The 57,671-nt window shown below is 38.6% G+C and carries 53 protein-coding genes and 3 tRNA genes (2 of these 56 running past the window's edge); 34 read left to right on the forward strand and 22 right to left on the reverse strand.

The genetic code is table 11. The features are described 5' to 3' along the window. The 6 genes in view from folC to GJS41_RS01160 are tightly spaced (at most 60 nt apart) and all read left to right on the forward strand, a layout consistent with a single transcriptional unit that may run on beyond the window. Window positions 1–1,209: the 3' portion of a bifunctional tetrahydrofolate synthase/dihydrofolate synthase gene (gene folC / locus GJS41_RS01135; RefSeq protein WP_154245512.1), read on the forward strand. It extends 78 nt beyond the left edge of the window; 1,209 of the gene's 1,287 nt are visible here — the last part of the coding sequence; its start codon lies beyond the left edge, outside the window; it ends in the stop codon at window positions 1,207–1,209. 27 nt (window positions 1,210–1,236) lie between these two features. Next, complete coding sequence (locus GJS41_RS01140; protein ID WP_154245513.1) at window positions 1,237–2,052, forward strand: SPOR domain-containing protein; 816 nt, start codon at window positions 1,237–1,239, stop codon at window positions 2,050–2,052. Window positions 2,053–2,112: 60 nt separating this feature from the next. Beyond that, window positions 2,113–2,715, forward strand: coding sequence for a CvpA family protein (locus GJS41_RS01145; protein ID WP_154245514.1), 603 nt, complete (start codon window positions 2,113–2,115; stop codon window positions 2,713–2,715). Between the two features lie 13 nt (window positions 2,716–2,728). Then, the gene (gene purF / locus GJS41_RS01150) at window positions 2,729–4,240 is read left to right on the forward strand and encodes an amidophosphoribosyltransferase (RefSeq protein WP_154245515.1); all 1,512 of its coding nucleotides are present in this window, start codon (window positions 2,729–2,731) and stop codon (window positions 4,238–4,240) included. Between the two features lie 13 nt (window positions 4,241–4,253). Beyond that, window positions 4,254–4,817, forward strand: a complete 564-nt coding sequence (locus tag GJS41_RS01155) for a lysophospholipid acyltransferase family protein (RefSeq protein ID WP_154245516.1) — start codon at window positions 4,254–4,256, stop codon at window positions 4,815–4,817. After that, entirely contained in the window at window positions 4,798–8,148 is a 3,351-nt protein-coding gene (locus GJS41_RS01160) for a two-component regulator propeller domain-containing protein (RefSeq protein WP_154245517.1), read from the forward strand. The genes GJS41_RS01155 and GJS41_RS01160 overlap by 20 nt, the downstream gene beginning before the upstream one ends. A 4-nt stretch (window positions 8,149–8,152) precedes the next feature. Here GJS41_RS01160 and GJS41_RS01165 read toward each other — a convergent pair whose 3' ends face one another. The 5 genes from GJS41_RS01165 to GJS41_RS01185 all read right to left on the reverse strand — a co-directional run bounded on the left by GJS41_RS01165 (window position 8,153) and on the right by GJS41_RS01185 (window position 13,777). Continuing rightward, complete coding sequence (locus GJS41_RS01165; RefSeq protein ID WP_154245518.1) at window positions 8,153–8,782, reverse strand: hypothetical protein; 630 nt, start codon at window positions 8,780–8,782, stop codon at window positions 8,153–8,155. Window positions 8,783–8,915: 133 nt separating this feature from the next. Further along, window positions 8,916–10,268, reverse strand: a complete 1,353-nt coding sequence (locus GJS41_RS01170) for a sigma-54 dependent transcriptional regulator (RefSeq protein WP_154245519.1) — start codon at window positions 10,266–10,268, stop codon at window positions 8,916–8,918. Next, window positions 10,269–11,552, reverse strand: a complete 1,284-nt coding sequence (locus GJS41_RS01175) for a HAMP domain-containing sensor histidine kinase (RefSeq protein ID WP_154245520.1) — start codon at window positions 11,550–11,552, stop codon at window positions 10,269–10,271. It abuts the gene before it with no gap. Between the two features lie 90 nt (window positions 11,553–11,642). Then, a complete protein-coding gene (locus GJS41_RS01180; protein WP_195758309.1) occupies window positions 11,643–12,395 on the reverse strand; it encodes a hypothetical protein in 753 nt (250 codons plus the stop codon). Beyond that, a complete protein-coding gene (locus GJS41_RS01185) occupies window positions 12,395–13,777 on the reverse strand; it encodes an FAD-binding oxidoreductase (protein WP_154245521.1) in 1,383 nt (460 codons plus the stop codon). The genes GJS41_RS01180 and GJS41_RS01185 overlap by 1 nt, the downstream gene beginning before the upstream one ends. A gap of 180 nt (window positions 13,778–13,957) precedes the next feature. On the opposite strand from GJS41_RS01185, the gene GJS41_RS01190 reads away from it, so the two are divergent. Further along, entirely contained in the window at window positions 13,958–14,497 is a 540-nt protein-coding gene (locus tag GJS41_RS01190; protein WP_154245522.1) for a PleD family two-component system response regulator, read from the forward strand. A gap of 91 nt (window positions 14,498–14,588) precedes the next feature. Here GJS41_RS01190 and GJS41_RS01195 read toward each other — a convergent pair. Next, window positions 14,589–14,664, reverse strand: a tRNA-Val gene (locus GJS41_RS01195). 176 nt (window positions 14,665–14,840) lie between these two features. Here GJS41_RS01195 and gltX point away from each other — a divergent pair. Next, window positions 14,841–16,259: a glutamate--tRNA ligase gene (gene gltX / locus GJS41_RS01200; RefSeq protein ID WP_154245523.1), complete on the forward strand. Its 1,419-nt coding sequence runs from the start codon at window positions 14,841–14,843 to the stop codon at window positions 16,257–16,259. 76 nt (window positions 16,260–16,335) lie between these two features. On the opposite strand, the gene GJS41_RS01205 is transcribed toward gltX, so the two are convergent. From GJS41_RS01205 to GJS41_RS01215, 3 genes are all read right to left on the reverse strand, one after another. After that, a complete protein-coding gene (locus GJS41_RS01205) occupies window positions 16,336–16,971 on the reverse strand; it encodes a hypothetical protein (RefSeq protein WP_227551219.1) in 636 nt (211 codons plus the stop codon). A gap of 83 nt (window positions 16,972–17,054) precedes the next feature. Further along, entirely contained in the window at window positions 17,055–17,870 is an 816-nt protein-coding gene (locus GJS41_RS01210) for a cyanophycinase (RefSeq protein WP_154245524.1), read from the reverse strand. Window positions 17,871–17,879: 9 nt separating this feature from the next. Further along, window positions 17,880–18,626: a TMEM175 family protein gene (locus GJS41_RS01215; RefSeq protein WP_154245525.1), complete on the reverse strand. Its 747-nt coding sequence runs from the start codon at window positions 18,624–18,626 to the stop codon at window positions 17,880–17,882. Between the two features lie 133 nt (window positions 18,627–18,759). Here GJS41_RS01215 and GJS41_RS01220 point away from each other — a divergent pair, with 133 nt between their 5' ends. Together GJS41_RS01220 and GJS41_RS01225 are read left to right on the forward strand one after the other, a co-directional pair. Next, window positions 18,760–20,733, forward strand: coding sequence for a M1 family metallopeptidase (locus GJS41_RS01220; protein WP_255473376.1), 1,974 nt, complete (start codon window positions 18,760–18,762; stop codon window positions 20,731–20,733). Window positions 20,734–20,822: 89 nt separating this feature from the next. Further along, entirely contained in the window at window positions 20,823–21,413 is a 591-nt protein-coding gene (locus GJS41_RS01225; RefSeq protein ID WP_154245526.1) for a carboxymuconolactone decarboxylase family protein, read from the forward strand. Between the two features lie 153 nt (window positions 21,414–21,566). Here GJS41_RS01225 and GJS41_RS01230 read toward each other — a convergent pair whose 3' ends face one another. Beyond that, on the reverse strand, window positions 21,567–22,019 hold the full coding sequence (locus GJS41_RS01230) for a DUF3465 domain-containing protein (protein ID WP_154245527.1): 453 nt from the start codon (window positions 22,017–22,019) through the stop codon (window positions 21,567–21,569). Between the two features lie 69 nt (window positions 22,020–22,088). After that, on the reverse strand, window positions 22,089–23,201 hold the full coding sequence (locus tag GJS41_RS01235; protein WP_154245528.1) for a peptidoglycan-binding domain-containing protein: 1,113 nt from the start codon (window positions 23,199–23,201) through the stop codon (window positions 22,089–22,091). 256 nt (window positions 23,202–23,457) lie between these two features. Here GJS41_RS01235 and GJS41_RS01240 point away from each other — a divergent pair, with 256 nt between their 5' ends. Next, a complete protein-coding gene (locus GJS41_RS01240; RefSeq protein WP_154245529.1) occupies window positions 23,458–23,787 on the forward strand; it encodes a YegP family protein in 330 nt (109 codons plus the stop codon). Window positions 23,788–23,835: 48 nt separating this feature from the next. On the opposite strand, the gene GJS41_RS01245 is transcribed toward GJS41_RS01240, so the two are convergent. The 5 genes from GJS41_RS01245 to cmoA form a co-directional block, all read right to left on the reverse strand. After that, window positions 23,836–24,351 carry a TIGR00645 family protein gene (locus GJS41_RS01245; RefSeq protein WP_154245530.1) on the reverse strand — a complete coding sequence of 172 codons (516 nt, stop codon included), beginning with the start codon at window positions 24,349–24,351 and terminating at the stop codon, window positions 23,836–23,838. A 30-nt stretch (window positions 24,352–24,381) separates the two neighbouring features. After that, window positions 24,382–24,458, reverse strand: a tRNA-Arg gene (locus GJS41_RS01250). A 58-nt stretch (window positions 24,459–24,516) separates the two neighbouring features. Continuing rightward, on the reverse strand, window positions 24,517–25,188 hold the full coding sequence (locus GJS41_RS01255) for a pseudouridine synthase (protein ID WP_370515589.1): 672 nt from the start codon (window positions 25,186–25,188) through the stop codon (window positions 24,517–24,519). Between the two features lie 3 nt (window positions 25,189–25,191). Further along, a complete protein-coding gene (gene cmoB, locus GJS41_RS01260) occupies window positions 25,192–26,193 on the reverse strand; it encodes a tRNA 5-methoxyuridine(34)/uridine 5-oxyacetic acid(34) synthase CmoB (protein ID WP_154245531.1) in 1,002 nt (333 codons plus the stop codon). A gap of 3 nt (window positions 26,194–26,196) precedes the next feature. After that, window positions 26,197–26,925: a carboxy-S-adenosyl-L-methionine synthase CmoA gene (gene cmoA, locus GJS41_RS01265; RefSeq protein ID WP_154245532.1), complete on the reverse strand. Its 729-nt coding sequence runs from the start codon at window positions 26,923–26,925 to the stop codon at window positions 26,197–26,199. Window positions 26,926–27,256: 331 nt separating this feature from the next. Between cmoA and GJS41_RS01270 the strand changes: the two genes are divergently transcribed. Continuing rightward, window positions 27,257–29,287, forward strand: a complete 2,031-nt coding sequence (locus GJS41_RS01270) for a S9 family peptidase (RefSeq protein WP_154245533.1) — start codon at window positions 27,257–27,259, stop codon at window positions 29,285–29,287. Between the two features lie 22 nt (window positions 29,288–29,309). Here the strand turns inward: GJS41_RS01270 and GJS41_RS01275 are convergent, their stop codons facing one another. Beyond that, on the reverse strand, window positions 29,310–29,957 hold the full coding sequence (locus tag GJS41_RS01275) for a lipase (protein ID WP_154245534.1): 648 nt from the start codon (window positions 29,955–29,957) through the stop codon (window positions 29,310–29,312). 195 nt (window positions 29,958–30,152) lie between these two features. Between GJS41_RS01275 and GJS41_RS01280 the strand changes: the two genes are divergently transcribed. Together GJS41_RS01280 and megL are read left to right on the forward strand one after the other, a co-directional pair. Beyond that, window positions 30,153–30,632 carry an Lrp/AsnC family transcriptional regulator gene (locus GJS41_RS01280; RefSeq protein ID WP_154245535.1) on the forward strand — a complete coding sequence of 160 codons (480 nt, stop codon included), beginning with the start codon at window positions 30,153–30,155 and terminating at the stop codon, window positions 30,630–30,632. A 21-nt stretch (window positions 30,633–30,653) separates the two neighbouring features. Next, a complete protein-coding gene (gene megL / locus GJS41_RS01285; RefSeq protein WP_154245536.1) occupies window positions 30,654–31,856 on the forward strand; it encodes a methionine gamma-lyase in 1,203 nt (400 codons plus the stop codon). A 71-nt stretch (window positions 31,857–31,927) separates the two neighbouring features. On the opposite strand, the gene GJS41_RS01290 is transcribed toward megL, so the two are convergent. Next, the gene (locus GJS41_RS01290; RefSeq protein ID WP_154245537.1) at window positions 31,928–33,703 is read right to left on the reverse strand and encodes a hypothetical protein; all 1,776 of its coding nucleotides are present in this window, start codon (window positions 33,701–33,703) and stop codon (window positions 31,928–31,930) included. 291 nt (window positions 33,704–33,994) lie between these two features. Here GJS41_RS01290 and GJS41_RS01295 point away from each other — a divergent pair, with 291 nt between their 5' ends. Further along, window positions 33,995–34,768 carry a DUF2884 family protein gene (locus GJS41_RS01295; RefSeq protein WP_154245538.1) on the forward strand — a complete coding sequence of 258 codons (774 nt, stop codon included), beginning with the start codon at window positions 33,995–33,997 and terminating at the stop codon, window positions 34,766–34,768. A 46-nt stretch (window positions 34,769–34,814) separates the two neighbouring features. On the opposite strand, the gene GJS41_RS01300 is transcribed toward GJS41_RS01295, so the two are convergent. Beyond that, complete coding sequence (locus GJS41_RS01300) at window positions 34,815–35,246, reverse strand: hypothetical protein (protein ID WP_154245539.1); 432 nt, start codon at window positions 35,244–35,246, stop codon at window positions 34,815–34,817. A gap of 157 nt (window positions 35,247–35,403) precedes the next feature. Here GJS41_RS01300 and GJS41_RS01305 point away from each other — a divergent pair. The 4 genes from GJS41_RS01305 (at window position 35,404) to astE (ending at window position 39,033) form a co-directional block, all read left to right on the forward strand. Continuing rightward, window positions 35,404–35,479: transfer RNA gene (locus GJS41_RS01305), tRNA-Glu, on the forward strand. A gap of 145 nt (window positions 35,480–35,624) precedes the next feature. Continuing rightward, entirely contained in the window at window positions 35,625–37,118 is a 1,494-nt protein-coding gene (locus GJS41_RS01310) for a DNA recombination protein RmuC (RefSeq protein WP_227551220.1), read from the forward strand. Beyond that, complete coding sequence (locus GJS41_RS01315) at window positions 37,111–37,974, forward strand: M23 family metallopeptidase (RefSeq protein ID WP_154245540.1); 864 nt, start codon at window positions 37,111–37,113, stop codon at window positions 37,972–37,974. Before GJS41_RS01310 ends, GJS41_RS01315 begins: the two co-directional genes overlap by 8 nt. A gap of 3 nt (window positions 37,975–37,977) precedes the next feature. Beyond that, window positions 37,978–39,033, forward strand: coding sequence for a succinylglutamate desuccinylase (astE, locus tag GJS41_RS01320; RefSeq protein ID WP_154245541.1), 1,056 nt, complete (start codon window positions 37,978–37,980; stop codon window positions 39,031–39,033). 43 nt (window positions 39,034–39,076) lie between these two features. Here astE and GJS41_RS01325 read toward each other — a convergent pair whose 3' ends face one another. After that, window positions 39,077–39,529 carry an SRPBCC family protein gene (locus GJS41_RS01325; RefSeq protein WP_154245542.1) on the reverse strand — a complete coding sequence of 151 codons (453 nt, stop codon included), beginning with the start codon at window positions 39,527–39,529 and terminating at the stop codon, window positions 39,077–39,079. A gap of 196 nt (window positions 39,530–39,725) precedes the next feature. Beyond that, window positions 39,726–40,547, reverse strand: coding sequence for a pyruvate, water dikinase regulatory protein (locus GJS41_RS01330; protein ID WP_154245543.1), 822 nt, complete (start codon window positions 40,545–40,547; stop codon window positions 39,726–39,728). A gap of 281 nt (window positions 40,548–40,828) precedes the next feature. On the opposite strand from GJS41_RS01330, the gene ppsA reads away from it, so the two are divergent. From ppsA to GJS41_RS01395, 13 genes are all read left to right on the forward strand, one after another. Next, window positions 40,829–43,162 (forward strand): phosphoenolpyruvate synthase, encoded by a 2,334-nt coding sequence (gene ppsA / locus GJS41_RS01335; RefSeq protein ID WP_370515666.1) that lies wholly within the window; start codon window positions 40,829–40,831, stop codon window positions 43,160–43,162. Window positions 43,163–43,316: 154 nt separating this feature from the next. Further along, a complete protein-coding gene (locus GJS41_RS01340) occupies window positions 43,317–43,742 on the forward strand; it encodes a hypothetical protein (protein WP_154245545.1) in 426 nt (141 codons plus the stop codon). 78 nt (window positions 43,743–43,820) lie between these two features. Then, the gene (locus tag GJS41_RS01345; protein WP_154245546.1) at window positions 43,821–44,102 is read left to right on the forward strand and encodes a hypothetical protein; all 282 of its coding nucleotides are present in this window, start codon (window positions 43,821–43,823) and stop codon (window positions 44,100–44,102) included. 59 nt (window positions 44,103–44,161) lie between these two features. Continuing rightward, complete coding sequence (locus GJS41_RS01350) at window positions 44,162–44,605, forward strand: GNAT family N-acetyltransferase (protein WP_154245547.1); 444 nt, start codon at window positions 44,162–44,164, stop codon at window positions 44,603–44,605. 15 nt (window positions 44,606–44,620) lie between these two features. Then, the gene (locus GJS41_RS01355; protein WP_154245548.1) at window positions 44,621–46,261 is read left to right on the forward strand and encodes an AMP-binding protein; all 1,641 of its coding nucleotides are present in this window, start codon (window positions 44,621–44,623) and stop codon (window positions 46,259–46,261) included. 63 nt (window positions 46,262–46,324) lie between these two features. Next, window positions 46,325–46,579: a GlsB/YeaQ/YmgE family stress response membrane protein gene (locus tag GJS41_RS01360; RefSeq protein WP_154245549.1), complete on the forward strand. Its 255-nt coding sequence runs from the start codon at window positions 46,325–46,327 to the stop codon at window positions 46,577–46,579. Between the two features lie 130 nt (window positions 46,580–46,709). Next, window positions 46,710–47,336, forward strand: a complete 627-nt coding sequence (locus GJS41_RS01365; RefSeq protein ID WP_154245550.1) for a glycine zipper 2TM domain-containing protein — start codon at window positions 46,710–46,712, stop codon at window positions 47,334–47,336. A gap of 27 nt (window positions 47,337–47,363) precedes the next feature. Beyond that, a complete protein-coding gene (locus GJS41_RS01370) occupies window positions 47,364–47,657 on the forward strand; it encodes a PepSY domain-containing protein (RefSeq protein WP_154245551.1) in 294 nt (97 codons plus the stop codon). Window positions 47,658–47,734: 77 nt separating this feature from the next. After that, window positions 47,735–48,409 (forward strand): response regulator transcription factor, encoded by a 675-nt coding sequence (locus tag GJS41_RS01375; RefSeq protein ID WP_154245552.1) that lies wholly within the window; start codon window positions 47,735–47,737, stop codon window positions 48,407–48,409. A 98-nt stretch (window positions 48,410–48,507) separates the two neighbouring features. Next, complete coding sequence (locus GJS41_RS01380; RefSeq protein WP_154245553.1) at window positions 48,508–49,773, forward strand: ATP-binding protein; 1,266 nt, start codon at window positions 48,508–48,510, stop codon at window positions 49,771–49,773. 46 nt (window positions 49,774–49,819) lie between these two features. Continuing rightward, the gene (dinB, locus tag GJS41_RS01385; RefSeq protein WP_154245554.1) at window positions 49,820–50,926 is read left to right on the forward strand and encodes a DNA polymerase IV; all 1,107 of its coding nucleotides are present in this window, start codon (window positions 49,820–49,822) and stop codon (window positions 50,924–50,926) included. A 73-nt stretch (window positions 50,927–50,999) separates the two neighbouring features. Beyond that, window positions 51,000–52,676 carry a sodium:alanine symporter family protein gene (locus GJS41_RS01390; protein WP_154245555.1) on the forward strand — a complete coding sequence of 559 codons (1,677 nt, stop codon included), beginning with the start codon at window positions 51,000–51,002 and terminating at the stop codon, window positions 52,674–52,676. 98 nt (window positions 52,677–52,774) lie between these two features. Beyond that, window positions 52,775–54,484 carry an acyl-CoA dehydrogenase family protein gene (locus GJS41_RS01395; RefSeq protein WP_154245556.1) on the forward strand — a complete coding sequence of 570 codons (1,710 nt, stop codon included), beginning with the start codon at window positions 52,775–52,777 and terminating at the stop codon, window positions 54,482–54,484. 4 nt (window positions 54,485–54,488) lie between these two features. On the opposite strand, the gene GJS41_RS01400 is transcribed toward GJS41_RS01395, so the two are convergent. Next, window positions 54,489–55,550, reverse strand: a complete 1,062-nt coding sequence (locus GJS41_RS01400) for a kelch repeat-containing protein (protein WP_154245557.1) — start codon at window positions 55,548–55,550, stop codon at window positions 54,489–54,491. Between the two features lie 174 nt (window positions 55,551–55,724). Here GJS41_RS01400 and GJS41_RS01405 point away from each other — a divergent pair, with 174 nt between their 5' ends. Both GJS41_RS01405 and GJS41_RS01410 read left to right on the forward strand, forming a co-directional pair. After that, window positions 55,725–57,116, forward strand: coding sequence for a sodium-dependent transporter (locus tag GJS41_RS01405; protein ID WP_154245558.1), 1,392 nt, complete (start codon window positions 55,725–55,727; stop codon window positions 57,114–57,116). 16 nt (window positions 57,117–57,132) lie between these two features. After that, window positions 57,133–57,671: the beginning of an amidohydrolase gene (locus GJS41_RS01410; RefSeq protein WP_154245559.1), read on the forward strand. It continues 865 nt past the right edge of the window; 539 of the gene's 1,404 nt are visible here — the first part of the coding sequence; the start codon lies at window positions 57,133–57,135; its stop codon lies beyond the right edge, outside the window.

The following is a 57,671-nucleotide window of genomic DNA, read 5'->3' on the forward strand; positions in this document are numbered from 1 at the left end:
CTATCTCGCGTTACACAAGTTGCAGCTAAGTTAAACTTACTCTCACCAGTAGTACCTGTGGTTACCGTTGCTGGCACGAATGGCAAAGGTTCGGTTATTGCCACTTTAGAATCCCTTGCTCATACTCACCAGTTATCCATTGGTTCATATACATCTCCCCATTTAATTCAATTTAATGAGCGAATTAAAGTTAATGGTGAACCAGTTTCGGATGAGTTTCTTATAGAAGCGTTTAGCGAAATTGCTAATAATAAAGGTGAAACTCAATTAACTTATTTTGAATTTACTACTTTAGTAGGGCTTTATTGTTTCAGTCAGGAAGCTTTAGATTTTATTGCTTTAGAAGTTGGCTTAGGCGGTAGACTTGATGCTGTTAATATTGTTGATGCGGATGTTAGTGTGATTACTTCAATTGGGCTAGATCATACTGATTGGCTCGGCGATAGTCTGGAAGCGATTGCTTACGAAAAAGCTGGGGTTGGTCGCTCCGGTAGACCCATGGTCATTGCTGATGGCGATTTGTTGCCTCTTTTGGCTCAATCGTTTGAGGAAATCAAACCAAAAACGATTATAGAAAATATTGACTATTACGTTCAGGAAAAGGACCAGGAATGGTCATATTCTTCAACAGTACTGGAAGTAAACGATATTCCCAAGTCTTCGCTTTATATGGCTAATAAAGCTGCCGCTTTAACAGCGTTTGCAGACTTGTTTCCAACAAAGTTGGATGCGAATTTAATAAAGCTTGCTCTTGAAAATGTGAGCTTACTTGGAAGGTTTTCTTCACTAAGTGAAAGCCCTAGGATAGTTTTGGATGTCGCACATAATCCTGATTCTGCGGCTCTGCTCAATAAAAGTATTGAGCAGCTAGTTAGAAATAATGGAAACAACAAGTCTGATGTTTGTTCAGCTAAGGTTTGGGCAATTTGTGGTATGTTGCAAGACAAAGATATTGTTTCCAGTTTGGACCAATTAACCAATATCGGAAATTGGTTGTGTATTGATTTGGTTCCTCCTCGCGGGGCTAAAGCTCAGCAGTTGGCAGAGGCATTGAAAATGATGGGTACAAAGAAGCAAGTTTTAACGTTCAATACAATCGAGAAAGCCTTTGAGTATTATAAGAAGGAGGCTGCGTTGGATGACCCATTAATTGTATTTGGTTCTTTTTTAACGGTAGGACAAATGTTAGAGTATTGGCAGTCACAATAGCGAAGATTATTATCGGTGGAATAGCAGTTGGAAGAAAAATTAAAATATCGATTGGTTGGAGCGGCAGTAATACTGGCGCTTATGGCTTTTTTCTTACCGCTAATTTTAGATAGCAAAAAATATAAGTCTGAGATTGTTTCGCAAATACCTCCAATTCCAACAGCCCAAGGCAAATCTTCTCAGTCTATTAAAAACTCTAATGCAGATGCAGGTGTACTTGTCATTGACTTGGATGGCAAGTCAAATCCAGATTCAGAAAAATCTTCAGAATCTAAAGTTAATCAAAAGTCTGAGCAAGGGTCAAAAGCACAGCTTAATTCTGACGTTGGTAATAAGAACCTTGCTAAAGTGGAAGATAATACTGCTGAAACAAAAAAAGATAACCAAATAACGGCATCCAACTCAGTATCTGCAGAAAAAACAGATGTTCAGACTGTAATTGTCCAACCCCCAAAGGTGAAGACTGAGACTAAATCATCACTAACAGAACCTAAAGCTGCAGAGAACGCCGCAAAACCTGACTCTAAGAGCTCGCTAGTACCAAAAGATAATGGAAAAAGTAAAGCAAAACTTGAAGCTGTGACTTCTGACAGCCCTGATTTTAAAGAAACGGCTTATGTGATTCAGATAGGAAGTTTCTCCAACAAAGACAATGCGACTAAATTAGTCATTGATTTGCGTAAAAATGATTATCGCGCATACCAAAGAGTGTCTAAAGATTTTGCTAGGGTTTTTGTGGGACCGTATCCGGATAAAGATATCGCGGATTCGCGCAGCCAAGCATTAGCTGGAATCGTTGGCAGTAGTGTTAAAGTTATCGAGTTTGATCCAATTAAACATTAATGTTTTCCCAGAGCATGAGCTCTGTTAAAATAACCGCAATTCTCACAAAGCATAAACACTATGATCTGGGTTGACTGGGCTATATTAGCCATTATTTCTTTATCTGCTTTGATTAGCGTTATGCGAGGTTTCGTTCGAGAAGCCTTATCTCTCGCTGGCTGGATAGCAGCATTTCTATTAGCGAAAGCTTTTTACGAGCCAGTTGCTGAACTACTGATTGACCATATTGATACGAATAGCATTCGCTTGGGCGTAGCTTGGGTTGGCATATTTGTAATCGTTCTGTTTATAGCTGGCGTGGCAAATTATCTTATCGGTAAGATGATAGATAAGGCCGGTTTAAGTGGAACAGACAGATTTTTAGGTATGGGCTTTGGCGCTTTAAGAGGTGTTTTGATAGTCGCATTAATCGTACTTGGCTTGAAACAATTCACTCCAGTTCCTAAAGACGAATGGTGGGGAAAATCTGCAATGATCCCGCATATGGAGTTAGTGGCAGAATGGTTCTATGACAAATTGGGCGATGTGGTCGACGTTCCTGAGCTAAAACCAGAAGAAACCAAACAAGAAGCAGTGAAAGCGACACTTGAGAAACAAATTCAAGATGCAGTTATCAATGAAATTACAGAAAAAGCCTCTGACAAAGATGGCTCCGATCAGTAAAGGTTAAAGTAATATGTGCGGAATAGTGGGTATCGTCGGAAAATCTCCGGTTAATCAAAGTATTTATGATGCGTTGACTGTATTACAGCACCGAGGGCAAGATGCTGCTGGTATTGTTACCAGTGATAACGGTCGTTTGTACTTAAGAAAAGATAATGGTTTGGTCCGCGATGTCTTTCATACTCGCCATATGCGTCGGCTGACCGGTAATACAGGTATTGGTCATGTTAGATATCCAACCGCGGGAAGCTCAACTAGTGCAGAAGCTCAACCACTTTATGTTAATTCGCCATACGGCATTACATTGGCTCATAATGGCAACTTAACTAATGATGATGAATTAAAGAAAGAGCTATACTCTACCGATAGACGCCATTTAAATACTAACTCTGATTCAGAAGTTTTATTAAATGTTTTAGCGCATGAGTTACAGGTTAAAGATAAAAATCAATTATCTTCCGATGATATCTTTGATGCAGTTTCAAAAGTTTTTCAACGTTGTAAAGGTGCTTATGCAGCTGTAGCGCTGATTAGTGGTCATGGTTTGGTTTGCTTCAGGGACCCTAATGGAATCAGGCCAGCAGTTTTTGGTAAAAGGGTCACAGATGCAGGTACCGAATATATGGTTTCTTCAGAGTCTGTGGCACTTGATGCGCTAGATTTTGAACTGATTGATGATATTGGAGCTGGTGAAGCTATTTTTATTACTGAAGACGGAGATTTGCATCGTAAGCAATGTGTTGCAGATAGCCATTTAACTCCTTGTATTTTTGAACATGTTTATTTAGCCCGTCCGGATTCGTTAATTGATAATGTTTCTGTCTATAAAGCGCGTTTAAGAATGGGGGAACAACTTGCCCATAAAATTATAAAAGACTGGCCAGATCATGATATTGATGTAGTGATTCCTATTCCTGATACATCGTTAACTTCAGCAGTGCAGTTGGCCCATGAATTAGGAGTGAAAATGCGTCATGGTTTTATTAAGAATCGTTATATTGGGCGCACTTTTATTATGCCAGGCCAGCAGCTACGCAAGAAAAGTGTTCGTCAAAAACTAAACGCTATTGATTTAGAATTTAAAGATAAAAATGTACTTTTGGTAGATGACTCAATTGTTAGAGGAACTACATCTGGACAGATTATTGAAATGGCAAGAGAAGCAGGTGCTAATAAAGTATATTTTGCTTCTGCTGCCCCTCCAGTTCGTTACCCAAATGTTTATGGTATTGACATGCCGTCAGTGCATGAGTTAATAGCTCATAGTCGTTCGGAAGATGAAGTAGGTGAGTTAATAGGTGCAGATAAAATTTTCTATCAAGATATTGACGATATGGTAGAAGCGGTTCGTGAAGGTAATCCAGATATCCAAGAGTTTGATTTATCGGTGTTTACTGGCGACTATATCACCGGTGGTATTGATGAGGATTATTTAAAACGCCTCGAAGATTTGAGAAACGATAGCGCCAAGAAAAAGAACGACATCGAGGATGTCGCTATGGTTATGGATTTACATAATCAATAATAAGAGCTGATTTATGCGTTATATTATGCGAACTTTACTTGCTTTATTAGGCTGGAAAATTAAAGGCGAGTTTCCAGGCGACAAAAAACTGGTAGTAATCTTTGCCCCGCACACTTCCAATTGGGATTTTGTGTTAATGCTAATGGTGCGCTTTTGTTATAAGATGAAACCTGCTTTTTTGGGTAAGCATACTTTATTTAAGGCACCAACAGGTTGGTTCTTTAGGATGCTAGGCGGCATTCCAGTGGAGCGCTCTTCATCGCATAATATCGTAGATCAGGTTGTTAAGGTTTTAAAGCAAAGAGAAGAAGTTACTTTGGCTTTGGCTCCAGAAGGTACCAGAAGTAAAACAAGTAAATGGAAAAGTGGTTTTTATTACATTGCACTGAAGGCAAAAGTGCCGTTGCTGATGGCGTATTTGGACTCAGAAACTAAGACCATTGGCTTTGGTGATAAGATAGAACTTAGTGGTAACACACAAATTGATTTGCAAAAAATTAAAGATTTCTATAAAGACAAACGAGGCATCAAGCCTGAATTAGAGAGTGAAATAGCATTTGAGGTTAAGGATAACTAATCATCATTTCCAACAGTCTATACAAACAATAAAGCAATTAGTTTTAATCTTTGCTTTTGCCTTAATCTTTTTATCTTCAAGCCCCGGATTTTCAAAAAACTTACCGTCACAAAACGTTAAATTTGAGCGTATAACCACAGCAGATGGTCTCAGCCATAGTAGTGTCAGTGATATTATCCAAGATGATTTGGGCTTTATGTGGTTTGCAACTCAATATGGCCTAAATCGATTTGATGGTAAAAAATTTGATTACTTTTATGATGATGGTAGCAATAATTCTTTAAGTTCTAATCATATTAATAGGCTCTACAAGGACAATAGTGACTTAATATGGGTTCATACTGCTTACGGTTTAGATACAGTTAATCAGAAAACTTTAAGAGTTGATAATTGGTCATATAGCATTATGGAAGAGCTAGTTAAGCAAGGAGTCGTTGATAATAAAACAAAGGGAAATATATCCGACTTTCTAGTCCAAGATCATTTTGTTTATCTTTTAATAAATTTTAAGTTAGTGATAAAAGTAAATATAATTAACAAAAGCATTGCTTTTATTGATTTTGATGAAAGAAACTCTAAAGAATTTAGCAATTTGCTAGCTGTTAATAACAATTACTTGATTCTGGGGAGCTATAGCTGTTTTTCTTTTGTAAGCTTAGATAGTCTATCAATTGAAAAAGAACACTGCCTTGAAGAGAAACTGTTCTTATCCAGGTCAAGTGGAGCTTTAGTTAAGAGTAACGTACTTTATTTAACCACGGATGAAGGGTACTTGACACTTGACCTAAACTCGCTAGCTTCTGAACTTTTTAAAGTAAAGGATAGTAAATCAGGTAAGCATATAGCAGTTACTAAGTTAGAAGAAATATCTCATGGTTACTGGCTTGCAACATCATTAGGTTTAAAGTTTTTTGATAAAAGTACGAGAATAATTACACAAGAATACTATCATGATTCGTTAGATGACTTTTCTATTTCTAATAATGATATTTTAAGCTTGTATCTCTCTAGAGAAGGTGCTCTATGGATTGCTACAGGGTTTGGGATCAGCGTTTTGAAACCAAAGCAGTCTTTTTCGCACTTATTAAGAAAAAATGAAATAGAAATTTTCAAGCACTCTAATTTATCAACAAATATAGCAGAAGACTCAATGGGTAACTTATGGATAGGCACATTAAGCTCAGGACTTTATAAATATAGTCATAATCGAGCTGTATTAGAGAACTTTACTAAATTAGATTCAAAACAAGATACGACTTTTCCAGAGTTTATAAGTAAGATCCTAGAAGATAATGAAAAAAATTTGTGGATATTATCTGATAGCGGCTTATCTTTTAAAACGCTTTTAGGAAGTAGCTTTAGAACTATCAATGTTTTAAAAGTAAATGATAAAAGGTATTCTACTTCAAATTTTTTGGATCTTATTAAAGATAGATATAACAATTTATGGGCGGGAAGCTCTGAAGGTTTGTTTAAATTAACTCCCCCTTTATTAGATGAAGCTTCTAGAAAAAGCTTCGGCAAAAATACGGTTGTTAATTACGAAGACCAACTTCCTCCAAATTTTTTGAGCGGGGATTACGGTATATATGTTTTATTTGAAGATCTACAAGGTTATATTTGGGCGGGTGGTTCGAATGGTCTTATTAGACTAGATCCGAGTAGCTTATTGGTTGATCATTATGTTCATGAAGAAAGTAACTCAAGTAGTTTATCTGGTTCAGATATTAATACTATTTATGAGGACAGTAATGGAGTTTTATGGATTGGAACAACTAAAGGGCTTAATAGAGTTTATTATGATAATAATGGGAAAATTCGTTTTAAAAGAATAGGAGTAAAGGACGGATTCGCTACTAATTATATTAGCGCTATTCAGGAAGATTCTGAAGGTTACTTGTGGATATCAACTATAAAAGGTATCACTCGCTACCACCCAGGGAAAAGCAATAAAGTTGTTAATTATTATCGTGAACAAGGACTTCAAGATAATGAATTTTTTGCAAAATCGAGCTACAAAGATAAAAGTGGCAATCTATACTTTGGCGGTGTAAACGGTATAACAGTGTTTAATCCCAAGGATATGGCAGTAACTTCAAATGTTCAGCCTATCAGCTTTTCAGGAATCACTCAGGGTAGGGAGAAATTATTGTTTGATACAGCTGGAGAAGTTAAGCTGATAAATAATGAGCCAGTCAGAATAAGAATTTCTAATTTCGACTATTTAAATAACCGAAAATTACTTCTACGTTATAGATTATCAGGATCTTCGAATTGGATAACAGTTGAGCAAGCTGACATCATTTTAAATAGAGTGGATGAAAAGACAAGTCTAAAAGTTCAGCAGCTTTCACCATCTGGTGTTTGGATAGAACCAGGAATCGATTTAATTATCAAACCTAAACTAAGTTTATTGAGCTATCACATACTATGGCCAATTATCTTGGGTCTTATGCTAGTAGGCTTAGTTGTTTGGATGTATTGGTTATATAGCAGTTTAAACAGACAGGGTAACGAAAAGAATTTGCTGTTAAAAAGAGAGAAGGCTAAGCAATCTCTACTCATGGAAGAAAAGCTGTCTTTGCTGCATCAAGTTGAAGATTTACATTATTCTTTATCAGAGCAACGTTATCAAGTCGATAAAATGGAAAGTGAAATTACACAAAGTAAAGTTAAAGATGAATTAACTGGTTTGTTTAGTCGAGGTTATATTTTAAAAAATATTCAAAGTGAAATTAGCAATATTGATTTGACTTGGGCTGATAATAATGAAAAAGGTATTTATCTAGGGTTCTTCTGTTTAGAGGTTGATAATTTTAATTCGTTACGTGAACAATATGGACATATTGCGGCTAACCAGGTTTTAGTTCAGGTTGCTGAGTCAATTATAAATATTTGCTATGGAAGCGACATTATTGCCCGATGGCAGGGAGCTTCTATGCTAATTTTAAGCAGGGGTATTTCTAAGCGTGAACAGATGGTTTTGGCTGAACGAATTCGTAATATTATTGCTTCAAGGAAGTTTGATCTCGCCAATGGTACAACTATAGATATTACTATTAGTTTAGGTTTTGGACGTTACCCATTCGTGAAAACTAAAAATAATGAACAAGGTATCAATTGGTCAAAACTGATATTTTTAGCTGAAACTGCATTAGCAAGTGCGCAGAAGAACAGTTTGAATGCGTGGATTGGTATCTATTCAAATCAATTTACGGATTTAGATGCAGTTGATAATGATTTGCTTAATAAGCTGCCCGAATTGATTAACAGCGGGCAGCTTGATTATGTTTCTTCAATTCCTAAATCTATAAAAGTCGAGTGGAATTAGTAGATCATTTACTTTCTATTTTTTTTATAACACGAATGGATTTATTACCTTCTAGTTTTAAATCAACATTTTTACCAGGCTTATGCAGTTCATCACTGCTGATAAACATTGTTCTTGTATTTCCTTCATCAGGAAATACAACGTCAGCCGTCACATTATAAGAGGCAAGGGTAGCTTTGAGTGCTTCTTTTACTTCTGCAGTTAAATTACCACCGAGAATCATGATCTTATTATCAAATGAATGTGTTGCTGATATATCATCAAATAGCATTACCTCATCGCCGTGTACGAAATTAAAATCAGCCCCTATATCACCAGTAAAGTTAAATAATTTGATATCTTTGCCGTCAATATTAACTGTGGTGCTACCATTTTGATCTTTGTTGGCGGTTATAGTTTTGCCAGATTCAGTGACTATGGTGCGAGTTTCACCTTTAGCTAAGTTGGCTAAAACAAATTTTTCTTTTGCGCCATCTACAATAAGTTCCACCATTGCATCTTTGTTGTTCTCTTGATCAATGTGTACTTCTATAGTTTGAACTTCTTCTTCAGCGCTAACTTTAGTGCTTATAAATACGGTGCTGAATATAAATACTACAGTGAGTACAAGTGATGTTATATCTCTAATGTTCATTATGTTTTCCTCTTAATGAAATGCGTAAATTAATCTTACGTATTAATATAAGCAAAAAGCATGCCAGCTTTATAACAGCTTTGAATTAAGATTGGGTTAGAATAATATAAAAAATATTCCTTATTTGAGGATGTTAGCCGGAGATAAGGAATTTTTCTAGACGATACAAAAAAGTTTTGTAGCTTAAACCAAGTAAATCAGCTGCTTTACGCTTGTTACCATTTGCATATTCTAGGGCTTGTTTGTAAAAGGCATGTTCCATCTGTTTCCAATTAATACCTGACTGTGGAAGAGTTAAAACTTTAGTTTCGTGCGACAATTCTAAAAAACTAAGATCTGATTTATTAATGTTTCCATCATCTGAAAGCAGCATTAACCGTTCGATAGTATGTGAAAGTTCGCGGATATTACCAGGCCAACTATATCCTTCGAAAGTTTCCAGTAATCGTTGATTAATCTTTAACGGAGGTACTTGATGCCTGGATGCATGTTTGTGATTAAAGAAAGTAATTAAAGCAGGCAAATCACTAGTACGCTCTCTTAAAGGAGGCATCGAAATAGGGATTACGTTTAATCGATACAATAAATCTTCCCTAAATAGATTTTGGCTAACTAAACCTTTCAGAGATTTATGGGTAGCAGAAATAATCCTAACATTGATTGGAAGAGGGGTTTGCGAGCCGACACGAGTCAGCGTTGAGTCCTGTAAAACTCGCAATAACTTTGTCTGAATAGAGAGAGTTAACTCGGCAACCTCATCCAAGAATAATGTGCCACCATCTGCGGCTTCGAAACATCCTATTTTAGTTTTAACTGCGCCTGTATAAGCACCTTTTTCAGCGCCAAATAATTCAGCCTCTGCTAAACCTTCAGGTATAGCTCCACAATTTATTACTATAAAAGATTTTTTGCAGCGAGGCGATAATTTATGCAGAGCACGGGCCGCTAACTCTTTACCAGTACCACTTTCTCCACTGATGTGTATGGTGGCATCGGTAGGTGCTAATTTTTGCAGTTGGTGAAATATTTTTTGCATTGGTTTAGAGTTGCCAATCATATCGACTAGTTGGCTGCGTTGTTGTAATTCCTGATTCAAGGAGCTATTTTCTTTTGTTAACGAAATCTTTTCACCAGCTCTTTCTACACAAAAAATCAGTTGATCTCGACTATAAGGCTTAGTTAAATAATCACTGGCACCATTTTTTACCGCTTCAACCGCATGTTGAATTGAGCCATAGGCTGTTGCCAGAACAAAGTAGGTATTAGGATTAATTTTCTGGACTTCTTCTAATAACCAAAGGCCATCCTTACCAGTTAATCGCCAATCAGATATGACGATATCAAAACTTTCAACCTGTAATAATTCTAGGGCCGCTTCGGCAGTTTCTAAATAGCTAGCGATATACCCTTGATCAGATAATATTTCCTGGATGAGTTTGCCTTGAGAAACTTCATCTTCTACTATTAATATGTTTGCTTTAGTCATCTATCTTATCTCTGAGCTTATCTGTAGAGCTATTTTTGTGCCATGAGGCTTGTTATCTTCTAGTAGGATATCACCACCATAACGGTGTTTTATTAATCTTCTTGCGATAAAAAGCCCCATTCCAGAACCGTAGGTTTTATCTGTGTTATAAGGTTTAAACATAGATCTCCTAATTGAATCTGAAATGCCTTTGCCGGTATCTGTGACTAATATTGAAATCATACCATCATGTTTCTTGGTTTCTAAAGAGAGTCTTATATTTGGCTTTGCCATGTCATCGTATGACTCTAAAGCATTTTGAATCAAAATCTGTAAAATCATCACCAATTCTGTTTCGACGCAATAAACATTAAAGTCTTCTTCATACACTACCTTCAGTTGTTCTTTGGAGTAAATGGATACGGCGTTGTTAACGATATGTCGAATCGATACGTATTGTTTTTCTATACCTTGCTCCATGATTAATGTGAAGGACTTTAGCCATTGCTCGATACGATTAACTTGGTCTTTTGCAGTAGAAGATAAATGACTAGAGGTTAGCTCAGGGTGATTAATTTCAAGTTGTTCTAAACTTAATTGAAGAGTATTTAGAGGGTTACGTAAGTTGTGAGCAAGCCCTCTAGAAATGCTGCCAAGTTCTTTGAAATGTTCAAGTTCTTGATTGTTCAATTGTTGTTTTTGATATTCCACCAGGTCTTTAGACATTTTATTAAATTGCTCTATGGTATCGGCAACGTCTTGACCATATTTAAATTTAGAAATTTTGACTTGAGTCCCAAGTTCGCCGGCACTAATTTTCTTAGCCGCTTGATTGAGTGCCAATAAGGGCTTGGTAATGCTATAAGTTAAAAAGCCGACTATCACAATCGCAAAAGCAAAAAGTAAAAATGTTATCCAAAGATTTTGTTGACGCAGATCAGCAATGGTGTCTTGAACTTCTAATCTCGGAATCGGAATCTTATACTCTGTGTTTTTATTGCGTAGTTTGATCGCTTGATCTTTGGTATCGTCGGCAAGAGTGATTTGAATATTGGTGTGACTCGGGATCTGTATAAACTCTCTTGTAATTTGTCCATCACTATCAATCGAATAAACTTGGGATTTAAATAAAAGATTTTGATTTCGAATTAAAACACCGGCCGTATCTTTAGATACTTTAAAAGCAGCTTCACCAAGTCGCTCAGATAATTTGTCATTATATTGATAATAAAGAAAACCCTGAAGCGCTAATAAAATAGCCAGTAGCGAAATAAATAGAGTTAGTAGTTTAGTTCTTATGCTCATTTGATTGATCACATTTTAGTCCTGTTTAATGTAGGATAATATGATTAATTAAGCAAGAAGTGTGCCAAGTGAATGGCACAAGTTTTAGATTTAATGGTAATGATAAATCAAGATTAATAATAAAATCGCGGCAACAGCCCCAAGGCTAAAATAACCCATGTGTTTTATAACGATACCGTGTGAATGAGAATGGTCAGGATCATCTTCTATTGCACTAGCATGATCATGATGGTGGCCTTCATCATCAATATGCGGCCTATGGATGATGACGTGCAAAAGAGTGCCAGCAACAATGGCTTGAAAGTAGAGAGTCCAAGTCTGATCGCTATTGATCCAATCTTCACCAATCATTGCGGTTGCCATATAAAACCCAACCACAGTAGAGGCTATCAATAGAGCAAAAACTAAGTAACTTTTGGATTTACCCCAAATAGGTTCTACCAGCCACCAAATACTTAAACCTACGATCAGGCGATGTATTATCACTGCATAAGAAAGCATTTGAGTATTTTGTTGCTGGACAACGGCCATGCCATCTAGGGCTGAATGTAATATCAATCCAAAGATACCTAAAAGTAGCGCAAACTTATGGGCTTTATCGGCTGCCTTACGAAAGCTTACTTCAACTAAACCGGGTCCAAAAAAACCTAATGCCACAGTAGGTATTAACATTAAACCCATTTTTTGCCAGAGCGAAGGCAATAACTCTGTTAGTAAAATACCGCCGACTGAGATTAATACGAATGAGAAAAGGAAATTATCAAGACGTCTACTGTGAGGGAATAAAGATAAAATTAGTGGTCCAATTAAGATGGAGATAATACTGAGAATTAAGTAAGTCACTAAATCAGTTTTCCTGGATTCATGATGTTGTTAGGATCGAAAACTTTTTTGACTGCTTTCATCAATTGAATTTCTGCATCCGTACGGCTGTAATTAAGATAAGGTTTTTTTAACAAGCCTACGCCGTGCTCAGCAGAAATGGTCCCTTTCATTTCCTGCAAACGCTGAAATATTTTAGGACTAACTTTGTCACACTGAGATTTGAAATCATCAACCGATAAAGCTTCAGGCTTTAAAATATTCAAATGCAAGTTACCATCGCCAATATGTCCAAACCATACTACCTCAAACTCAGGATATTCAGACTTCACGATAACATCGACTTCTTCTAAAAACTTAGATATTTTCTCAGGGGTGACCGCTATATCATTTTTATAAGGCTTATAGTGAGAAATACTTTCTGAAATGTACTCGCGATATTTCCATAAATCTTGCGCTTGTTGTTCACTTTGACTGATGGCTCCATCTAAGAGTAGGCCCTGCTCCATGCAAGTTTCAAATACCGCAAAGGCTTTATCAAGTTCAGTTTCAGACGAGGCATCTAGCTCTAGTAAGCAATAAAAGGGCGCTTCAGTTTTCAGAGGAGCTGCCATTTTATGGATATCCATGACTTTGCTCAGCGCCACATCTGAAAAGAATTCATAAGCAGTCAAATCAATTTGCTGCTGAAAGGCCTCTAGGATAGGCATTAAACTATTTAAATCAGGTATTGCTAGTAATAATACAGTAAGGTTTTGAGGTTTCCTACATAAGCCAATAGTGGTTTCTGTTATTATCCCAAGAGTTCCTTCGCTGCCGATAAATAAGTGCCTAAAATCGTAACCTGTAGCGTTCTTTACGAGTCCTTGGTTTAATTCAAGAATTTCACCAGAACCGGTGACCACTGTTAGGCCTAATACCCAATCTCGAGTCATACCGTATTTAATCACTTTTATGCCGCCAGCGTTGGTTGCGATATTACCGCCTATTTGACTAGAGCCAGTAGAAGCGAAATCTACGGGGTAATAAAGACTATTATCATCTGCGAACTGCTGTATTTGTTCAGTAATCACACCAGCTTGACAATGCAGGCGCTTAGCTGCTGCATTAAAGTCTAAAATGTTATTCATTTTGTCTAACGCAACCACCAACTCGCCATTACTTGCAACTGCGCCGCCGCTTAAACCTGTGCGACCGCCAGAAGGGACTATGGCTACCTGATTTTGGGCACACCATCGAACTACTGCCTGAACCTGTTCGGTGGTTTTTGGAAAGGCAATGGCGATTGGGGCTACTGTATAAAAGTTAGTCCAATCTTTGCCATAATGTTGCAAAGAATCACCATCAGTAAGCAAGCAGTCAGAATCTAATAGTGTTTGTAATGAAGTTAAGTCTAGCGACATAATAGTTCGCGGGGTTGCCTCTTGAAATTCTGATGTTATTTTGCCAGAGCTAGAGCATATTTTAAATTAAATTGTGAATTAATATACAATTAACAATCTTTCACATGGGTTTGTTAGACACTTATTTTTCCAAAGCTTATACTGCTGCATATATGATAAAACAATAATTTTGGAGCCTTGATGGGACTTTTTACTAAAGTAAAGTCACTATTAAATAAATCCTCATCTGAAGAAGCAAAGTTAGATAAGCAGTTTGCGAATAAGTTTCAGACAGAAGAATCATCAAAAACTTCCGAGCGTCGAGCAAAGCAGCGTGTAAATGCAGTTCCTGGTTCAAAGATTCTAATCATTGATGATTCTAAAACCATTTGCTCGATGCTAAAGAAGATGATGCTGCAAAACGATTACAAAGCCTTCACAGCTCTTTCGGCGGAAGAAGGCTTAGAAGCAGCATTTAAAGTGGTGCCAGATTTGATTTTTTTAGATATCGTACTTCCAGAAATGGATGGGTTTGCAGCTCTTAGGAAATTACGTCGAGATCCTAGAACTAAAGACATTCCCATTATGATGATGAGTGGTAACCATCAAGCTACAGAAATTTTTTATGCCTCAAGAATTGGCGCTGATGACTTTTTGAAAAAGCCTTTTTCGCGTTATGAACTGTTTTTCCGCATAGAGAAAATGTTAAATGCAGATCTGAAGCTAGTGAGAAAAAATTAGTACCTAACTTAAAGCTGGCACTTTATCCTATTACAAAAAAGCCCTAGCAAATGCTAGGGCTTTTTTATTGGCCTCTATTAAGGCCAGAATCTGGTGGGTGGTACTGGGCTCGAACCAGTGACCCTCGCCTTGTAAGGGCGATGCTCTCCCAACTGAGCTAACCACCCAGAATCTTACTCTGTAAAGCTTACGCTTCTCTAGAGAACGGCGCGCATTTTAAGGTGGCATTTACTTATGGTCAAGTATTTATTGGAATTATTTTTGCGATAAGTTGAGATAGTACTTTAGTAATAAAAATCCCCTTGTTAAAATGACACCAATTTACTCAATCAAGTTCAATATTATGTCTGTTAAAACACGGTTTGCGCCAAGCCCAACTGGTTATTTGCATGTTGGCGGTGCTCGCACCGCACTTTATTGCTATTTACATGCTAAGAAAACGTCTGGCGATTTTGTCCTAAGAATTGAAGATACGGACCGCGAACGCTCAACTGATGAGTCAGTTCAAGCCATTTTAGACGGAATGGAGTGGTTAGGTTTATCCCATGATGAGGGTCCCTATTATCAGACCAAGCGTTTTGATCGCTACGCAGTTGTTAAAGAACATCTACTAGCTGAGGGAAAGGCGTATCCGTGTTTTTGTTCAAAAGAGCGTTTAGATGCTTTACGTGAAGAGCAAATGCAGAATAAGCAAAATATTGGTTACGATGGTCATTGTCGAAACTTAACTGTACAAGAGCAAGATTTGTCTCAGCCACACGTCATTCGCTTTAAAAATCCTTTGGATGGAGTGGTTACCTTTGACGATTTAATTAAAGGCGAAATCTCAGTCAGTAATGCGGAACTTGATGATTTGATTATTGCCCGTACTGATGGCACTCCAACCTATAATTTTACCGTAGTGGTTGATGATTTAGATATGAAAATCACTCATGTAATTCGTGGCGATGACCACGTGAATAATACGCCACGTCAAATTAATATGATTGAAGCTATTGGTGGACAAAGACCACTATTCGCTCATGTGCCAATGATTTTAGGTGATGATGGCAAGCGTTTATCTAAACGCCATGGTGCAGTGAGCGTCATGCAATACCGAGATGATGGTTATTTACCACAAGCTTTGCTTAATTACTTAGTTCGGTTGGGTTGGTCGCATGGCGATCAAGAAATTTTCTCATTAGAAGACATGGTTCATTTATTTGCGTTAGAAGATGTGAATAGAGCTCCTTCAGCCTTCAATACCGAAAAATTAAATTGGCTGAATCAGCAGTATATGAAGTCTTTACCAGCGACCGAAGTGGTTAACCATTTAGAGTGGCACTTGGAGCAACAAAAAATAAATACCGACGGCGGTGTAGCTGTTGAATTATTAATACCTGAAATGGCTGAGCGAGTTAAAACTTTGAAAGAACTTGCTTCAGCAATTCGTTATTTTTACGAGGATTACCAAGAGTTTGACCCAAATGCAGCTAAAAAGCATTTACGTCCTGTCGCTAGACAGCCGTTAGAATTAGCCAAAGAAAAGCTAGTTGAAGCAGCTGATTGGTCAGCAGAAACCCTGCATCAAATCGTCAGTGATACGGCTAGTGAACTAGAACTTGGCATGGGTAAAGTCGGGATGCCATTACGTGTAGCCATCACAGGAGCAGGTATGTCGCCTGACTTAGGTATCACCCTTGAGTGGATTGGCAAAGAGGCAGTATTAAGAAGAATTGATAAAGCCTTAGACTTTATTACTAAGCGTGAAGCGAGCTCTTAATTTAGTTCTTATTTTAGTATGAATATAAAAAAAGCCTGCATTAGCAGGCTTTTTTATTGTTCTCGAAATGTTTTTGTTATTGTGCTTGAATACTTTTGATGCCTTTAACAACATCTTGAGCAGCTTCCCTAGTCAGGCCGTTTACACCTGCAGTGATATTGTACTTCATGCCACCAGCTTGAAATTCTGACACAATTACTGAGTCCCATTTAGATAATGGGAACACTTGGTAACACCTAGTTCGAGTTTTACACGTGTATTGAACATACTCGCCAGTTTTATGTTGATCAGTAATAGGGTTGTAGACTTTCTTACGATCTAAAGCCGATGACCAATAGAGTAATGTTTTTGAGTCGATTTCTTTACGATTTTTGCTGCTAGAGAATTTGCTTCTTGCAGATTGGAAGCCTGTAATGACCATATGGACATCATTTTGTTTGACCGTATAACGAACATAGCCTTTAGGCATAAAACCTGATTTTAGAGACCAGTTGCTTGGGAGAGTCATATAGTTGTTACTACCGACATTAATACTTTTATAAGTTTTAACAGGCTTAGGTGGCGGTGCTGGTTTTGCTTTTTCAACGGGAGCTACAGGAGTGGTCTTACAAGCGGCAAGCACCAGTAAAGAAGAGGAAAGTAGCAAACCAAGCATTGATACTTTTTTAGAACTTTTACCGAAATTTTGCATAAAGGATTTCTCTGTTGTCATTTATTACACCTTAATGTATTACTTGAATTAACTGCTATATTTTGTCTATGTGCTAATTAATATTAGATAGTTAAACATAGGTTTTAAGCCCAGTGTTCATCATAACTATGATTTTCGCAAGTGAAACGAGCCCCTTGCGCTAATATATGCATTTGTAGTCCAAAAAGAGAGATTGGGTCGCCGCTTCCTGCTGAACCCATCGACGAATATTGTAGATTACTTGGGTCTATTAATGTTGCGGCACCTGTCCCAAAAACCACTAATTCATCCTTTGGACTGATGAAAAGTGCGGTGCCATCGTCAATTCCTATACCCAAAGTAAAGGGGTTGTATGATAAAGCGGTTAATAATCGACCTAAGCGTCCTTGTTGCTCAAAGTGGTAATCCACCATAAAACGGTTAGTTAACCCAATTCCTGGGGCCATAGTCACGCCATTTTGAGTAGGGGTTGTACCATCTTGCCCGCCAGCAATCATATGCTCACTTAAAATGGTGGCTCCGCCAAAAGTTCCTACAACATGTACCCCATCAGCGTTTAACTTTCTAATTTGTTTGGCAATAAGAGTACCTCCAATCAAAGTAGAGATTTGCAATGGTCTCTCTCCAGCGATAATTAAAATATCGGCGGCTTGCATTTTATCCAAGTTATCAGAGTTTTGTGCATCTTGACGATTTTGAATATTGATAACTGAGCATTCCACAAAGCCATTATCTGTAAGAACGGGAGCTATTTGATGTTCTAACTCTTGTTCAGAAATATTTAGAATCGAAGCTTTAGCTTGGGCGCTAAGGCATAAACCTCTGAGTTGCTCGCAAACCTCAGGGCTTATCCAGTTTTCACAGCCCCCAATTGGGACAATATAACCACGTTCAAATTCTCCACTACCTTTTGAGGGCATTATCAATTCCTATAAATGTGTTTTGTAATTAGGGTTCAAAGCGATTTTGAGCTTTTCTCTTTTATTATTATATAAGCCCATGCTAACGCCAAGAGTACCATATAACATACCGCTAAAAGGACTTATTTCGTTCGGTAAAACTAGAGTGAGAAGTAATGTTAATGCGCTAGTAAAACTCATTATAACCCAAGAGGTTTTATGGGTTTGAGTTTCGAATAACTCAAATTCATTGAGCATTAAGCTGATTCTTTTACTTAAAGCGTGTTGGTATAACCAAAGCATAATCAAGCACATGCTTAAAAAAGCTATATGGAATACAGTAAAGAAGATTTTAATATCTTCAGGTGTGAATGGCATAGGAGAGGGGAAGTAGCCATTAGATGCCCAATGTAAAAAACCGGCAAAACTAATTTTTAGCGGTACCACAAAAGTCATCACCGAAAATACTAATAAGCAACTTATCAGTATAGTTTTAATATCTTCTAGGCCATATCGCTGACTCCATACTCGGTGGGCATACCAAAAAAATACCAGTTGACTAAAGCTAATGGCAAAAGCTGGTATGTCTTTTAAAAGTAGGGTGAACTCTGCAAAAGTATTAGGGAGACCGTCATTAGAAAAAACTAGCAGGGTAATAGCGAACGCAAATGCAGCGTCTGTAAAAACTTCTACCCTAGACATATTTTCGCCACGGATCCTAAAGCCATCCCGAACAGGAAAGAGATTTAAACTTTCCTCGTAACTATATGATTTCATTAGTATACCTCAGGATTTATTCTGTCATCTCAGTATCTTTTTGGCAAGTACATATAAGTGTTTAGCATCTTTAGTTGTGTTTAAAAATATGCTCTAATATAGCGCTATTTTATTGGGTGGGTACGAATTAGAAATGAACAAAAGATTACCAACAATGCTTGTTTCAGCGGTGCTAGCGATGAGTTTAATCGCGTGCCAACAGTCTGAAAACTCACAAACGACCAAGACTGATGCGAAGAACGCTTCAGAAAAATCTCAACAGGCAATGAAAAAGGAAATGCCTAAGGTAGAAGCTGAAGATTTATCCTATCTTATTGATGAACATTCATATGCCAATAAAGATGAGGTTTTATTAACGCATCTAGATTTAGATCTTGAAGTGCTGTTTGATAAGAAGCAATTAAAAGGGCATGTGGATTTAAGTTTTGAGCGTTTGCAATCAAATGCTCAACAATTGATCCTTGATACGCGTGATCTAACTATCGATAGAGTGACTTCTATTGATAGTGATGGCAATGAAACTGATACTCAATTCGTGTTAGCGGATAAGGATGCTGTGTTGGGTTCAAAGTTAACGGTTGAACTAAAAGATGGCGAAGAGAAGGTTCGTATCTATTACAACTCTAACCCGCAAGCTTCAGGTCTACAATGGTTAACGCCTGAGCAAACAGCTGGTAAAAAAGAGCCGTTCATGTTCTCGCAAGCACAAGCGATCCATGCCCGTAGCTTTATTCCAGTACAAGATTCTCCTGATGTGCGAGTGACATATAAAGCCAATATTAAAACGCCAAAGCAATTATTGGCGGTGATGAGTGCTTATAACGAACCAAATACGCCTTTAGATGGTGATTATCAGTTTGATATGCCACAAGCTATTCCGCCATACTTAATCGCTATAGGCGTTGGAGATTTACAATTTAAATCTATGGGCCCTAGAACAGGTGTTTACTCTGAAGCTGCCTATTTAGACTCTTCGGCCAAAGAGTTTGAAGATACTGAGCAGATGATTGATATTACTGAAGCAATGTACGGCCCTTATTTGTGGGGACGTTACGATTTGCTGATATTACCGCCTAGCTTCCCGTTTGGTGGTATGGAAAACCCTCGTTTATCGTTTATTACGCCGACAGTTATCGCTGGTGATAAAAGTTTAATTAATTTGATTGCCCATGAGCTAGCGCATTCTTGGTCAGGAAACTTGGTAACTAATGCTACTTGGCGCGATTTGTGGTTAAACGAAGGTTTTACTTCCTACGTTGAAAATCGAATCATGGAAGAATTGTTTGATGAAAATCGTTCTGAAATGGAAAACGCTTTGTCAGTTCAAGGTTTGCGGCAACAAGTAAAAAGTTTACCTGTTGGCGATACCATTTTGCACATTACCCTTGATGGCCGCGATCCTGATGATGCTTTCTCTGGCGTGCCTTATACCAAAGGCCAGATGTTCTTAGTTTTTTTAGAGCAGCGTTTTGGCCGTGAAACTTTTGATAAGTTCCTTAATCAATATTTTGGCGATTTTGCCTTTAAGAGTTTAACCACTCCAGAATTTGAAAAGTATTTAGATAAACATTTAATTGCAAAGTATCCGGGCAAAGTAACTCAGGCAGAGATTGATGAATGGTTACATTCCCCAATGCTTCCAGAGTTTATGCCAAATCCGCAATCAAATGCTTTTATAAAAGTCGATGCTGCATCGGCTGACTTTATATCTGGTAAGCTAGCGTTAAATGATATGGTAACGGATAAATGGTCAATTCATGAATGGTTGCACTTTATCAATAATTTACCGCAAGATATCAGTTTGGAGAAAATGGCTGAGTTGGATAAGGCCTTTGATCTAACCACTACAACTAATAATGAAGTTGCACATGCTTGGTTAAAACTAGCAATCAACCGAGGTTATGGCGTAGTCAATCAACGGTTAGAAGATTACTTGATTAGTATCGGACGACGTAAATTGATCGTGCCTTTGTATAAAGCCCTTATGGATACCAAGCAGGGTGATTTTGCAAAACGGGTATATGCTATTGCCCGTTCCGGTTACCACCCTTTAGCACAAGGTACGGTTGATGCAATTGTTAATCCAGCGAAGCCAGTTTCAAAATGATTTTCAAATTTAGGTAAGACTTTGAGCAAAGGCTTTCTTCGGAAAGCCTTTTTTATATTTTTTTGATATTACATTGAGAGGAAAACTTAATGGCCTATTTAAAACCATTAGATAAAAATTTACACCCAGATTTAGCTGCTGACTTTCAAATCTTTGAAGAGATCTTAGGCTTTGTTCCAAACAGTTTGTTGACGATGCAGCGTCGACCAGAAATCGTAAAAGGTTTTGGGGAATTGACTAAAGCTGTAATGCCTAAAGACGGTGAAGTACATTTAGGCTTTAAGCGCTTAATTGCGCATTTTGCCAGTCGTGCAGTAGGTTGTCAGTATTGTGAAGCCCACTCTTTAGTAGCTGCGAAGATCCATGGTATTAGTCAAGAAAAGTTAGATCAAATCTGGGAATATCAAACTTCTGATCTGTATTCAGATGCTGAAAGAGTTGCGTTAGATTATGCTTTAGCCGCTGGCTCTGTTCCAAATGCAGTAGATCAAGAGTTAGTAGATCGCATGAAAAAGCACTGGAGTGAAAATCAGATAGTAGAAATCTTAGGAGTGGTTTGCTTGTACGGTTTCTTGAATCGGTGGAATGACTCAATGGCTACTGACCTAGAAGAATCACCTAAATCTATGGGTGATAGGGTATTAGCTTCAGGTGGTTGGACTGGCGGTAAGCACGTTTAGACAAGCATTTTAAGTTTTATACTTTGTTGGAGAATGATTTGAAAGTTAGCCACATTACTTAATGTAAAATCCTAATTTTAAATTATTCTCCGCTTAGTCTAAACGTTAAAATTTCTTGTTTAAATCTAAATTAGAAAATACTGTACCTGTAGACTATTCGTACTTTTTCCCATTGTGAATAATCCAGCCACCAGCTCTTCGGTTTTTCGGATCGTGATGAGTCCAGTGAAGTATGCCGCCTTTATCGTTCCATTCATACTGACCGTAAATTAAAACCTCATCACCTTCATTTAGACTATTAATGCGAGGCGCTAAGTCAATATTATGAGTTACCAATAATGACATTCTGTTACTGGTTTTAACGATAAATTTTTGATGTCGTGGTTCTATTAAGTCATCAGATAAAAGCTTTATAACTGTACCGGTTATTTGTATCATTTTTTTTGACGTTCTGTTTTGAAAATACTGTTCAAGCGCTTGAACCTGATTTTGAACGGTAGCTGCACTATTACTTTTATTAAGGGGGCCTTGATTAAAGTACCAGTATAAAGCTCCTAACAATAAAAGCGTAACTATTTGTATAACTTTGGGTTTAGATTGATTCATGTATATTTAGAAAAATTATAGCCAAAAAAAAGAAGCCCAGAAGGGCTTCTTTTATGAAGGTAGTGTAAATTATAAAGATACACCTAGTTTTTCTAGAGTTGCGATGGTCAATTGACCAGAAGCTAAACCATTATCTAGTTGGTATTTGTTAACTGCGCTCATAGTGCGAGAACCTAGTACACCATCAACAGAACCAGCATCATAACCTTCGCCATTTAACGCTCTTTGTAAGCGAGAAATCAAACCTGGAGTAGTGTTTGTTTCACAAAGGATTGGTCTCCACTCTAAGAACGAGTCAGTAACCAATTTACGTTTTGAAACTGTTGTATACTCTTCTGGGATAGCAATACGATTTTCTGTTGCTGGAGTAACTAATTTACGTACATTAACTGTATCGTATTTTGCCGGAATAACAACTTCACGAGTAGTAGCAGCAGTATCGATAACTGTACGAGTTACTGTTTTGAATTTAGCAGGGATTACATCAGATACAGTTGTTGCAGGACTTACTACAACGCGTGTGCTAATTGTTCTGTATTCTGCAGGAACTTCTACTAAACACATGATTTCACCAGTTGAAGCATCTACCTTTTCGATAGGGCCACGGCCTTTTTTCCATGTAGTATAAGCAGGTTTAACTAGAATTTGCTCAGTTTCAGTACCGTATTGAGCAGGAACTTCACGTAGGATAGTTTTTTCTGGCTCTACCATAATCTCTTCAGTAACTGTTCTATAAGTTGCTGGGATTACTTCTAAGCGAGTAGATTCTTCCTGTACTAATACAGTTTCTTCAACCATTTCATACTGAGCAGGAGTAACTTCAACACGCTCAGAAGCTGCTTTAGCTAATACTTGCTCAGTTGAATTTTCGTATACAGCTGGTACTAATACGCGGGAGTAACATTCACCTGGCTGTGCATTTGGTGGTAATAAGTCACCAGAAGCAGTGTAAGCGGTTGCTGTAGAACCGTTAGAGCTTTGTGCGGCTGCTAACTCACGACGTAAGCGATCTGCTTCTGCAGCACGCGTAGCTAATCGTGCTTTTTCAGCGTTAACGCGGTCTAATTCTGCTTGTAAACTTGCAGTGTCGCCAGATGAGACTGTTGTTGATTGTTGTGACGCACAGCCACCTAAGATAGTTAGAGTGCTAGCAATTGCTATTGCTAATGGAAGTTTTTTCATGGTTGTTCTCCTTCAGATTTTCCATGTTCAGTAATTAAGCCCATAAAATAGTACCAGCTCCATCTTAGAACGGAATAGCTCAAATGTAAAAGATTGGCAAAATGTGAAGAAATATCAAAAAGTTAACTAGAATGTAAAAAAGTGAATATTCTCCGAAAATTGACCTATCTGACTTGAATTTTCGAATGAAATAAGTGAGTATTTCCATACAGGGGCTGGACACGGCTTAAGATAAACATCAAATGAGGTATAAAAAATGGCTGGAAAATTTGTAATTTCAAAGGGAAAGGACGGAAAAGATTATTTTGTATTAAAAGCTGGAAATGGCGAAGTAATCATGCAGTCTCAAGGTTATTCTTCGCGTTCTGGTTGTGATAATGGTATTGATTCAGTTCGTAAAAATGCAAAAGACGAATCAAATTTCGAAAAGAAAACAGCAAAAGATGGTCGTTTCTATTGGGGTCTGAATGCATCAAATGGCCAGCAAATTGGTAAAAGCCAAATGTATAAATCTGAAAGCGGCCGTAACAACGGCATTAAGTCTGTGATGAAAAATGCAGCTGACGCCAAAGTTGTTGAAGAGTAATATTTCTCTATTGAAAAAAAAACCGCCTCTAGGCGGTTTTTTTATGAGCTAATTTTGGTTGCTACTTTTACTGGTTAAATAGTCCATAATGGCAAAGAGTAATCCTGAAATCACAAATACCGAATGTATTGATAGCTTTGCCCAAATCACGCTCAAATCATCTCCCGATGCTAGCTGCATATAGCTTCTTAACAAATCAATTGCTGAAATAGCTACGATAGAGCTTATCAGCTTCACCTTTAAGGTTGAAAATCCTACTTTACCCATCCAACCTGGACGGTCTTCATGTTCTGCCACATCTATTTTAGAGACAAAGCTTTCGTAACCACTAAAAATTATAATAATTAATAAGTTGGCTAAGAGTGTCATATCCACTAAAGCAAGAATACCCAAAATAGTATTCATTTCATCTAACTCAGAAAAATGAGTTGCCAAATGCCATAGCTCTTTGCCAAAAGTCGTTAAGAGAATGATGATCCCAAATATCAAGCCAACGAAGAAAGGCGCTAATAACCAGCGACTGACAAATATCCCTTTTTCAAATGTATTTTCGATTTTTTTCATAAAACTAACTGCTTATTAATAATAGGTTATTGGCGCACCCGACAGGAGTCGAACCTGTGACCTTCGCCTCCGGAGGGCGACGCTCTATCCAGCTGAGCTACGGGTGCTTTGCTATCAAATTTCGCGCGTATTGTGTCAATTCTAAAGAATAGATTCAACCAAAATTTAAAAGCTGCAAACAGCATTTGCAGTAATTGGTTGGCCACTTTTTGGATCAGTTAAAGAAAGCTGCTCTGCGTGCAGCAATAATCGATTAGCCTTTTTCTCAGAACCATTGATGGAGTATAGGTGACAACCTAAAATAGGATGACCTAGTTCAAAACAATGCAATCTAAGCTGATGGCTCCTACCTGTAATAGGTTTGAGTTTAAGCCGAGTTGTCTGCTCTTTTAAATTGCGTGATAAAACTTGCCACTCGGTGACTGCTGTCTTGCCAGTGTCATAGCAAATTTTTTGTTTAGGTCGATTGGGCCAATCAGCAATCATGGGTTTATCTATAGTGCCTTCATCTTCTTTAACCAAGCCATCTACTACAGCAATATAGTGCTTTTCCGTCTGGCGAAGTTCAAACTGCTTACTAATATCTCGGTGCGCAGCTTTAGTTAAAGCCACAACCATGATTCCAGAAGTGGCCATATCCAAGCGATGAACTACTGTAGCTGTTTGCGACTTTGGATGATTTTGTAGCCGTGTGATAAGGCAGTCTTTGTTTTCTTCATGTCGTCCGGGAATAGTCAACAATCCAGCGGGCTTATGTACCAGTAAATAATTTTTATTTGGTTTTACGATGCGTACTGGTTCAGGGCAAAAAGGAACCAGATGATAGTCTTTAGGCACAGATTATTTCCTTGTGGCAATCATAATAGCGCGTTTAGGAGCAGGGTGACCTTCGATAGTTTTATTAGGATTATTTTGATCCAAAAAATCATTCAGAGATTGAAAGTTCATCCAGTTTGTTGCTCTTTGTTCTTTAATCGTAGTTTGATTAATATCAACACACCTAATATCTTTTAAATTACAACGCTCCATCCACTTAGTTAGCATTGCTACCGTGGGAATAAACCACACATTGTTCATCTGAGCATAACGACTATCAGGTATTAATACTTGATCTGGGTGTGATACATCGTCGCCATCAATGACTAGAGTTTCTAAAATGAGCTCGCCATTGTGCTTAAGTAATTTCTTTAAGTGCATGATGTGATCAATAGGTGAACGTCGATGATATAAAACGCCCATTGAAAAAATGGTATCAAAGCCTTGCTTGGGTATTTCATTAGGCAAATATTCAATACCTATGGGCAAGAAATGCACTGGAATATTGGGTAGATATTTTTTCATGATAGCAAATTGCATCAGAAAAAGTTGCGACGGGTCTATGCCTAAAATCATTTTTGGGTTTTGGCTAGCCATGCGCCAACAATGATATCCATTACCGCAACCCACGTCTAAGACGATTTTGTCTTGTAAACTTGTGATTTGTTCTTTTAAGCGATCCCATTTCCAGTCTGAGCGCCATTCGGTATTGATGTCAGTGCCGAATAAATTAAAAGGGCCTTTACGCCAAGGGTGAAATTGTTTTAGTGTGGATGCTAACTCTAAATGTTGCTCTTTATTAAGTTGGTTTGCTTCACCTACAGTCACTGAGTTTATCAAATCATAATCATGAACTTCGACATTAGGTAATTGTTCCAGTAGCGCAACCCACTCCTTAATTTTCCCATGAGTGTAATCACTCATACGAGCATTCACTCCATTCTTCAAGTTTGTTAGATAAGGGCGGAGTCTAGTGTTGAATATAGCCTCATAGCTGGGCGCTAAAAATTGATGTATATCGAACATATATTATTTTATAGCCAGGAAAGAAACAAAGTTGTAATGTTGAAACCAGGTTTCAAATGATGAAAAACCTGCTGATTCAAATCTTTTATTATGCGCTTCGCGTGTATCTGGAATTAAGACGTTTTCAATAGCAGCACGTTTTTGTGCAATTTCCATATCGCTATAGCCATTCCGCTTTTTAAATTTATGGTGTAAGTCAATAATGGCTTCATCTATTTCTTCTGACTGCATTTGCAGCTTTTCAGAAAGTATTAAAATGCCACCCGGTCTGAGCGAGTCATATATTTTTTTTACGAGTGGAAGCCTATCTTCAAGCGGTAAGAATTGTAAGGTGAAATTTAAAACTACAATACTGGCATTGCACATGTCACATTGATTGATATCGCCTTCGATAACTTCTATTGGCATATCAAAATTGTAGCTGGCTTGAATCAAACGACAACGCTCAACCATGGCTGAAGAATTATCAATTGCATAGATCTTACAAGAGGGCTCAGGGACTTTTTGTCGAATAGAGAGAGACGCAGCACCCAGGGAGCAACCAAGATCATAGATATTACTATCGACTTGAATAAACTTTTCTGCCAACTCAGAAATTCCTTGGATTATGGTCTTATAACCGGGAACCGAGCGTTCGATCATATCGGGAAAAACTTCAACTACTGTTTGATCGAATTCAAACGCTTTTACGTTATCTAAAGGATCTGAGAAAATTGTATCTTTGCCGCTCATAATGACTGGAGTTTCTTTAATTGGTTGTAAGTTTACACTATCTACTGGCTGGACTAAATCATCAACTAATAAAAAAGGCTTCCAGCGTTCAACTGGAAGCCCTTAACACTCTCAAAATGAGAAGGAGGTATTTTGAGAATTGAGCCTGTAATGGCAAGCACCCAAGCTCACTTATACTTTAACAAATATGTGATTGCAGGCTATTCAGTAAATGTAACAAACAGTTACAGGTTACACTTATTGGAGCTGTTCAATATTCGATGAATGGACTGGAAGTTAGTGGTTAATTTTATTATTCTAATCTTCCTTATTTGCGATATTGAGAAGATTAATGAACAAATTATTGATATTTATTACTTTTTTAGCGCTGTCTATCACTGTGATCGACGCCAAAGAAGGTATGAGCTTAGAAGACATCAGCAAGGTTAGCTCTGTTGGCGACATGCAGATTTCTCCTGACGGTGCCTGGGTTGCCTTTACAAAATCAAAACCTAGAACACCTTATAAAGATGAAGATGGCAATGCTTGGTCTGAGTTATATTTAATTGCTACAGCAGATGGTGCCGAGCCACGACCATTTATTACCGGTAAAGTGAATATTAGTCGTATCAGCTGGTCGCACGATTCAAAAAAAATCTACTATACGGCTAAACGGCGTGATGATAAAAAAACAGCGCTCTATGCTTTACCTATTGATGGCGGCGAATCGCAACGCATTCTTTCGTATGATAATGGCGTAGGGTCTTATAGCGTAAATCACGATGGTAGTAAGGTTGTTTTTATAGCAAAAACCAAAAAGCCTAAGCACCTAGAAAAGCTTTCAAAAAAAGGATTTAAAGCTAAGGTGTATGAAGAGGATATCCAAACCAATCATTTGTGGTTAGCGGATTTAAACCAAGAAGAACCAAAAGCAGAAAAAATTAAATTTGAAGAGCATCTGGTATCTGCGAAATTTAGTCCAGTGAGTGACCAATTGTTAGTTCAATCAAGTCCTACGTCTTTAATTGACGATGTCTTAATGTTACAAACGCTTCAGATCATCGATCTAAAAGGACGTACTAAAACTAAATTTAAAACAGAAGGTAAGCAAGGCAAAGCTATCTGGTCGACGGATGGTAAGCTAGTCGCTTTTTTGGGTGCTAATGACTATAACGATCCAACGGCAGGAGCTTTATACGTAGCTAATGCTCGAAATGGAAAAATAGCTAAGCGTAAAAATAATAAAGACAGTCATATCATGGATATCGGTTGGTTAGGTAATGATGTTTATTATATTGAGCACAAAGACGCAGAATCACGAGTGGTTAAATCAGATGGCTCGACCAATGCTACTCTAGTTGCTTATGGTAATGGCATTCAGACTTCTATGTCCTTGGCTTCTAATGGTCAGTTAGCATTAAAAACCAACACTTCGACCCATCCCAATGAAGTTTATTTAGCTTCTAGCTCTGGCAGTAAACGTATTACCGATTCAAATCCTTGGTTCGCCGACATCGCTTTTGGAAAGCAAGAAGTGTTTAATTATCGCGCCCAAGATGGTTTAGATTTGCAAGGCGTTTTGGTTTATCCAATTAATTATAAAAAAGGCAAAGATTATCCTATGATCGCCTTTGTTCATGGTGGTCCTGAGGCGCATCGCTCAAACGGATGGAATACCCGTTACGCCGATCCAATTCAAGTCGCAGCAGCTAACGGCTACGTTTCCTTTATTCCAAACTACCGAGGGTCTACTGGTCGTGGAGACGACTTTGCTAGAGCTGATCAGCGCGGCTATGCGGATCCAGAGTTTACCGATATTGTCGACGGTAAAAATGCTTTAGTAGAAGAGGGTATTGTTGATAAAGATAAGGTCGGTATTACCGGTGGTTCTTATGGTGGTTACGCTACAGCTTGGTCAGCCACAGCGCTTTCTGAGCATTATGCGGCGGGGGTTATGTTTGTAGGTATTTCTAACCAACTATCTAAATTTGGTACGACCGATATACCCAATGAAATGCATGCGGTACATTCTCGTGTATGGCCTTGGGATGATTTCCAGTGGATGCTAGAGCGGAGTCCTATTTTTCATGTTAAAAAATCTAAAACGCCTTTATTGATAATGCATGGCGAGAACGATACTCGAGTTCATCCATCACAATCTATGGAGCTATACCGTTATTTAAAAACCTTAGCGCAAGCGCCAGTACGTCTGGTCTTATATCCGGGCGAAGGCCATGGTAATCGTAAAGCAGCCGCGCAAATGGATTATTCAATGCGTCTAATGCGCTGGATGGATCATTATTTGAAAGGTAAGGGTGGCAAGCCACCTAACTATGATCTTGAGCACGAAAAGAAATTAGAAAGCGATAAGAAAGACAAATAGTTTAGGTAACATAAAAGGCTTCTTAAGAAGCCTTTTTTAATTCACCCGTTTGTAGAAATTTAATAATGGCATCTGAGACTAGTCTGTTTTCCATTAACAGAGTATGCCCACAATTAACTACTTGCAGTTGATGCTGTTCTTCTAATTTAGCACTTTTCACTGAAACCTTTCCATCATGCTCACCATCGAATAAGAAGTTAAACCAAGGGTCGGATGAACGGTTACCGATGATAACCCCAATTTCTGTTTGCAAAGGCTTAAGTTGCGAATAAAGCGGACTGGATTCGGTAAGTTGTTGGCCAGAAGGCCCTGTAGCCATCTTGTACCACCATTTATCTTTAAATGTATCTGCAATCTCGCTGCCATGGTTTGGTGGCGCGAGCATCAAAACTCGCCCTAAATTAGCTATTTTATGATTTGATAAGTAGTAACGAACCAGAATGCCACCTAAAGAATGGGTGACAAAATGAACTTTATCGAATTTTTCAGCTTCAAGCGTTTCTAAAGCCTTAGAAATGTAGTTGTTGGCTGACTTATCTACTGTTTGTTTAGTTGAAGGGTAGGACTCATTATAAGTCACGTAACCTAGCTGCTGTAGACGCTTCTCAAGACGCTTTAACGACCACTGAGTTCTGCCTAAACCGTGAATTAAAATAACTGCTTCTAACATAAGAGTAATAATTATTAATATGACTTTAGTGTATCCAATTTTGGTCAGACCACCAATATTTTGCTTAATAATCTTAACAAACGATAGCTTGAAACCATCCTCAGGTTAACCATCTTAATTATTTCTGTCAAAATTGTGGTATTCTTATTTATTAGTGTGAAAATGTTTAATTATATTCTGTCAATAGGTTAAATAATGATAAAATCTTTTGTAGAAATTGAGCTTGATGCAACGGATCAAAAAATCCTAGAGATTTTGCAAAATGAAGGTCGCATCAGTAATTCGGATTTAGCAAAAAAAATTCATCTCTCAGCTCCAGCTACGCATGGTCGAGTTAAACGCTTAGAGCTAGATGGCTTTATTCGTGGTTATGTTGCCTTGTTGGATAGGCACAAAATGAGATGTGATAACTTATGCTTTATTGAGTTAAGTCTTGAGTTGCATAAGCATGAAAAAATCCAACAGATTTTAGAAACCATTACCTCATGGCCGGAAGTTTTAGAGTGCCATAACGTAACGGGTTCGTATGATTATTTGCTTAAAGTGGCTGTGAAAAACACCCAAGCTCTTGAGCATTTTATTTCTAAAAAAATGATCCCATTGGAAGGGATTGCCAAGCTTCATACCAGTTTAGTGTTGAAGGAGGTAAAGGCCACGACGGCTATCAAAGTTTAACTTAAATTTACGAGAAGCCGTATGTCATCAAAACAATTTAAACATCCTGAAACCAAAGCGATTCATGCCGGTCGCGTTGGTGATCCTTCTTTTGGTTCCTTATCCACCCCAATTCATCAAACTTCAACTTTTGTCTTTGATAATGTTCAGCAGGGCGCTAATCGTTTTGCTGGTGAAGAGGCCGGGTTTATCTATTCACGTTTAGGTAATCCAACCGTAATGGAATTAGAGCAGCGTATGGCTTCCTTAGAAAATACTGAAGCTGCGGCAGCTTTTGGCTCTGGTATGGGCGCTGTTTCAGCGACGCTATTAGCAAACCTTAAAAAAGGTGATCACTTAATAGCCTCTGCGGCTTTATATGGCTGTTCATTTGCTTTGATTAATCATAAATTCGCCGAGTTAGGCATTGAAGCAACCTTTGTCGATATTACTGATATAGAAGCTGTAGAAGCTGCTATCCAGGACAATACTCAATTAATCTTTTTTGAAACACCAATTAACCCTAACTTGGTATGCGCAGATTTAGCTGAGATCAACCGAGTGGCTAATAAGTACAAGCTTCTGACCGTTATTGATAATACTTTTATGTCGCCATTGTTACAGCAGCCGACCGATTATGGTATGGATTTAATCATTCATAGTGCGACAAAATATTTAAATGGCCATGGCGATGTAGTTGCGGGTATTTGTTGTGGCAGCGCTGAGCAAATTGAAAACATCAAGTTAACGACTTTAAAAGATATGGGCGCTGTTATGAGTCCAAATGATGCTTGGTTAATTACCCGTGGTTTGAAAACTTTATCGGTTCGTCTTGAAAGGCATTGTGATAATGCGGAAAAAGTTGCACAGTTTTTAGATACTCATACAGAGGTTAAAGAAGTTTATTATCCAGGTTTAAAACACCATCCTGCTAATCATTTAGTAGGCACTCAAATGAAGCGTGCTGGCGGGGTTATTGCATTCGAAGTTGATGGATCTTTTGATGATGCTGTGCGCTTTATGAATCAATTAAAAATGTGTCATATTGCGGTAAGTTTAGGTGATGCCGAAACTTTAATTCAACATCCTGCCTCCATGACTCATTCACCTTATACTGAAGAGGAAAGGGCTGCGGCTGGTATTTCTGAAACGCTCATTCGTATTTCTGTTGGTTTAGAACATGTTGACGATATTATTGATGACTTAGAGCAAGCTTTACAGGTATTGCAGTTGAAAGTCGCCTAAGGTCAAAAGTAAAGATGAGATATAAAAAAAGCCCTGCAAATGCGGGGCTTTTTAATGAACCGACTTAAACTTTAGTTTAAGTCAAATTCCATAGTAACTTCCAAGCCATTTTTAGTGAAGCTTGTTTTATCTGTATAACGGCCTTTAACGTTTTTAAACATCTCGTTAAATACACGTTGGAATTCTTCAGCATCAGCATCTTGATTTGGATCCATCGCCATTGCTTGATTAATCATTCCAAAGTATCTGCCCATATCATAATTAACGCTGAACAAGCCGTTGTAATCGATAGAAGAATTAGTATCTAAATTAGCGGCCATTGCATTAGCTTTATCGCCAAAAGAAAGAACTAAGTCATGCCCACGCAATGAACCGTTAACTTCAACAGGTAAAGGTAATGGTAATGCTTTTGGCGCAGCACCTTCTTCAAGTTCGATGCCACCTAACATAGGTTGGAATTGACCGGCTAATTGAACTAAAGCCATTGGGTCATCAGCACTTAAAGTCATGATTAAGCTTACTGAATCAGCTGCCGCCATAGGATTGTTTTGCGCTTGCTCCATAGCACTTACGTCCATATCGACTAAACCAAAGCCAAAGCCTTTAATGCCGCCTAACATGCCGCTAACCATGCCTAATTGCATAACAGGGTTGTTGCCTTTTAATGCGTTTTGCATGTCTGCTAAGCTAGAGCAGTTATACGGGTCTTTAGTTAAGCGCTTCCAAACATCGGTTAAGACACCAGTCATTTCTGCCATATTGAAGCCCATGCCCATGCTGAATAACATATCTTTATTAGCCATAGCTGGAGATAAGTGACCATGTAACTTTTGTAGAGAGTCTAGTAAGCCTGCATTGCTACCTTCTACAACCATTTTATAGCTAGCTGAGTTAGCGTCAAAGTTAGTGTAGCCTGCAGAAATAGTAGGCCAATTGCCTACGAAGGCGGTAAGTTCTGATTGACACTCAGGTGTTCTGTATTCAGCTAAAACTGATACGCCAGGACCATTGTTAACATTGTAAGCAACAAGAAGATCATCTAGCATGCCGCCAAAATGATTGGCTCTAGGGTTAGTAATACCTTCAACGATGCCTAAGTTATCCATTAAGAATAACTGGTGGCCTTCATAACCAAACTTATTCACTAATCCAGCTAAACGAGGCGAGTCAGAGAAAGATTTCGCTGGTTTTTCGATACCTAATGCTAATTTCAAATCTTTCGCATCGTCTAACAGAGTATTTAAAGTCATAACCGCTTGGTTGTTATGAGTAGAAAGTACTAGAGTTACAGGAACGTCTTCACCAAAAGAATATTCTCTATATTCAAAACCATCTAAAGATCCAACTTTAGCAGTGATTTGATTTTCTTTTTCAATAGTTTCTACCATTGTTTGGAAAGTGTTAGAGCCATCTAAAGAAAAGCGGAAGACTGGTAAAGCACCGACTGTATAGATAGCACCATCAGTTTCACTTGGAACACCCATAGTCTTAGGATAGTTGCTAGAAGCAGCACCCATCATCTTTTTGACGAAACCAAATACGAACTTTGCACCGTCAGGTGCGTCACCCATGTCAAACTCTTCTTTATTGAAAAGTTCGCCCATGACTTCAAAATTAAGACCAAAGTTACGGCTGAAGGCCATTAACTTGTCATAATCCATCGCTTCAAGATTACCACCAAATAAAATAGTATCGGCAGGGACATATTCCATAACTTGGCTAGATGAACCGGAAAGTTTGTTAGTAATAGATGAAACAATATCTCCATCGGAAGATTTGTTTTTGTATAGATAAACTCCAACTGCAACAGCAATCAAAGCTAGTGCAATGATAATAAACTTTTTCATGTTTCCTTCTCTTGTGTTGTGGGTTACTCAGTAACCTCTAAAAATACGAACTGTTCTAACCTCTCAAATTATAGGCAATAGTAGCAAGAAGACCAATTGAAATGATGTGTCATAGCTTACAAAAGCGTAAATAAATGTTTCATTTTGGTGCGTTTTCTCAATTGTTTCTAAATTAGTACTTTGTCATCCTTTGTTACTTATTCAGCCCTCAAGTTACAGATAATAACTAAACCTTTTTGGTAAAAAGGTGCATCTTATAAATGTTCAATTAACACTTTAGAGGAGGAGTCTATGAAATTGAATCTTAAAAATGTTGCTTTATCGGTAGCTTTAGCGCTAGCAGCCAACAATGCAGTCGCTCACTCGGGCAGTTGTGATGTAGATATGAGCTATGATGTTTATCTTGATAAAACTTCGATAACTTTGTCGGAAAATGATCAAGAGAAAGTCAGAATTGATAACGCTAACAATCTATACCTCAAAGGAGCTAAGCAAAACTTAACCGCTAATCAAAAAGAGTTACTCTCTGACTATGCAGCGGATATGCGCGCTTTAATACCTGTAGTGAATGATATAGCCGTAGAAGCATCAACCTTAGCTTTAGAAGCTGTATCAGATGTATCAACCACATTACTTGTGAACTCGCCAGATGCTGCGGAAAAGATCCAGGCTAGGGTAGAGAGTATTAGTTCTGAGCTTCGCTCTTACGTCAGTGAAAATCATCTTTATTCACAAAAACTGGAAGACTATATTGAGGATAGCCAGTTTGAGGAAGAGATTGAAGCTGTTGTCCGAGAAGTGGTTGCCGATATGGTAGAAGGTAATATTGGAACCATGATAGCTGCAGCCATCCGAGGCGATGAAGCTGAAATTGAAGCTTTTGAAAAGCGTATGGAAGCCTTTGGCAGCGATATGGAAGACAAGTATGAGCGCCGAGCTGAAGAAATCGAACGTAAAGCTGAGAAGCTTTGTGAGCTTGTTGAAAAGATGGACGAAAAAGAGGATCGATTTATTGAGAACTTTAGTGAATATAAACCCTATCAATTGGTGGGTAATTCTGACTAATCAGTAATTCAATCTAAGTTCATTCGTAAGTTACTGATTTACCTGGCTAATCAAGCGAAATCAGTAACTTGCGAACCAAAGTTCTGGTCTCTGCTATTTGTTTAGAAAGTGCTATTTCAGCATTTTGATCTGCGCTTAATAACTCAGAGTTTTGTTGCCAGCTTTGCTTTAATTGCTGCACAGAAAATCTGACGGTTTCAGGAAGTAGGGCGCTTAAGTCTTCTATTAAGGCCATGTTCCCCCAACCGCTGATAACTAATTGATTGTGTTCTTGTTCTGCATTATCAAAAAAATGCAGTTTATGAGTAGTATTTTGTATACTGCCGAGTTGCTTAATCAGCTCAAATCCGGCCACTCGAATATTACGATTATCTTCGGTGGTATCAGAGCGCCATGTATTGTAGGTCAAAGCAATAATCGCAATGAATAAACTTATAATCGAAAGGCTATGATGACCTAGTTTCTGTTTAAAACTCATGTTTTTGCTCATATTCTCATCAATCCTTAGTTTTTCCTTAAAAATAAATAAAAAAGTGCAATTATCTTTTGACAAAGAACCGTTCTGCCATTAATATTGCGCCCGCGTTTGAGGGAAAGCCCGATAAAGCTTTCAAGCTACCACAAATTAGCACTGTGTCCCGTTCGTCTAGAGGCCTAGGACACCGCCCTTTCACGGCGGTAACAGGGGTTCGACTCCCCTACGGGATGCCATATTTAAAAGCCTGCTTTGTTGCAGGCTTTTTTTTGCCTGGCAAAAACGCTAGTTTAAAAAACACCAGTTTTACCTTATAAATCAGAGCGATAACCCCTTATATTTGTTACACTCAGTCTATACTCATGACTAATAAATAAGACTTTGCTCGAATTCATTCAAAACCATCCATTCGAAACAGCTGTGATTGTATTGCTCAGTGGTATTTTCTTGTTTCTGTTGATTATTATTGCACGCTTTGGCAAACAACTAAAAGCGCAACAAGAACACTTTACCGAAGCGAATAACTCACTAAACCAATATGGGCAAAAGCAAGATAACATTGCCACTCAGCAATATTCAGAGTTTACAAGAATCGGAGAACAGCAATACAAGGTTTCTGAAAATTTGATTGAAAAATTAGGCGCAAATCAAACCCAGTTAACTGAATCTTTTGGTAAGTTTGAGAGTAGTGTCCAATCGGGTTTTAATTTATTCAATGAACAAATTAGTGGCAAAGTAGGGCAAGCTACCGAAAAGCAACAAAAAGAGCTGTTCCAATTCAAAGAGCAGCTGCAACAAACTATTCAGGTTTTAAAAGAGCAGATCGCTCACAACCAAAAAGAATCTCAAGAAGTTATGCATACACAATTCCGTCGAGGAATTAAAGATGTGCGTGAAGAACTAACGATTTCCCTAAAAACTCAAGCCGAATCGTTTGATAAAAATATGTCTGGCTTGACTCAAGCTACCGATGAGCGTTTAAAAGAAATTAGCGGTCAGGTTGAAAAACGTTTGGCTGATGGCTTTGAAAAAACAACTCAAACCTTCCAGGACGTATTAAAACGTTTAGCCTTAATTGATGATGCGCAAAAGAAAATTACTGAGCTTTCTAGTAACGTAGTGAGCTTGCAAGAGATCCTTGCAGACAAGCGATCCCGAGGTGCTTTTGGTGAAGTGCAGCTTGAATCTTTAGTAAAAAATGTGATGCCTTCAAACAGTTATAAATTTCAGTATGGATTTAGTAACAAAAAAATGGTGGATTGTGCTTTGTTCCTGCCTGAACCAACAGGAACTATTGGTGTTGATGCTAAGTTTCCATTAGAGAACTTTCAGCGGATGATGGATCATGATTCATCTGAAATTGAACGTAGACAAGCGCAAAGTCAATTTGTTAAGGACGTTAAAAAGCACGTTAATGACATAGCCTCGAAGTACATTATCGAAAGGGAAACAGCACCAGGAGCGGTAATGTTTATTCCTGCAGAAGCAATTTTTGCAGAAATCCATGCGCATCATCCTGCGATTGTTGAGCATGCCCAGCAGTCAAAAGTTTGGATGGTGTCACCAACAACTATGATGGCGTTATTAACAACTGCTAGCGCTGTTTTAAAAGATGAGGCTACTCGTAAGCAAGTTCACATTATTCAAGAGCATTTATCCATGCTTTCAAAAGACTTTGGTCGTTTTAAAACTCGCATGACTAATTTATCTCGCCATATCGACAATGTCACGAAAGATGTAAAGGATATCACGACATCTGCTGATAAGATTAGCAGTCGGTTCGAAAAAATTGAGCAAGTTCAATTGCCTGAAGAAGAAGCTGAAGAAACACTTGAAATGGAAACCGTTAAACAATTGGAAGAAAAAAATGCGTAGTAGATTTGTATTCGTTTTAGTATTATTTATATCAACATCATTAGCCGCAAAAGAACCGTTACTTTTATCTTTAAAAGGCGATTTTGCTCAAGGTGGTCTGGTCATAGGCCAAGCTGCTCCTAAGGCTCAAGTCGAATTTAATGGCACTCAGTTAAAAATCTCAGATGATGGTTATTTCGTATTTGGTTTTCATCGCGATCATGAAGCAGCTGCTACTTTAACTTTAACTAAAGGCTCGCTAAAAGAAGTTCAACCTATTCACATCAGAAAGCGTCAATATAATATCGAACGTGTGGACGGTTTGCCACCAAGTAAAGTAAATCCTATTAAGCCGGAAGTGTTAAAACGCATTCGTAAAGAAGGGGCTATGGTCGCTGCTGCACGAGCTAAAACGTCGGATCTAAGGCATTTTATGCAAGACTTCATTTGGCCAGCAAAAGGGCGCTTAAGTGGTTTTTATGGTAGCCAAAGAGTCTTGAATGGTGATCCTAAACGCCCTCATTATGGGGTCGACGTTGCAGCACCAACCGGCACGCCGGTAGTGGCACCAGCCGATGGTATTGTTCGATTAGCCTATGATAATATGTTCTATTCAGGCGGAACATTAATTGTGGATCATGGCTTTGGCGTAAGTTCGACCTTTATTCATCTAAACTCTATTGACGTGGAAGAAGGACAAGTGGTTAAGCAAGGTGATTTGATCGCAACCATTGGTGCCACAGGTCGTGCTACGGGTCCTCATTTGGATTGGCGAATCAATTGGTTTAAATCAAGACTCGACCCTCAATTGATGGCTCCCCCTTTTGAAGGCAATAATTCTGATACAAAAACAGTTATGGAAGAAGGACGAAAGTAAATCATGGATGCCAAGGAGTTTTGTCGTCAGTTTAATTTAATCGAATTTGTTAAAGACAATGCTGAGTCATTGGATCCTTTTGCATTGAGTCTTGAAAAGTTCAGAGTTAAATTTAAGGCGGTAGGAATAATAGAGATTAGCCCTAAGCACAATTCTAATGTTAATTTAGTTTTATCAGCAGGGATTCATGGTAATGAAACTGCGCCGATAGAAATTTTATCCGATCTAGTCAGTAAAATATTTAAAGAAGAAATTCCTCTGGCTCATAATTTATTAATTATCATTGGTAACCCTAAAGCGATGCTGATTCAAGAACGTTTTACAGGGTTTAATTTAAATCGTTTATTTAACGGTGCCTGGAAAGACTATGTAGATGATCCTGTTGCTGGTGAAGAAGCTAAAAGAGCTCAAGAAATAGAGCAACAAGTACAAACTTTTTATCAACAAGTGGACTATAATGTTAATGACAGAGAAGGTCTTGATGGTTTAGGGCAGGTGAGAATTCATTATGATTTACATACCGCAATAAAGCCGTCTTTACATCAAAAGTTTGCTATTTACCCTTATCTTCACGAGCGTAGTCATTCTAAAGCGCAAATAAGGTTTCTGGTAGATACGGGGATAGAAACTATTTTGCTTTATCACAAACCAAGCACCACCTTTTCCTATTTTAGCTCTTATCAATTTAATGCTCATGCCTTTACTCTAGAGTTAGGCAAAGTAAGACCTTTTGGTGAAAACAATCGTGAAGATTTTTTGCAGTTTGAAAGTTTATTGATTGCACAAGTATCAGGGCAGTATGAATTTCAATCGAATTGCGATATTCATGATGCCAATTTGTTTATGGTAAAAAAAGAATTAATCAAAACATCTGAAATGGATGAGCTTGGTTTTGACTCGGCTAATACCGCAAACTTTACCCAGTTTAATAAAGGTGACTTGTTACTTGATGCCGGTAAAAACTCTTACTTGGTAGAGCAAGATGGTGAAGCCATTGTTTTTCCCAACAACAAAGTCCCGGTAGGCCAGCGAATGGGGTTGGTGGTAGTCAAACCTTAACCGTTCTCCTATTTGTATTGCTACGAGATAGAGGCTAGATTAGCTAAACAAATCGAGATCGATATTCTTGTTCGGCCATTTCTTTGAGCTTGGCATGGGCGGCAATTTGAGGGTTATTCTTACTCAATTTGGATACGACAAAGAAAATGGGAGTCATGATTTTCATAAATCCTTTGAACTTTATCTGAGTGTCTTGTGTAACTTCCGTTTGAGCTTCAGCTAAAGAGTTCAACTGATAGCTTACGTCTAGTTCGAACTTATCGCCATGCATGATAACGCGCATCAATTTGTTTTCAGCGTATTCTGTTATCTCACCAATCATCTCCATGTTTCTACCATTTTCTAGGAAGACCTGTTGAAATTTAGTGCCGATCTTTTCAGGAGTCTCCACAATAGTCTCATCGGAGACTAAATTAGGAACCCATTGTTTGAGACGATCATTATCTTCGAGCCACAGAAACACTATATCTGCAGGCGCATCGATAGCTGTTTTCATTGTAGTTTTGATAAGTTACTCCTCGATTTACATAATAAGTATGTGAATGTTAGGTTCTCTCACTTTTAGGTACTTTATTGCAGGTACTGTATAGGTGAGGTCATATATTTTATTGATTATCCTTAAGGTTAGTACAGTATCTGATACCAGTCAAAATCAGTGAATTATTATAAATTGATCTTTTGTAGATTATTGATTAATAAATCCTTCGCTCAATTTCCGTATCAGACATGATTTTTACGGCAAGCTCTTCGACGGAACGGGATGTGGTATTGATAAAGGGAATCCCTTCGCGCCTATACAAGGCTTCCACTTCGCGCACCTCTAACATGCATTGTGGCATGGAAGAGTATTTGGAGTTAGGGCGGCGTTCATTTCTAATTTCGTGCAGACGCATTGGATCAATAGTGAGTCCATAAATTTTATCTTTGTTTTGCGCTAAGCCCGGATTCAATTTGATATTAGGAATATCTTCTTCAGTAAAAGGGTAGTTAGCGGCAAAAATACCGAATTGCATCGCCATATATAGGGAAGTTGGGGTTTTTCCGCAGCGAGAGGCGCCGACTAGAATGATATCGGCTTGGTCGTATTGCTGAGTAGTCATTCCATCATCATTATTGAGTGCAAAGTTAATGGCGCTCATACGGGTATCGTATGCCTGTAAGTCATCTGTAGAGTGGGATTTACCGACGCGGAAGGAGCTATCAACACCGAGCTCTTCTTCGAGCGGATCGATATAGGTATGAAAAAAATCTAACAGCATGGCGTTCGCATTACGAATAATCTCACGAATCTCAGGCTGTACGATGGTTTCAAACACAATTGGTTTGTTGACACCGCGTAAGGCTGTTTGATTAATTCGCGTTACGGCGTTATTGGCTTTTTCTTCATCGTCCACAAAAGGAATCGTGTGGTATTCAAAATCCACATCGTCTTCAAACTGTGCCATTAGGGAATGGCCGAGCATTTCTGCGGTAATTCCGGTTCTGTCAGAAATAAAAAAAACTGTTCGTTTCATATTGCTCCAATCTTCAGTAGAATAGCGCCACTGTTTTGAAAAAGTCAGTAAATTTAAGCATTTAGAACTGCTTTCAGCAAGTTGTCATTTGATTTATTTTACGATTTTCTTTTCATAAGATAATCGTAAAAGTTAAAGCATGACTTCAATTGCTGATTGTAAACTATTGAGCAATAAAGAGGAGAACTCTGATGGAAAATACACCTAAAGAAACGCACGTAACACCTAATTTTGATAACCGCCATTCGAATGAATTTGTAATTTGGTATGAAGAGCTTGGCATGAATGATGTTGAGCGAGTAGGCGGAAAGAATGCTTCACTGGGCGAAATGATCAGTAATTTAAGCAATGTGGGCGTTAGCGTTCCTGGCGGTTTTGCAACTACTGCAGATGCTTTCCGTGCTTTCCTAGAGCAATCGGGTTTAAATAAAAAAATCAACGATGAGTTAAAAGAGTTGGACGTTGATGATGTAGAAAAATTAATGGAGTCTGGCGCTAAAATTCGTCAATGGGTTATGGACACGCCATTCTTACCTGCGATGGAGCAAGCCATTCGTCAGGCTTATGTAGCACTAAAAGCTAACTCGAATGAAGACTTCGCAGTGGCAGTTCGTTCATCAGCGACTGCTGAAGATTTGCCTGATGCTTCTTTTGCCGGTCAACAAGAAACTTTCTTAAACGTTCGCGGTATTGATAATGTCATGAAGGCCTTAAAAGAGGTTTTCGCTTCGCTATTTAACGATCGAGCAATTGCTTATCGTGTACATCAAGGCTTTGAACATTCGTTAGTAGCATTATCGGCTGGCGTCCAAAAGATGGTGCGTTCTGATATTGCCGCTTCAGGCGTTATGTTCACTATGGACACCGAATCTGGTTTTAATGATGTGGTCTTTATTACTGGTGCTTATGGCTTGGGGGAAACAGTGGTACAAGGCTCAGTAAATCCTGATGAGTTCTATGTTCATAAGCCGACCTTAGAGCAAGGCAGGCAAGCCATCGTTCGTAAAACCCTTGGAGGTAAAGCGATCAAAATGGTTTATACGGATGATACTGATCACGATAAGTCTATCGACACCGTAAAAGTTGATACTAAAGAGCGCATGAACTTCTGTATTTCCAATGCTGAGATCCAAGAGTTAGCTAAACAAGCTTTGATTATTGAAAAGCACTACAAACGTCCTATGGACATTGAGTGGGCTAAAGATGGCGCTGACGGCAAGCTTTATATTGTTCAGGCCCGCCCAGAGACGGTTCAAAGTCGTGCTGATAAGAACGTTATCGAACGTTATCAGTTAAAAGCCACTTCCGACTTGGTGGCTACTGGCCGGGCTATTGGTCAGCGTATAGGTAAAGGTGTCGCCAAAGTTATTAGTTCTATTGATGAAATGGCATCGGTTAAGCCAGGTGACGTATTGGTGACTGATATGACCGATCCAGATTGGGAGCCCATCATGAAACGTGCTGCTGCAATTGTGACTAATCGTGGCGGTCGTACTTGTCACGCTGCAATTATTGCTCGTGAACTTGGCATTCCAGCAGTGGTTGGTTGTGGTAACGCTACTGACTTGATTAAAGATGGTATGGAAGTCACAGTTTCATGCTCAGAAGGTGAAACCGGTAATATCTATTCAGGTTTATTAGATTTTGCAATCAATAAAGATTCTGTTTCGGATATGCCCAAATTACCATTCAAAGTCATGATGAATGTGGGAAACCCTGATCGCGCTTTTGATTTTGCACGTTTACCGCATGCAGGTGTTGGTCTTGCGCGTTTAGAGTTTATTATTAATCGTATGATTGGGGTGCATCCGAAAGCCTTATTGGATTATAACAATCTTGAGGACGAGTCTTTAAAGAAAACCATTGCTATGCAAATGGCCGGTTATGCTAATCCAAAAGAATTCTATATCAGCAAACTGGTTGAAGGCATTTCAACCATCGCTTGTTCTTTTGCGCCCGAGAAAGTTATTGTGCGTATGTCGGATTTTAAATCAAACGAATACGCAAACTTAATTGGTGGCAATTTATACGAGCCAAAAGAAGAAAACCCAATGATAGGTTTCCGTGGTGCTTCGCGTTATATCTCAGAAGAATTCCGTGAGTGTTTTGAGATGGAGTGTGAAGCCATTAAACGTGTACGCAATAAAATGGGCTTAACCAATGTTGAAGTTATGATCCCATTCGTACGTACCTTAGGAGAAGCTAAGAAAGTGACTGAACTGTTAGAAGCCAACGGTCTTAAGCGTGGTGATAATGGTTTACGTGTGATCATGATGTGTGAGTTGCCGTCGAATGCAATTTTAGCCACTGAGTTTTTGAAATACTTTGATGGATTTTCAGTGGGTTCTAATGACTTAACTCAGTTATCGTTAGGCTTAGATCGAGATTCAGGCATCATTTCTCATCTCTTTGATGAGCGTGATCCAACCGTCAAAGTGTTGCTATCTAACGCTATTAAAGCCTGTAAGAAAGCGAATAAATACATTGGTATTTGTGGTCAAGGGCCGTCTGATCATCCTGATTTTGCCAAATGGTTGATGGAGCAGGGTATCGATAGCGTTTCGTTAAATCCAGATACGGTCTTGGAAACGTGGCTATTCTTAGGTAAAAAGTAATTTCTTTGATAAGAACATTATTAAAAAATCGTGAAACTAGTCGCTAATTTAGGGTAAAAAATGATAAAGGTCGCTAATTTCACAAAATCTAGTTTAAAGCCTGTTTGATGTCGTGAGATACTGAATGGGCTTTTTATATGAGGAGGAGCTCTAAATGAATAAATTAGTAATAATTACAATGTTAACAAGCGCGACAGTTTTAATGGCCTGTAGTGATGAGAAAAAAGAGGCGGTAGAAAAGGAAACTTCTGAAGCAATATCTGCTGTAAAAGATGCCACTAAAGAGGTCGTCGATACCACTGCAGATAAAGCTAAAGAAGCAGCGCAGAATGTGAAAGAGGCGACTTCTGACGCAGTTGATTCAGCAAAAGCTATGGCATCTGACGCAGTTGATAGCACTAAAGATGCTGCTAGCAAAGTTGTTACTGAGGCAAAAGAGGTAACTGCCGATGCTATTGACGCTTCTAAGAAAGTAGCAACTGATGTGTCTGAGCTAGCTTCAGAAAAGAGGAAAGAGCTGTCGGAAGAAACAAAGAAAAAAATTGAAGATTATAAAAAGAAGCGTGACGGCGATCAGTAGTGAACTGTTTAGCTTTATGGGTAATATAGAAGCCGCGCCATTTAGTGCGGTTTTTTTTGTTTAGTAAAAGGAATAATTATGTACAAACTATTTTTAATTTTATTGGCTGTTGCAACTTTGATGGCGTGTGGTGAAGATAAGAAAGAAACTGCGGCTATAGACGCAGTTAAGGAAGAAGCAAAGACAGTCGCTAAGGAACTTGATGACGGCATTTCTAAAGAAGCTTTAGAAGCCATGGAAAAACAGAGAAAAGAAGTTGAAGCTAAGGTTGAAGCGCAGAGACAGAAGGCCATTGAGTCGTTACAAGATTCTAAGAACAAATTGAAAGAGCTAAAGGAAAAAAGCTTAGGTGATCAGTAAAACTGGCTTGATGTTGTCTTAGCAGGTTTGAGTGCGCTAATGTTGAGTGGGAAGTTGGTATGAATTTAAATTACAAAGAAGTTCCAGTAGATGCGGTTTATTCATTAAGGCATCAGGTATTGAGGCCTGCACAACCTTTATCCAGTTGCCACTATAAAGAAGATAAAGAAGACTCAGCATTTCACTTCGCTGCTCTAAATGGCAAAGATGTTGTTGGTGTCAGTTCGTTTTATTGTGAACCTAATGCCAATCTTCCTGACGGAATAGCTTTTAGACTTAGAGGAATGGCCATTGAACCAAGCTTACAGAGCCATGGAATTGGAACTAATTTACTAACACAAGCTATTGATATTTGTAAGAAAGCTGGCGCTGATCTATTATGGTGCAATGCGCGTGTTGACGCGAAGAACTTTTATCAGAGAATAGGTTTTAAGGCCACTGGGGGATCTTTTAATCTTGATGGGATCGGTGAGCATTATCTAATGTATCGCGAGCTAATATAAAAAGAGATATCAAATATGAGTCATGAACTAGAAACAACCATTAGTGCTTTTTATCGTCACGAAGAATCTAAGGCTAATGAGGTCTTTTTGCGACAGCCTTTTGGCAAAGACTGGAAAGAGTACACTTGGGGGCAAGTTGGTGAACAAGTCAGGAAAATGGCGACTTATTTGAAAGCCAATTTACCCGAGAAATCTAAGGTCGGCATTCTTTCGTTGAATTGTTCACATTGGTTTATGGCTGATTTAGCCATCATGATGGCAGGACATATTTCGGTACCAATCTATCCAACTGCCGGAAAAAACACCATCGCTACTATCTTAGAGCATAGCGAAGCTGAAATGTTGTTTGTGGGTAAATTGTGGGATTGGGCGGCAAAAAAAGAAGCGATCCCAGAGGACTTGAAAAAAATAGGCTTTTTCCATGAGTACCCAGATTTTGAATCTTGGGACCAAATCACTGCCAATAACGATGCAATGATCGATAAACCTGATCGTGATCTCGATGAGATAGCCAGTATCATTTACACCTCTGGAACGACAGGTATGCCAAAGGGTGTGATGATCGACTTTAGAGCTTTAGCAAATGCTGCAAACGCAGGCATTGAATATGTTGAAATGCAACAAGAGTCTTTCTTCTCTTATTTACCATTAGCCCATTGCGCGGAAAGAGAGCTAGTAGAAATCATCAGTATTCATAGCGGTAGTGTTGTTTCATTTACCGAATCATTGGATACTTTCCAGCAAAACATCTTATCGGTAAGACCATCTATTTTCTTGGGTGTACCAAGAATTTGGCTTAAGTTCCAACAAGGAATTGAGTCTAAAGTAGGCAAGTCTAAATTAGCACTTTTGTTAAAGTTGCCTGTTATTAAAAATATTATTAAAAAGAAAATTGTCGCTGGCTTAGGCCTAGATAATGTCAAAGTTGCGCTTTCTGGCGCGGCTGCTTTACCAGCAGCAACGATTAAGTTCTTTGAAAAATTAGGCATTAACATTTGCGAAGCGTATGGTTTAACAGAGTCCATGGCATTTGGTACTGCTAATATCCCTAATATTCGCCAATCAGGCTCTGTCGGTAGAGCTATCAGCTCCTCAGAGGTTGTTATCGATGATGAGTCAGGCGAAGTGTTATTAAAAAGCCCCAGTATTATGCAAGGCTATTATAAAGAGCCTTTAAAGACCGCAGAAGTAATGACGGCTGAAGGTTATTTGAAAACTGGGGATTTAGGGACTGTCGATGAAAACGGGTTCCTGTTTATTACCGGTCGAGTTAAAGACATTTTTAAGACCTCAAAAGGTAAATACGTATCTCCTATTCCAATTGAATCAAAGCTTGAGCCAGAACTTGGCGTTGAGAACTTATGTGTGATTGGCGATGGTTTGCCTGCGCCTGTTGCAGTAGCGTCTGTCTTTGGTAAAGAGTTTAAAGATAAAAATGCTTACCTCAAAGAAGCGGAAGTTATTTTCCAAAAGCTTAATGGTGGTTTGGAAAAGCATGAACGCATTTCGCATATATTGTTAGTGAATGACGAATGGAATCCAGATAACGGACTAATAACTCCTACTTTGAAAATTAGACGACCACAATTAGAAGAAAAATACATGCCATTAATTGAAAAGCATCGAAAGTCCGGTAGCAAAGTTATTTGGGCATAAGTTTTAAGAAGCGCAGGTATTAAAAATAAAGTGTTATAATGATGGTTAAAAGGTAAGTGGTTAATGGGAATATTTAGTTGGATTCTAGTCGGTTTATTTGCAGGATTTTTGGCAAAGTTTATTATCCCGTCTAAGCGACATAATGGATTTTTCAGAACCCTATTACTAGGTGTTATTGGTGGTTTGTTGGGTGGTTATTTAGGGCAAAAGTTTGGTTTTGGCGGTGAACTCACAGGCTTTAATCAATATTCAATCATAACGGCGACTCTGGGAGCTTTGTTTGTACTGATAATGCAGCGTCTATTTGCTGAAAAGTAGCTGAATGTAAGACATTATTTTATCTAAATAAGATTCAGATAGGGTTCAGTTAAGTTTTTGTAGAATTTCTCCATACCATGAAAAAGCTAATACAGCTTTTATAAATATTTTGTCCCAAAGGAGAAAGACCATGAAGACACTAGCAAAAACTACATTAAGCACCCTAAGCCTCTCTTTGGCATTAGCATTCAGTGCTAGCGCCATGGCTGATGGAAAAGATAAGCATTATAACGAGCGATATGATCGTTATGAAAATCGTGATAGTCGTTATGATGATTATCAAAGTGACCGAAGACATAACCAATATCGACCAGAATACAGTCGAGTTGTTAAAGCTAAAGTAACTGATGTCGATCCTATTTACCGTTCGTTTCGTGGTGAGCCGGTTGCTGAGCAACAATGTTATCGTGAACCAAGAAGTTACAGTCGTTCGGATCGTAAAGCAGGTAAGGTTTTAGGCGCTGTTATAGGCGGTGTGATTGGTTACAACGCTGGTGGGAAGCACAGGCATAATAAACGCTCTGGGGCTGCTGTTGGTGCAGTACTTGGTTCAGTGATTGGTGGTGAGGCTGCAAAGAATAAGCGCCATTCAAGAGAATATTGTGAAACGGTTTATAGCGGGGGTTATCAGCGTCAAGAATTAGTAGGTTACAATGTAAAATATAAATATAAAGGTCAGCGTTTTGAAACCTTTATGGATTATAGACCTGGTCGCTATATTGACGTTAGATTATCTGCAGTTCCAGTTCGTCGTTAAGAAATACTGTTAACTTTAGGTTAAACAATGAAAAAAGCACTATTTTTGTTATTAATTTTGATAAGCAGTTTTGCAGGACTTTACACAAGTTCTGCAGAGGCTGCTTCACAAAGAGAGCCAAGAAAAGATCGTGATGCTCAATGCAAAATGATCAGCAAATCTGGTGCTATGCGTGCGGTTGCCAGTAGAACGGGGAGTAAAGTGGTTTCTGCGTATTTAAGCCGTGGTAATCCGCCTATATATCGTGTAAAAACACTTTCCAAATCAGGGCGTGTTAGAAGCATTAGTGTTAATGCCTGTAATGGGCAAGTTTATGGTTAACCATTCAAGTGCTAAGCAGCCTTGATAAATACTCCTTAGAAAAAAATCGTATAGAAAAACCATCTAAAAGGATCAGCATGAAATTATTATTAGTCGAAGATGATCAAGCTTTAAGAGAACAGCTTGTTGAAGCCTTAAAAAAACAAAACTATGCGGTTGAAGCTGCGCCTGATGGTGAAGAAGCTTTATATTTTGCTCGAGAATATGAATTTGATTTAGGGGTTTTCGATTTAGGTCTACCTGGTATTTCTGGTATCGAAGCCATTAAAACTTTGCGCAAAGAAAATGTTAATTTTCCAATTTTGATATTAACGGCACGCGAACATTGGCAAGATAAAGTTGATGGTTTAGCGGCGGGAGCGGATGATTACTTAACAAAGCCATTTCAAAATGAAGAATTATTTGCTCGAATTAATGCCTTGTTAAGACGTTCTTCTGGTTATGCCAGCCCGGAAATAGTTAAAGGACCAATTAGTCTTAATAGCATGAAACAAGAAGTTAAGGTTAATGGCATCACCATGGATTTAACTGCATATGAGTATATGGTTTTGGAATACCTCATGTTAAACCCAGATAAAGTGGTTTCAAAAACAGAGCTTACTGAACATTTATATGCACAAGATTATGATCGTGATTCGAATGTGCTAGAAGTATTTGTCGGTAGGCTGCGTAAGAAAATAGATCCCGATGGGAGGATTAAGCCTATCGAAACTCTGCGTGGCCGTGGTTATCGACTAAATTCAGACTTATAACCTAGATTTAGAGAAAACGATTCTTGTCTTACTCTTACTCATTACAAAAAAGACTTTTAATTAACACCAGTATAGTGCTGGTGTTTTTTATATTGGCAATGAGTGCAGTGTTATTAAAGGCTTATGAATCAGGTATTCGGCAGGCCACTTTTGAGCGATTAACAGCTCAGTTTTATGGGATTTTATCTGCAGCTGAACTAGAAGAAAAAGATCAGCTTTATATCCCAGAAGAGCCGCAAATTGATCAGCGATTTAACCAGTATGCGAGTGGCTTATCAGCATTAGTATTTGATGAAACAGAAACTTTAGTGTGGAATTCTATTTCAGCTGAAGAAACAGATTTAAAAGTACCTTTGAGCTTGCCAGGCGAACCAAAACTTTACAATTTATCTTTACCGGAAAAGGAATATTTTCAATTTCATTTTGTGACTGAATGGGAATCTCAAGAAGGTGATGTCGCACTTTATCACTTTATGATTCTTGAAAATAAAAGAGCTTATAAGCAAGTGGTTTCAGCGTACCGAAATAAGCTACTGATGTGGCTGAGTATTCTTGCAATTTCTTTGCTATTAGTTTTGTTTTTGATTCTTCGCTGGACTTTTAAGCCGATGCGTAAAATTACCAACGAACTCTCAAATGTCAAACAAGGGCTTGCTGAAAAACTAGACGATAATTATCCTCGTGAAATCCAAGGGTTAACTGAGAGTATTAATCGCTTCATCACCAATGAGAGAGAGCAATCAAAAAGATATAAAGAGACTCTTGCCAATCTCGCTCATAGTTTAAAAACCCCCTTAGCTGTTATGCAATCGGCGTTGCAAAATAAAATTAATGCTACTGAATTAGAGAGGATTAGTGAAGAGCAGCTTGAGCGCATGAACCAAATTGTAAGCTATCAATTGCAACGAGCGACTAGCGGTCCTAAGGTTATGGCTGAGCGGATATTGATAAGTCGAGCAATTGAAAAGTTAGCCTCTGGGCTATCTAAGGTTTATTCCGAAAAAGGGATTGCTATAAATTACAATATTGATGAACAGCTCAGCATAAATGTGAGTGAAGGTGATCTGTATGAAATTTGCGGTAACTTAACCGACAATGCTTGTAAGTGGGCCAAATCACAAGTGAATATTTCAGCGGTATCTATTAATGGTAAAACCAAGATTTCAATAGAAGATGATGGGCCTGGCATACCTAAGCATGTGCAAGAGGCGGTATTAAGTCGTGGCAAACGCCTTGATGAAACCGTGGAAGGTCAAGGTATTGGTATGTCGGTGGTTAAAGAAATTATTGAAGCCTACAACGCCGAAATCGAAATAGAAAAAAGCGTCACATTGGGCGGCGCGCAGATTAATATTATCTTTTGATGCAGACTAATCGATAAAAGGTTTCATAACTTTCGGTTGTATTCTAATGACGAATAGCAGTTTAGAGAAAACTCAAAAGAAGATAATCCATGTGGATATGGATTGTTATTATGCTGCTATTGAAGTGCGGGACGATCCTGCTTTAAAAGGACATCCCGTTGCAGTAGGAGGTCATCCTTCGCGTCGTGGTGTTATTGCCACTTGTAACTATGAGGCTAGGGCTTATGGGATCCATTCCGCTATGCCATCGGCTCATGCTAAGCGGTTATGTCCCAGTTTGATTATTGTCGGCGGCAATTTTGATAAATACCGACATGATTCAAAAGTCATCAGGAGTATCTTTGCCAAATATACCGATCTAATAGAGCCCTTGTCTTTGGATGAAGCGTTTTTAGATGTTACCCACTGTGAACAATACAAAGGAAGCGCTACCTATATTGCACAGGCTATTCGTCATGAAATCTATCAAGAGCTAGATTTAACCGCATCAGCCGGTATAGCGCCAAACAAGTTCCTTGCCAAAATTGCCTCTGATTGGAATAAACCTAATGGTCAATTTGTCATCACCCCCGAAGAAGTGGACAGTTTTGTTAAAAAGCTGGATGTTAAGAAGATCCCAGGAGTAGGAAAGAAAACGACTCAAAAATTAAACAATCTAGGGATTTATAATTGTAATGATGTCCGTGAATTTGATTTATTAACCTTATCAAGAAAGTTTGGGACCTACGGCGATAGACTACATAAGTTAGCCCACGGTATCGATGAAAGGGAAGTTATCGTTTCATACCCTAGAAAATCGCTAAGTGTTGAAAATACCTACGAACATGACTTGAATAAACTAGATGAATGTTTCGAGGAGCTGCCGGATTTATTGGCTACACTAAAGCAGCGAATAGCGAGCTCTAAAGTGGACTCTCCGATTAATAAATTGTACGCAAAAATTAAATTTAGTGATTTCACCGCCACTACAGTTGAAAAAACAAGCTTCGGAATCAATGATGATTTGTTTTACGAGCTCATCGAAGAAGGCTTTTATCGACGAGAAAAATCTGTCCGTTTATTAGGTCTAGGCGTTCGATTTCAATTGTCTGAATCTGCAAGTTTCAGGCAATTACCACTAGAATACAACGAAGAAGACATGGATTTAGAATAACTCTAGTCATGTTTAAGCCTAAATGTTAAGGTTATGTCAATTTTCTTACTATAAAAATATTGGGGATTGACCTTTGTTTGACGCAATACATGACTTTATTCTAACTCTTGATGCCTACCTAGGTTCTTATTGGATTTTTCCATACTTGCTATTAGGTACTGGTGTTTTCTTCACCATTTATCTTGGCTTTCCACAAATTCGTTATTTTGGTCAAGCTACCCGTATTGTTCGCGGTAAATACACCAAAAAAGACGCTCCTGGTGATACTTCTCACTTTGCAGCACTGTCTACTGCATTATCTGGCACTGTTGGTACCGGTAATATTGGTGGCGTAGCTTTAGCTATTTATCTGGGTGGTCCTGCCGCATTATTCTGGATGTGGGTTACCGCTTTCTTGGGTATGACTACCAAGTTTGTTGAGGTAACTTTGTCCCACAAATACCGTGAGAAAACTGCAGACGGCACTATGGCCGGTGGCCCCATGTATTTCATGGAAAAGAAACTAAATTTAAAATGGATGGCAGTATTTTTCGCTTTAGCTACTATCGTCAGTTCGATTGGCTCCGGTAATATGCCTCAGATCAATAATATCGCTTCTGGTATGGAAGATAGTTTTGGTATTGAGACTTGGATCACTGGTGCGGTTTTAGCAGTATTATTAGCACTAGTCATCATTGGCGGTATCAAGCGTATCGCGAAACTGGCAGAGAAAGTTGTTCCTTTAATGGCGCTAATTTACGTGGTCGGTGCTTTTGCTGTTATTTTTTATAATTACGAAAATATTATCCCATCGTTTACTTCTATCTTTAGTTCCGTATTTTCTGGTTCAGCAGCAGTTGGCGGCTTCATGGGCGCAAGTATCGCCTATGCCTTTAATCGCGGCGTAAATCGGGGTTTGTTCTCGAACGAAGCGGGACAAGGTTCAGCACCAATTGCTCACGCTGCTGCAAAGGGCAACGAGCCAGCATCAGAGGGCATGGTTTCTTTACTGGAGCCTTTTATTGATACCATCATCATTTGTACTATCACTGGCTTGGTCTTATTATCTTCTGGTGTTTGGTCAGAAAAACATCACAACCAATTTGACCGTGCTGATATGCAATTCCTGGTAGGCGACTACAGCGATAAAAATGATACTGATGTTAATAAACTCTTTAAGCATCTAGATCGTAATCCAAGTAAAGAAGATGTTATTGCTAATTACACCGGCAGTATTTCCGTTAATGAAGGCAAGGCTATTTCTAATGGCTTTACTTTAGTGAATGCTCGCTCAGTTGCCGAAGATGTTCTTTATAAAGAAAATGGTAAATTGTTAACAGGTGTCATTCGTGTCGTAGATGGCAAGCTTGAAGGAGATGGTTTAACTGTCGAGGGCAAGTCTCTGATTCACTCTGTGAAATTAACTCAAGAAGCCTTTACTAGAGGTTTCTTTGGAGATAATGGTAAATACATCGTAACTATTGGTTTATTGCTATTTGCATTTACTACAGCAGTTGCCTGGTCTTATTATGGCGATAGGGCTGCAACCTATCTTTGGGGGCCAGCAGCAGTATTACCATATCGCATTGTCTATGTAGGGCTGTTCTTTGTTGGTGCAATTATTGATGCTTCTATCGTTTGGGATTTGGCATTGGTGACGGTGGCGCTAATGACGATACCCAACTTGATTGGTATCCTGTTACTGCATAAAGATATGAAAAGTACGGTAAAAGACTATTGGAAAAACTTTAAAGAAGATAAAGCAGACTAATTGTCCAAAGTAATAATAAAGCCTGGTTTTGACTTGTGGTCTGACCAGGCTTTTTTTATACTAGGATTAATACATTTGTTTGAAAAGAGTAAATACTAATGAGTTATCAAATTCCGCACCAAGACATGATGTTTTTGGTTAATGATGTTTTTAAATTCGATGAGCGTTTTGCCGGCGTTGAAGATTTTGCTGAGTTTGATAATGAGCTATACGCGGCAATTTTAGAAGAAGCTGGGAAATTTGCTGCTGGCGTTTTGCAGCCTATTAATCAATCGGGCGATGAAGAAGGTTGTCATTATAATGATACGGTAGTGACAACACCTAAAGGTTTCAAAGAAGCCTATCAAGCATTTGTGCAAGGTGGCTGGCAGTCGCTTACCGCAAGTCCTGAATATGGCGGACAAGGCTTGCCTAAAGCCTTGCACGTTTTAGTGGAAGAAACTTTCTATTCAACCAATACTTCATTTTGTTTGTATGGCAGTTTAACTGCTGGTGCTTATCATCTATTGCAAGCACATGCGGATGAAGCCATTAAGTCTACATATTTACCAAAAATGATTTCTGGCGAATGGTCTGGTTCTATGTGTTTAACAGAAGCACATGCGGGTTCAGATTTGGGGTTATTAAAAACTAAAGCAGAACCAGCCCAAGAGGGTACTTATAAAATCTCAGGCTCGAAAATCTTTATCACCGGTGGCGAGCACGATATGGCAGAGAATATCATCCATTTAGTTTTGGCGCGTTTACCAGGAGCACCAGCAGGTCCTAAAGGCATTAGCTTATTCTTGGTTCCAAAATTCAAGTTGAATGATGATGATAGCCTTGGGGAGCGCAATGGCGTTGCTTGTGGCTCAATAGAGCACAAAATGGGCATTAAAGGTTCATCTACTTGTGTGATGAATTTTGATGATGCAGAGGGTTATTTAATTGGTGGAGAGCATCAAGGCTTGCGTTGCATGTTCACTATGATGAATCTTGAGCGTTTATCGATTGGTATTCAAGGCATCGGCTTAGGTGAAATGGCTTATCAGCAAGCTAATGATTATGCGCATGATCGTTTACAAGGTCGCGCTAAAGGGCATGAAGGAACTGCGCCAATTATCAAGCATGGTGATGTACAGCGTATGCTAAATACCATGCAAGCTTATAATCAAGCAGGTCGGGCTTTAGGTGTATGGCTAGGCTCTTATATGGACATAGCACACCACTCAGGCGATCAAGATGCAGCTAAAAATGCTGATACTATGGCCGCATTTTTAACACCTATTGCTAAAGCTTTCTTTACTGATATCGGTTATGACGTTTGTACTATTGGTCAGCAATGTTTTGGTGGTCATGGTTATGTAAAAGAGTGGGGGATGGAGCAGCATGTTCGCGATGCTCGTATCGCACAAATTTACGAAGGTACTAACGGTATTCAAGCACTGGATTTAATTGGTCGTAAGTTAGTCGCCAATAAAGGCGCTATGTTGGATTTATTCTTGCAGACGCTTAAATCAGATATGGTTTCATTTGCAGACTGTTCGCGTAAGTCGGAGCTTGCCGCAAAATTAAAAGAACTTGAGAACTTATCACAAACTATTATAGACAAAGCTGATCCTGATACTCAGCAATTAATTGCTTGTGATTATCTTAATTATATTGCTTTGATCATATACGGTTATTTGTGGCTCAAAATGACCAATAAATCTGGTCAGCAAAGTCAGAACTTTATTGCTGATAAAGAGCAGTTAAAAGAGTTTTATTTTAAACGCTTAATGACCCGAACCTTAGGTCTAAAGGCGAGCATTGAAAGTGAGTTAGACTAGGCTATTATTTAGGTACACCTAACTCGATTTTATAAAGTTTGGAAGTGGTTTTTTGATTTGACTCCATGCCGCCGAAAATATAAAAGTTTTGTTCAATTTCGAGAAGCCCGCGATGATCCATGGTGGGCTTTTTTTGTGTACCTAATGTTTGCCATTGCTCAGTAATAAAATCATAACCAAAAATTAAATCTACGGGTTCGCTAGCGATTCCATTATAGCCAATACCATTAAAATTATAGGGGTTGTCACTGCCTCCAACAAAGATCACCTTGTTTAGTTTTGCACTAGCGGTTGCAGCCATTCGATAACGCGCAGGTCCTGGATGCATAGGGAGCTTTTGCCAACTGATTTTACGAAAGTCATTTGCGTCGATAGTGCCCAAATAATTATCATCGCTTATGCCGTAATGTCGCTTGCCGTCGACAACTTTCAGCACTTTAACACCATCACTAATAATTATTTTATTGTTCAAGAATCCTGCTGAGTGACCAAAAACTGGTGCGCCAGGGTATGGGGTGCCCAAGTGCCAACTCATGTCAGTAGTGTCTAATATTTGCACTAATGAGACATTACCATCATTGTGCCAACCGCTAACTAAGTAGATATAGCGATCTTGATAAACTAAGGCCACCGAATCGTCAACCGGTGTTGGCATTTCAGAGACAAGCTCATAGGTCTCCTGGTTAGGGTCAAATCGATAAACTTCAGGCGTAGAAACTTCAGAGTGATCGGCTTCAACGGTATAACCACCGAAGATATAAATCTTGTTGCCAACGGTTGCTGCTATCGAAGCTAAACGACCTGCGTTGCCCGGCACATCCGCTAATTGTTTAACGGCTCCATTAAGAGGATTAACAGCAAAGCTATTGGAGCTAACATCTTGCCAAGTTTTATCGACTTTAAGTCCATTAAAGGAATAAATCATCGGTTGGTTGGATGAATTATAAGCAATGGCAACCGCATTATTACTAATGGGGATTTCCTGTTCCAGGCTGCGCTGCTGTTTTTCACAAGCAACGATAAACCAAAGGATAAAGGTTATTAGAATAGTTTTTATGTTGATCATAAGGATGATTAGAATAGCTTTTGTAAATATCCTATCTGAAAATTAGCTTAAATAAAGAAAAACCAGTAAAAACTTCATGATTTCAAGGCTTAAACCTTGTTAGCCATCTCATAATATGATGATATTAGCGGCTGGGGTTATATATTTTAATAATTTAAATAAAGAGAAGTAGTTATGGCAACTGAACGTGGTCAATTTAATTCACGTATCGGATTTATTTTAGCGGCTGCTGGTTCGGCGGTTGGTTTAGGTAATATCTGGAAATTTCCTTTTGAAGTAGGACAAGGTGGCGGCGCCGCTTTTGTTGTCCTGTACTTAACTTTCTGTTTTTTACTTTGCTTTCCAGTAATGGTTTCGGAAATCGCTATTGGGCGCAAAACACAACTCAATCCTGTAGGCGCTTTCAAGAAATTAGGCCACGGCAATTGGTCAATTATTGGTCTGCTGGGAATCATAGCCGGTGTATTGATTTTATCTTTTTATAATGTCGTTGCAGGTTGGGCTTTTGGTTATTTCTTAGAGATGGTTCAAGGCAACTTTGGTATTGGTAAAGAATTCGGTACTTTTATCACCGATGTTACCAAAATTAGTTTGTATGGCATTGTCTTTATGGGTGTGACCGCCTTTATCGTATCTCGCGGTATTTCAGGTGGTATCGAAAGAGCCGCAAAAATTTTAATGCCAACTTTATTTATTTTAATCTTAGGTTTGATTTTCTATGCTTTGACTTTAGATGGGGCTATGGAAGGAATTAAATTCTATCTGGTGCCTGACTTTTCTGAAATTAATGGTGAAGTGGTTTATTCTGCATTAGGGCAAGCTTTCTTCTCGCTATCATTAGGTATGGGCGCGTTAATTACTTACGGCTCTTACGTATCAAGAAAGCAAAATATTGTTCGCTCAGCGGCTTTAATAACCCTAACAGATGTTTCAATCGCATTCCTTGCTGGCTTGATGATTTTTCCATTTGTGGCTTATTTAAGTCAAGGTAGCATGGAAGGTGTTGAAGGCGGTGCGGGCCTTATCTTTGCAACGTTACCAGGTGTCTTCGAAAGCTTAGGACCAACTTTAGGCATCGTAATTGGCTCGGTATTCTTCTTATTGCTATCTTTTGCAGCTCTAACCTCCACCGTTTCGCTGCTAGAAGTGCCAGTAGCTTATTTAGTGGATGAAAAGAAAATTAAACGTCCTTATGCGGTTTGGGGGATGGCCATATTTATCTTCCTGTTAGGTATTCCTTCTATGCTGTCAAATGGTAGCGTCGAAGCCTTAACTAGTTTTGTGACCCTAGGTGACGATGATAAAGCGACTAACTTTATGGACTTTATTGGTTTAATTGCTAGTGATTCATTCTTACCAATAGGCGGTGCTTTAATTTCTATTTTTGTAGCTTATATTTGGAAGACCAATAATTTAAATGAAGAAATTGCTATTGGTCGCGAGAATGCTATTCCGATCGTAACCAAATATATTAATTTTGCTGTTATGTTTATTTGTCCGGTGATATTAGGAACCATTGGTATTATCACGATCTTGGATAGATTCTTTGGAGTTCAATTTTTCTAAATAGGTGAGATTGAGAATGAAAAATAAGTTTTATAAAACTGCAATTGCGGCGCTTTTAAGCGCTGTTGTTGTTTCTTGTGCGGATGATTCTGAGCAAGAAAAAGAAATCATAGAACCTTTTGCTAGCCGTTATCAGGTGCAAGAGTTTCAACCAGTTTTTATTAAGAATGCCACCATTCTTACCGCTGCTGGTGAGCAAATCAATGACGGCGCTATTTATTTTAAAGACGGCAAAATTGTCTCCGTTGGTGATGATTTATCTGAGCCTTCAGATGATGACTTGCAAGTTATAGATGCGAAAGGCAAGTGGATAACGCCGGGGATTATTGATGTGCATTCGCACTTAGGTGTTTATCCAGCGCCAGGAGTGCAAACTAGTGCAGACGGTAATGAGATGACAGCACCTGTTACTGCAGAAGTTTGGGCAGAACACTCAGTATGGCCACAAGATCCTCAGTTTAGTCTTGCTTTAGCAGCTGGGGTAACTTCTATGCAGATTTTACCAGGCTCAGCAAACCTTGTGGGCGGTCGTAGCGTGACTTTGAAGAATGTCTT

The organism is Kangiella sp. HZ709 (assembly GCF_009674675.1).
Classification (GTDB): domain Bacteria; phylum Pseudomonadota; class Gammaproteobacteria; order Enterobacterales; family Kangiellaceae; genus Kangiella.

Bases quoted from the DNA above. Each gene is read 5' to 3' on its own strand.
- ppsA (WP_370515666.1), top strand. From the start codon at position 40,829: ATGAATGATGTTGAGCGAGTAGGCGGAAAGAATGCTTCACTGGGCGAA.
- GJS41_RS01380 (WP_154245553.1), top strand. From the start codon at position 48,508: ATGAGTGCAGTGTTATTAAAGGCTTATGAATCAGGTATTCGGCAGGCC.
- GJS41_RS01365 (WP_154245550.1), top strand. From the start codon at position 46,710: ATGAAGACACTAGCAAAAACTACATTAAGCACCCTAAGCCTCTCTTTG.
- purF (WP_154245515.1), top strand. From the start codon at position 2,729: ATGTGCGGAATAGTGGGTATCGTCGGAAAATCTCCGGTTAATCAAAGT.
- GJS41_RS01155 (WP_154245516.1), top strand. From the start codon at position 4,254: ATGCGTTATATTATGCGAACTTTACTTGCTTTATTAGGCTGGAAAATT.
- GJS41_RS01245 (WP_154245530.1), bottom strand. From the start codon at position 24,351: ATGAAAAAAATCGAAAATACATTTGAAAAAGGGATATTTGTCAGTCGC.
- cmoA (WP_154245532.1), bottom strand. From the start codon at position 26,925: ATGAGCGGCAAAGATACAATTTTCTCAGATCCTTTAGATAACGTAAAA.
- GJS41_RS01345 (WP_154245546.1), top strand. From the start codon at position 43,821: ATGTACAAACTATTTTTAATTTTATTGGCTGTTGCAACTTTGATGGCG.
- GJS41_RS01405 (WP_154245558.1), top strand. From the start codon at position 55,725: ATGGCAACTGAACGTGGTCAATTTAATTCACGTATCGGATTTATTTTA.
- GJS41_RS01280 (WP_154245535.1), top strand. From the start codon at position 30,153: ATGATAAAATCTTTTGTAGAAATTGAGCTTGATGCAACGGATCAAAAA.
- GJS41_RS01225 (WP_154245526.1), top strand. From the start codon at position 20,823: ATGGCCTATTTAAAACCATTAGATAAAAATTTACACCCAGATTTAGCT.
- GJS41_RS01355 (WP_154245548.1), top strand. From the start codon at position 44,621: ATGAGTCATGAACTAGAAACAACCATTAGTGCTTTTTATCGTCACGAA.
- GJS41_RS01395 (WP_154245556.1), top strand. From the start codon at position 52,775: ATGAGTTATCAAATTCCGCACCAAGACATGATGTTTTTGGTTAATGAT.
- GJS41_RS01330 (WP_154245543.1), bottom strand. From the start codon at position 40,547: ATGAAACGAACAGTTTTTTTTATTTCTGACAGAACCGGAATTACCGCA.
- GJS41_RS01295 (WP_154245538.1), top strand. From the start codon at position 33,995: ATGAAATTGAATCTTAAAAATGTTGCTTTATCGGTAGCTTTAGCGCTA.
- GJS41_RS01185 (WP_154245521.1), bottom strand. From the start codon at position 13,777: ATGTCGCTAGACTTAACTTCATTACAAACACTATTAGATTCTGACTGC.
- GJS41_RS01220 (WP_255473376.1), top strand. From the start codon at position 18,760: ATGAACAAAAGATTACCAACAATGCTTGTTTCAGCGGTGCTAGCGATG.
- GJS41_RS01230 (WP_154245527.1), bottom strand. From the start codon at position 22,019: ATGAATCAATCTAAACCCAAAGTTATACAAATAGTTACGCTTTTATTG.
- GJS41_RS01205 (WP_227551219.1), bottom strand. From the start codon at position 16,971: ATGACAACAGAGAAATCCTTTATGCAAAATTTCGGTAAAAGTTCTAAA.
- GJS41_RS01235 (WP_154245528.1), bottom strand. From the start codon at position 23,201: ATGAAAAAACTTCCATTAGCAATAGCAATTGCTAGCACTCTAACTATC.
- GJS41_RS01300 (WP_154245539.1), bottom strand. From the start codon at position 35,246: ATGAGTTTTAAACAGAAACTAGGTCATCATAGCCTTTCGATTATAAGT.
- dinB (WP_154245554.1), top strand. From the start codon at position 49,820: ATGACGAATAGCAGTTTAGAGAAAACTCAAAAGAAGATAATCCATGTG.
- GJS41_RS01170 (WP_154245519.1), bottom strand. From the start codon at position 10,268: ATGACTAAAGCAAACATATTAATAGTAGAAGATGAAGTTTCTCAAGGC.
- GJS41_RS01165 (WP_154245518.1), bottom strand. From the start codon at position 8,782: ATGAACATTAGAGATATAACATCACTTGTACTCACTGTAGTATTTATA.
- GJS41_RS01340 (WP_154245545.1), top strand. From the start codon at position 43,317: ATGAATAAATTAGTAATAATTACAATGTTAACAAGCGCGACAGTTTTA.
- GJS41_RS01175 (WP_154245520.1), bottom strand. From the start codon at position 11,552: ATGAGCATAAGAACTAAACTACTAACTCTATTTATTTCGCTACTGGCT.
- GJS41_RS01275 (WP_154245534.1), bottom strand. From the start codon at position 29,957: ATGTTAGAAGCAGTTATTTTAATTCACGGTTTAGGCAGAACTCAGTGG.
- GJS41_RS01270 (WP_154245533.1), top strand. From the start codon at position 27,257: ATGAACAAATTATTGATATTTATTACTTTTTTAGCGCTGTCTATCACT.
- GJS41_RS01375 (WP_154245552.1), top strand. From the start codon at position 47,735: ATGAAATTATTATTAGTCGAAGATGATCAAGCTTTAAGAGAACAGCTT.
- GJS41_RS01325 (WP_154245542.1), bottom strand. From the start codon at position 39,529: ATGAAAACAGCTATCGATGCGCCTGCAGATATAGTGTTTCTGTGGCTC.
- GJS41_RS01210 (WP_154245524.1), bottom strand. From the start codon at position 17,870: ATGCCCTCAAAAGGTAGTGGAGAATTTGAACGTGGTTATATTGTCCCA.
- GJS41_RS01290 (WP_154245537.1), bottom strand. From the start codon at position 33,703: ATGAAAAAGTTTATTATCATTGCACTAGCTTTGATTGCTGTTGCAGTT.
- astE (WP_154245541.1), top strand. From the start codon at position 37,978: ATGGATGCCAAGGAGTTTTGTCGTCAGTTTAATTTAATCGAATTTGTT.
- GJS41_RS01190 (WP_154245522.1), top strand. From the start codon at position 13,958: ATGGGACTTTTTACTAAAGTAAAGTCACTATTAAATAAATCCTCATCT.
- GJS41_RS01145 (WP_154245514.1), top strand. From the start codon at position 2,113: ATGATCTGGGTTGACTGGGCTATATTAGCCATTATTTCTTTATCTGCT.
- GJS41_RS01360 (WP_154245549.1), top strand. From the start codon at position 46,325: ATGGGAATATTTAGTTGGATTCTAGTCGGTTTATTTGCAGGATTTTTG.
- gltX (WP_154245523.1), top strand. From the start codon at position 14,841: ATGTCTGTTAAAACACGGTTTGCGCCAAGCCCAACTGGTTATTTGCAT.
- GJS41_RS01400 (WP_154245557.1), bottom strand. From the start codon at position 55,550: ATGATCAACATAAAAACTATTCTAATAACCTTTATCCTTTGGTTTATC.
- GJS41_RS01350 (WP_154245547.1), top strand. From the start codon at position 44,162: ATGAATTTAAATTACAAAGAAGTTCCAGTAGATGCGGTTTATTCATTA.
- GJS41_RS01215 (WP_154245525.1), bottom strand. From the start codon at position 18,626: ATGAAATCATATAGTTACGAGGAAAGTTTAAATCTCTTTCCTGTTCGG.
- megL (WP_154245536.1), top strand. From the start codon at position 30,654: ATGTCATCAAAACAATTTAAACATCCTGAAACCAAAGCGATTCATGCC.
- GJS41_RS01315 (WP_154245540.1), top strand. From the start codon at position 37,111: ATGCGTAGTAGATTTGTATTCGTTTTAGTATTATTTATATCAACATCA.
- GJS41_RS01370 (WP_154245551.1), top strand. From the start codon at position 47,364: ATGAAAAAAGCACTATTTTTGTTATTAATTTTGATAAGCAGTTTTGCA.
- cmoB (WP_154245531.1), bottom strand. From the start codon at position 26,193: ATGTTCGATATACATCAATTTTTAGCGCCCAGCTATGAGGCTATATTC.
- GJS41_RS01240 (WP_154245529.1), top strand. From the start codon at position 23,458: ATGGCTGGAAAATTTGTAATTTCAAAGGGAAAGGACGGAAAAGATTAT.